Below are 57671 nucleotides of genomic sequence, written 5' to 3'. Positions count from 1 at the left end.
CTGGCTTGCAGGGGGTATTCGTCAAATTTCGCTTAAAGCCTATTCCGTTTTAACTTTCTCGTTATATTCGCGGACGATGTCGAACACACTGTCATTTGATTCGACATAACCTTCATGCGTGTAGATATCCGCAATAATTTGGTGGCCTTCCGCATCCTTACCGATTTCGATGAAGGCATCCTTCAGCTTCTGTACCCATTCCGCATTCATGTCGGAACGAACGGAGATCGTATCGTTTGGAATCGGCTCTGTGTACGCCAGTACGCGAGTATCCTCGAATACCTTCGGATAATCCTTAACCACGGTGTTACGGGCATCCTGGAAGATGGCCGCAGCGTCCACATCGCCATTCAGAACGGCGATGACGCCTTGGTCATGACCTTTTACCGTAATAGGCTCTACGTCAGACAGCGGATCCAAGCCTGCCTCTTGAAGTTTAGCGGCCGGCCATACATACCCGGCGGAAGACGTTACGTTTTGGTAGGCGATTTTTTTGCCTTTCAGATCCTCAACGGATTTGATGTCGGAATCCTTCTTCACGATGATCATCGATTTGTAGAAATCAACCAACTGATCCGTAGGTGCGCCGGTATCATCTTGTACCCCGAAACGTTGCGCCTGCAAAATAACCTCAGCTGCGCCCTTCTCCTTCGCCAGCACGTATGCTGTCGGAGGAAGGAAGCCCACGTCGACTTGCTTGGAAGCCATGGCTTCGATAATCGTATTGTAGTCGGTCGACACGCTGACTTTCACCGGGATACCCAAGCGATCGGACAGCAGCTTTTCCAACGGCTTCGCTTTCGCTTCGAGCGTATCGGCATTTTGCGAAGGCACGAATTGGACCGTCAAGGTTTCAGGAACATAGCCCGTGTTAGCAGGGGTTTCAGCAGTGTTGGCAGCCGCGTTAGTGCTGGCGTTTGCAGCAGTGGCATTGGTTTGGCCGGATTCGGCCGACGCATTCCCGCTGGTGTTAGCTGGAGCGTTGTTTCCGCAAGCACTCAGGATGACGGAGAACGTCAAGAATAAAGGCAAAACAAACTTGGCAATCTTGTTCAAGCGTATGACCTCCACTTAATCTCATTTTTTTGGATTACGTGATTACTATATAAGAGTTTTATTAACCTGCCGTCAGAGGTAAAGTTGAAGTTTGTAAAATCCTAATTTTCAGTAGTTTACAAAACTCGCGATGTTCGTTGCTAGAATGGATAGCAATAAGATGAAATTAGAGGTGGATGACATGGAGAAGTTTAGGGAGGAAGCCGTTTGCAAAATTTTAGTCACGAGCGATGTACATGGCTTCATTTATCCAACGGATTACCGCACGTCTGAGGAGCGGCCATTCGGTCTGGCCAAGCTGGCCACGCTCATTCGGCACGAACGCGAGCAAACGCCCGGCCTGCTGCTGGTCGATAATGGGGATATCATTCAGGGCACCCCGCTGTGCACCTTTTACGTCAAAAATGATCCGAATGGCGTCCATCCATCGATCGCAGCCTTGAATCTGCTGAAATATGATGCGGCGGTGCCGGGCAATCACGAATTTAATTACGGGCAGGAGCTGCTGCACAAAGTCATCAACGATTCCCGTTTTCCGTGGCTGTCGGCGGGGATCATGGATATAGGGACGGATGAGCCGGCGTTTGGCAAGCCGTATATTGTGAAGACCAGCCCGGAGGGGGTGAAAATCGCCATCTTAGGCGTCACAACCCACTACATCCCCCATTGGGAGCATCCCCGTCACATCGCGGGCTGGACGTTTCGGGACGCGCTGGAGACGGTGAAGAACTGGGTTCCCCGTATCCGTGAGGTGGAACAGCCGGACTTGCTCGTGGTCAGTTACCATGGTGGTTTTGAGCGAGATTTGGCGACAGGAGCGGCGACGGAACGGTTGACCGGTGAAAATCAAGGTTACGCGATGTGCCTCGAGGTACCAGGCATCGATGTGTTGATCACCGGTCATCAACATCGGATGATTGCAGGCGAGGTTGGCGGGGTGACGGTGATCCAGCCGGGGACGGGGGGACAAGCTTTAGGCAAAATCACCGTCTGCTTCCAGCGCCGGGCCGACGGCCGCTGGACCGTTCGCGAGAAGACAGCCGAGCTGCTCGTTCCCGATACCGCCGTGGCGGCCGATCGCGAGGTGCTGGAGCTTGTGCATCCGGTGGAATCGGCTACACAAGCTTGGCTGGACCAACCAATCGGCCGAGTGGACGGCGACATGACGATCGAGAGCCCGTTCACCTGCCGCTTGGCGGATCACCCCTTCATGGAGTTCGTTAATCAGGTGCAGATGGAGGCGGCCGGGGTGAACGTCTCCAATGCGGCGTTGTTAAGCGAACAATCCAAGGGTTTTGCCGGCGGGATTACGCTGCGGGATGTGCTGACGAACTTTATGTATCCGAACACGCTGACCGTCCTGCGCTTGACCGGGCGGGACATTCGAGAGGCGCTGGAACAGACAGCAAACTATTTTGTGCTGGGAGAAGATGGCGCGATCGCGGTCAATCCGGGTTATCTCGAACCTAAGGCGCAACATTACAATTACGATATGTGGGAAGGGATCGAATACGAGCTGGACGTCGCCAAACCCGTAGGGCAGCGGGTCGTGAGGTTGACCCGGAACGGGGCGCCGCTGCAAGACGAGACAGAGGTTGAGGTTGTCATGAACAATTACCGCGCCGGCGGAGGCGGCGATTATGACATGTACCGGGGCAAGCCGGTGGTAAGAGAAATCCAAACCGATATGGCGGAGCTGGTGGCGGAGTACATCGAGCGGCACGAGACCATTCAGGCCGCCTGTAATGGGAACTGGAGGATAGTGAACAGCTTGTCCCGGCTATAATTTTCCAGTGACTCGAATTATAATAGCTGTAAAAAGTCTCCCTAAGAGGGGGGCGTCGTCAGGAGAGGTGACGGGAATGGCGGTTTGGACCGAAGGGAGAACTCATCATCCGGGGTACCGTTTGGCAATGTCGTACCAGTCAGGGACCTATCCGCAAATCTTCACCGATCGTCCTCACAACGGAGATGGGTTCGGTCTGATCCTTGCGCTGGAAGGGGCCGGAACCTGGCAAGCTGGCGAATATGTATATCCGCTTTTGGCTCCGGCAATCTATTGCTTGAATCCCAAGGAGTCTGTTCAGTTTATGGCAGAAGCCGCGCAAGACGGGGGGAAGGGGTTGTGGTTCTATCCCGGGGCCCTAAATGAACGATTAGACGGCATGCTTTCGATCAAGGAAAAAGGAACTCGGAACCCTGAGCAGGGAATCGCATCGACGGATATTCAGGACATGTGGCTGCTGGAGTCTTTTCTTGGCGCAGCCAAATGGTCAACTATCTGATGTTCTACGGGAATGCGGATGGAGCGTAGGGACGGGGTCTGTTACAATAAGAAGATCCAGATAACCCCAAGGAGATGTCCCCATGCCCGCGTCTGCCATCCCGATTCTGCCTGCCGTCTTGCTGATCTTCCTGCTGATTGCGGCCGTGATGATTGTGTATCGGAGCTGGAGGAACGGGATCTCGCCGATGCCCGCTTCCGCCGTCGTCCGGCGGGCGGTCGTCCGGGAACTGATGCACCTGAAACGTACTGCCGCCCCTAAGGGGGCGGCTTCGCTCTTTCCTGCCCGCCCCGTCGTGGAAGCGGGGTCGGGCTGGGGGACGCTGGCTTTGGCCATCGCCGGGGCCGATCCTGGCCTGCCAATCGTCGGGATCGAGAACTCGATGATCCCCTGGTTGTATTCCCGTATCGCTTTGCGGATGGGAGATCATCCTCAGGTGCAGTTTTTGCGGGGAGACCTCTACAAGTTTCCTTACGAAACTGCGGGCATGGTTATCTGTTATCTATACCCTGAAGCGATGCGGCGACTTGATCCCTTGCTTCGGGCGCAGTTAACCCCGGGGGCCCGGGTGATCAGTGTGTGTTTTGCCCTGCCGGGTTGGCAGCCGGTGAAGGTCGTCACCTGCCAGGATCTGTACCGTACTAAAATTTACATCTACGAGAAAGACTAGGAAACAAATTGAACCTAATAGGGCAGGAGTGAACTTTTGTGAGCGATCAAATCAATGAACAGGAGCTTGTCCAGTTTATCGCCGACCGGTCGAAGTCGAGTCTGGACAGCATCCGGTTGGTGCTGAAGCATGAAGCGGATTTTATCAACCAAGCTCAACAGAATGCTGATGGCGAAGTAGAGATCGACGGGGACGATTTGGTGGACTATGTCCTGAGCCGAAGCGACGTGAAGCTCGATGAATTGACGGTGGAAACCATCCTCGATTTGGAGATGGATTATTTGACGGAGCACGGACTCGCCGGATACATCGATTAGTTAGCGGAAAATAAATATGGCCCAGGCCCCTAAATACTGGGGGCGCTGGGCTTTCCTTTTCTACACAAAACCTACGGGAACCCTTATGATTTAGTGAAAGCTGTAAGGAGGCGAAAATTATGCGTATTCGAAGCATCGGGACGAAAATCAATCTGATTGTGGTCGGCATTTTAGTGGTCGTGTCAGGGACAATTGGCTATGTAGCGGTTAAACAAATGGAGAGCGGCATTAAGACGTTCGCTACGGCTAAAGCGCGAAGCGACTTGGAACTGGTTAACCGCTATTTGGACAGCAAGTACCCCGGTGCTTGGCGCATCGAGGGAGACCAATTTTACAAAGGTGAAACTGTGATTAGCGGGAACTTTGAAATCGTGGACGAAATCGGGGAAATGACAGAAGACACGGTAACGATTTTCCAAGGGGATACTCGCGTAACGACCAATGTGATGGCGGAGGGAGAACGGGCTGTAGGTACGAAGGTGTCTGACAAGGTGGCCGACGTTGTCCTCAAGGGTGGCAGCAGCTACTACGGGGAAGCGGTGGTGGTTGGCCTAACGTATCAGGCGGCGTATCAACCGATCCGATCGGACGGCGGCGAGGTCATCGGCATCTTGTACGTGGGGGCATCGCAGCAATTAATGGAAACCATTCGCGGGACATTTATTCAGCGTTTTGCCGTAGTTTTTGCGGCAGCGCTTGTGATCTCCATCGCGTTGATCTTGGGATATATGCGTGGCATGAAAAAACGGCTCAGCCGGCTAGCCAAAGCGATGGAACAAGCCGGGGCCGGCGATTTTACGGCGACCCTCCGCGACGATTCGCGGGACGAAATCGGGTTGCTCAGCGCCAGCTACAATCAGATGGGGGCGAGTCTGCAGCAGCTGGTGCAGCAGGGGATGCTCGCTTCAGACAAGGTGACTGAGGCCGCCCGGAGGCTACAGACGGTCGCGGAGCAAACCAACGATGGCTCGGCGCGGATTGCGGCCTCGATTGAGCAAGTTGCCGCGGGGGCGGAGAGCCAGACGATGAGCACGGCGGAGAATGCCCGCGCTATGGAGGAGATCGCCATCGGCGTGCAAAACATCGCCGAGCATGCCTCCGAAGCCGCCGAGCTGGCTGGGCAGTCCAGGCAGCAGGCCGTTGCCGGCGGAGAGCAAGTTCGCAGGACGGTCGCACAGATGGAATCCATCGACCGTTCGGTACAGGCCAGCAGCTCGCTGGTCCGGCTGCTGAACGATAAATCGCAGGAAATCGCCTTGATGGTAGAGGCGATCCGCGGGATTTCCCAGCAGACGAATCTGCTCGCGCTTAATGCGTCGATCGAGGCGGCTCGTGCCGGCGAGGAGGGGCGCGGCTTCGCTGTCGTCGCCTCCGAGGTCCGTAAGCTGGCTGAACAGTCGGAGGCTTCGTCGGAACGGATCGCCGAGGTCATGACGCAGATCGATACGGACATCAAACAGTCGCTGGAAGCGATGGATCTGGTGATCGGGGAGGTCGAGTCGGGCCTTGCGTTAACGCAGCAGACGGACCGCAGCTTTGCGGACATCTCCGCTTCCAACGGCCAAATCGCCGACCAAATCGAGCAGCTCGCTGCGACGGCCCAGCAGATGTCCGCGGGGATTGAGGAAGTCACGGCTTCCGTCCACGTCATCGCGGATATCGCCCGAAGCTCGGGCGCCGCCGCGCAGGAAGTGAGCAGCGCTTCGGCGACCCAGCTGTCGGCCATCGCGGATATCAACGCCTCATGCGCTTCGCTATCGGCGGTATCGGACGAGCTGCAGCAGGTGTTGGGCAAGTTTCGAGTGAAGGGATAGACAGGCCGGTCTCGCTTGCCGATTCGCCGCTGCGCAGCCTGCTGAATATGAATATAGCTTGAGCAAAACCGGGTCTCCTCTTTGGAGCCCGGTTTTGGTGTCTATTGGCTGCTCCTCAGGTTTCCTAACGTATACCCGGTTTACACTTGGTGAACGGTGATCCCTCGCTCCTGAAACGGCTTGACGTCGAAATCCGTAGCCGCATTCCCCGTAATCAAGGTATGAATGGAACTATTAGGGGCGACGGTATGCAGGGAGAGCTTACCAATCTTCGTATGGTCGCAGACGACGACAATTTCACCGGCCGCCTTGATCATTCCCTGCTTGGCAGGTACCAACAGCGCCTCAGGATGCATCAGACCGTGCTGGGGATGCAACGCTGGCGTTCCGATAAATGCCTTCTCCACATGTAAGGACTGTAGTACATGATCCGTGAACATACCGTTGAGCATGTAACTTGACGGATACAACTCTCCTCCCGTGAGGATGACCTTAACCCCCGACGCATCCCGCAGCTCAACAGCTACGTTCATATCGTTCGTGATGACCGTGACATTGGAGCGATTGACGAGATGGGTCGCGATGTGCAAAGTGGTTGTCCCGGAATCAATGATGATGTTCTCTCCGTCTTCTACCAATGATGCTGCATGACGGCCGATGCGGATCTTCTCCTCCAGATGTTGATTTCTTCGTTCTTGAAAAGAGGGCTCATCGTGCGTCCATTGTTCCATAATGACGCCCCCGTGCGTTCTTCTCAGCGCGCCCTCCTGCTCGATCTCCGCCAAATCCCTGCGAATGGTCGCGCTATGCACGTTAAATTCCGCAGCCAGCATCGCCACCGTAGCGGTCCGGTACTGTCTGACATACTCCACAATACGTCGTTTTCTATCCGCAGCCAGCAAGCTCCATCTTCCTTCCTCAAGATCAAATGCACAAAAATGCGCAATTCTTCAAATAACTGATTTGATTTTCATGGGATACTCCCCTTGATTTTAACGAATAAATATTTTCTGCGTGTTAACAAACACGAGGGATTCCGGGGGAAGTAAGGCTATATTTTTCGACGATTTAGGGAATTTACTGGAGTTCTCTCGAGGTATTCCGTTACCGGCAGTTATCTTCTTTCCTATTAATAGAGGGCTTAATTCATCATTCTAGGAATCCGCCAAAGCCATCTAGATTATATTTACATCCCCTTGAATTTGGTCTTATACTCCCCAAACGAATGATCCTTACAATCGAGATAAGCTCAAGTGAGCAAAAAGAAGCGAAAATTGCGCATTATCTGCTCACTTCTATACATATCAACAATTTGGATAAGGGGGATGGCACTTGGCATCCATACAATTTGTGAACGTAAGCAAAGCTTTTGAGAAAAATGCAGTCATCCAGAATCTCAATTTGACGATGGAGGATGGAGCGTTTACCGTGCTCGTTGGCCCGTCCGGCTGCGGAAAAACCACGCTGCTGCGCATGATCGCAGGGCTGGGCCCGCAAACCTCCGGACAGGTGCTGATCGACGGCAAGGACGTTTCTCGCATACCACCAGGCCAGCGCGGCGTGGCGATGGTATTTCAAAACTATGCGATTTACCCCACGATGTCGGTGCGGGAAAATATTGAGTTTGGTCTGAGAAACAACAAGATTCCCAAGGCGGAACGGGTACAACTCGTGGAGAGCATTAGCGAAACCGTTGGCCTGCTAGACTATTTGGACCGAAAGCCATCCGCTCTGTCCGGCGGACAGCGACAGCGCGTCGCCTTGGCCCGGGCGATGGTCAAGAAGCCGTCCGTTTTTCTCATGGACGAACCGTTGTCCAATCTCGATGCCAAGCTGCGGGTGCAAATGCGCATTGAACTGATCGAACTACATAAGAAGCTGGGCACGACCTTCGTGTACGTAACGCACGACCAAGTGGAAGCCATGTCGATGGCCGATACGATCGTGCTGATGAATCAGGGGGAGATCCAGCAGGAGGCGCCGCCGCATGAGATCTACCATCAGCCGAGCAATTTGTTTACGGCTCAGTTTATCGGCGTGCCGTCCATGAACATCGGCGATCTTGGCGTGGACGGCGTGAAATTCGGATTCCGGCCCGAGAACGCCAGTTTGTCGGCAGCAACGGCAACACGGGAACATTCGGGGCCAGCGCCGCACTATTCCCTTCAAGGGACCATCGTCACCCGCGAGATGCTTGGAGCCGAAACGATCTACCAAGTTAGATCGAAAGACTTGTCCTTTATGGTGAAATCCCCGGAAGACGCATATCACGTCGATCAAGAGGTTGTACTTGGCGTTGAGGCCTCCAAGCTGCATTTCTTTGGATTCGATGAGATTCGTATCCCCGCTAATGATCCAGGCATTGCTGGTTATTTGGAGGCGCTGAAGGGGAAAAGCCATGGGTAAACGACCATTGTGGGAGCGGCTCCGGCCTTATGTATTGATAGCGCCCGCTATGGCGGGCATCGGTTTGTTTGTTATTTACCCTGTCCTGTATCTCATCTATCTGGGTTTCTACAAATATAACCTGATGAACAAAGCCAAAAGCAAGTTTGTCGGCTGGGATAACTTTCAGCAAATTTTAACGCGGGGCGATTTTTACAAAGCATTAGGGAATACCGCCATTTACACCGCCGGCGTCGTCATACTGACGGTGGGGCTATCCCTGATCATCGCGGTATGGCTGAACAAAAAAAGCCGCATCAACTCCCTGGTGCAGGCCGGGATTTTCACGCCGCATATCGTTTCTATCGTCTCCATATCGCTGGTTTGGCTGTGGTTGATGGACCCCGAACAGGGGCTGCTCAATTTTATGTTGGAATCCTTTGGATTGCCCGCCTCCGATTGGCTGCAAAGCTCCAAGACGGCGCTCTTATCCGTCATTATCGTTTCGGTATGGCAAAATATCGGCTACTACACGCTCATTATTGTAGCAGCGCTGCAGAGCGTACCTCCCAGCATATACGAAGCGGCTGCGCTCGATAACGCGAGCAGATTCAAGGTGTTTACCAAGATTACGCTGCCCATGATTTCGCCGCAGTTATTTTTCATCCTGGTCATTATGACAATTGGGTCCTTCAAGGTGTTTGATACGGTCAAAATCATGACCGGAGGCGGCCCCAACAATGCGACAAATACGTTGGTTTATTATATCTACGGATTCCGGACGACCAACATCGGTTATTCGGCAGCGACCGGGACGATTCTGATGGCGATCATCGGCGTGCTGACTCTGATCTATTTCAGACTGCTGGCTAAGAAGGTTCATTATCAATGAGGAAAGGGAGCCCGCTTGTGAAAATATTTGATTGGAGAAGCCTGGCCTCGGTGTTGGGCGTATTGTTGAAAGCAGCAGTCGTCATGGTATTTATTTTTCCGTTCCTGTGGATGATCTCTACCTCGCTGCAGACGTTACGGGAGACGCTGGCCTTTCCGCCAACCTGGATCCCAGCCGTCCCGCAGTGGAACAACTTTGTAGAAGCAATGAGCGCGGGGCCGTTCTTGATGTATGCGAGAAACTCGGTCGTTATTACGGTGTCCATCATCGTGCTGCAGTTTGCGGTGATGATTCCAGCCGCGTATGCCTTTGCGAAATACCGTTTTCGGGGGAAAAGCGTTCTGTTTGGTTTCGTCCTCCTCGCGTTCATGATTCCAGGACAAATCACCTTTATCCCGGTATATCTGTTGATGGCGGACTTCGGGCTGATCCATTCGTTATGGCCGCAGATCATCCCGTTTATGTCCAATGCGTTCGGGATTTTCTTACTGCGCCAATATTTCATGCAGATTCCGGAAGAGATTATTGAAGCGGCTAGATTGGATAATGCCGGGGCAATCAAAGTGATTTGGAGAATCATGCTTCCCATGGCGGGGCCAGCACTGGCGACCATTGCCTTGTTCAGCTTCGTCAGTCATTGGAACGAGTATTTCTGGCCGCTCGTCATGACGAACTCTGAGGCGATCCGGCCGCTAACGCTGGGAATCGCCATGCTGCGGGAGACGGAGGGAATCAGCAACTGGCATATTATCATGGCCGGTAACGTTGTGCTGGTTGTTCCTATTCTACTCGTTTACGCATTCTGTTCACGTCACATCGTCAAAGCATTCGTATACTCAGGGATTAAATAGGCCAAACGGTCGCAGTCCCTTTCAAATACAACAACAATTTATTCATTGGAGGGAAACGAAAAGATGAAAAGTAAAGGGGAATTCATTGTGATCTTAACTCTGTTATTGGGGATCCTAGCCGGCTGCGGAGGGGGGAACTCCACCGCTAATTCAGGAAACTCGCAGAGCGGAACTGCCGTGGATCCGGCAACGACGGGAACGGAAACGGCAGCCGCAAACGCCGGCGGTAAAACGACCGTACAATTCTGGCATTCGCTGGGGGGTAAAAACGGGGAGTACATGGATGCATTGATCCAGCGTTTCAACGAATCTCATAACGACATTGAAGTCGTAGGGACCTATCAAGGGGGCTATGACGAGACCGTAACTAAACTGCAGCAAGCGGTCGCTTCCAACACCGCGCCGGATGTGAGCATGCTGGAACGCGCGTATGTGCTCATGTTCGCTGACTCGGACGTGTTGGAGGATCTGACGCCATTTATGGAGAAGTCGGGGCTGAGTGCGGACGACTTTACTTCAGGGCTGATGGGCCATTCCTATTTCAACGACAAGCTGGTTTCGCTGCCTTTGAACCGCTCGACCCCCATTTTGCACATCAACAAATCCATGCTGGATGAGCTCGGGTTGGCGGTTCCAACGACCTGGGATGAGTTAAAAACCGTGGCAAACGCACTGGTCGTTAAAGAGGGGAAAGAAGTGAAGCGTTACGGGTTGTCGATGCCTTACGATACCTGGTATCCGATCGCTATGATTTCTCAGTCCGGGGGGAAGTTTTTTAACGATGAAAAAACCTCACCCGGGTTCATCGATAACGGTATCGGCAAGGAAGTATTTAGCTACCTGAAGGATCTGCAAAGCACGGGAGCGTTGTATTATCCGCCGGCGCAGGATTCCGGGAACATCGTCAACAGCATGTTCGTGGAAGGCAAGATCGGCATGATGTTTCAATCCACGGGTTCGATCGGGGGGTTGAGCAGCTCTGTGGACTTTGATTATGTTACGGCATTCCTGCCGAAAAACGATGTTTACGCGAATCCTACCGGAGGCGCAAACGTTGCTTTGATGGCCGGTTCTTCGAACAAAGAGGCCGCTTGGGAATTTATTCGCTGGATGGAAACCGATCCGCAGGGCGGGCTGCAATTTATTTTGCAATCGGGCTACCTCCCCTTCACGAAGAAAATGGTGGAATCGCCGGAAATTCAGGATTTGTGGGCAAAGGAACCCAACCGGAAAGTGGCGTACGACCAGTTGCAATATGCCATCGACACCAACAATGATGTTGCATGGCCTGAAGTGATGCACGAGTTCTTTTCGACTATCGAAGCAGTCATGTATGACAGTCAGGACATCCAGGCTGCACTGGATGCGTTCAACAAAGAGACAGAACGGATTTTGGCGGAGTAAGGGAGGGAGAAGCGACAATGATCGAGCGATTAAACCAGGATGCGTCACTGATGATCGCGGGACACCGTGGATATAAATCCGCTTACCCGGAAAACACGCTGCTGGCATTCCGCGAAGCCTTGGATTTGGGAGTCGATATGATGGAATTCGATCTTCGCCTGTCCAAGGACGGGGAGATCATGGTGATTCATGATGCTACAGTTGACCGGACGACAAACGGGTCCGGTGCGGTCGGTGATTATACTTGTGAGGAGTTAAAGCGGCTGGATGCCGGAGGCTGGTTTGGCCGAGAGTTTGCCGGGCTGCAAATTCCGACGCTCGCGGAGCTGGTCGCGCTGCTGGCGGATTATCCCGATGTACTGCTTAATGTCGAGATCAAGCCAGCGGCAAACGCGAAACAAGCAGCGGACCTGACGATCGCCTTGTTGGATGAATCGGGCTTCCTGCCGCGCGCGGTGTTCACCTGTTTTGACGCTGAAGTATTAACGTATATTCACGATTCGTACGGTTTGAAAACGCAAGGGTTTCCTGCGGAATTGATGTCGGGGTTCGTGTATGGGGAGGGCGGAACTTACTCCAAGATGTGGGCGTTAGGGCTCGAAATGAAGCTCCTCACACCGGAGCGCGTTCAGGAGTTCCGTGAGCTTGGTTTACTCGTTTGGAGCTACTGTCCGGACGAACCGGAACAGGTGCGGTACAGCGTTGAATGTGGCGTTACCGGCATGACCTGCAATAATCCGCTACCCGCGTTGCATCTCCACCGGGGCATGCAGATACTGACGTCAGAGATAGGAGACAGGTCCCGATGGTAGAGATGATCGAGGGACTCGTTATTGACTTGGACGGTACAGTGTACCGAGGGAACGAGGCCATCGAAGGTGCCATTGAGACGATTAGCAGGTTAAAGGCCGCGGGAACGAAGGTAGTATTTCTCAGTAACCGCGGGAATATATCCCGGAAAATGTGCCGGGAGAAGCTGAGCAGCATGGGATTGGACGTGAGCGAGGAGGAGATCCTCCTCGCGTCCACAATTGCTGCACGATATTTGCGGGCCCATGGCGAGGGACGCAAGGTTTGGGTGCTGGGTGAGCAGGGATTGATTGACGAGCTGTGCATAGCGGGCGTACCTCTGGCCGAACGGCCCGAAGACGCAGGTTGGCTGCTAATTACGTTGCATGAACGGCTAACGTATCAGGACTTGAATCTGTCTTTTCGTGCGGTGCGGCACGGGGCACGGATCATCGCTACCAATAGCGACCGGATGTTTCCCGGAGAGGGGGGCGACTGTATTGACGTGGCCGGGATGATTGGGGCGATCGTGCATGCGACGGCTCAAGATGTAGAAATTGTGGTTGGCAAACCTTATTCTTTAATGGCGGAAGCCGCGCTTGAAACGTTGGGGTTGCCGCCAGAACGCTGCCTGGTGATCGGCGACAGTCTGGAGTCGGATATCCGGCTTGGGCATGCGGCCGGAATGAGGACTGCCTTGGTCCTTACGGGTTCAACCGATCTTAGGGATGTGAGATTAAGTCCGATTCAGCCGAAGTATATCTGGAATTCGATCCGCGATGTGAGTTCTGTGTTAGGGATTGAACGTTCCGAAAATGAATTAAGGGAAGAGAAGGGAAGCCACATATGACCGATATTTTGCATCGCATCAGGGAACTCGCGGCTGGACTGGGGGAGCCTTACCGTCAGGCAATTGACCTGGACGAAATCCGGGTTGAGACGGGGGCGCTTCAGCTGGCAGCCGACTATGTCACGAAAAAAAACTACCGCAATGTGATTGTTGCGGTGGATCAAAATACGTATGAAGCGGTTGGAAAGCAATTGGTAATGCTTATGGAAACGGAGAAGGAACGCGGATCTAAGGAAATGGACGTTTATACCACGATGATCCAGCCTGATGCGGAAGGTGACGTTATCGCCGATGAGGCCTCGTTGATCGAACTGATATTGGATGTTCAGCGGTGGGAGGCGAATGTCATCATAGCCTGCGGGGGAGGCACGCTGCATGACATCTGCCGATACGCCGCTTACACCACGGGTATTCCATTCGTATCCGTTCCGACGGCACCCTCTGTCGACGGGTTTAACTCCAAGGGAGCTCCGATCCTTCTGCGGGGGGAGAAAAAAACGATCCCGGCCATCGGTCCGAAGGCGATTTTCGCCGATCTCGATATCCTTGTGCAAGCTCCGCCGGAGCTGGTGGCGGCTGGGTTCGGCGACATGTTGGGCAAATACACCTCCTTGTTTGATTGGAGGTTTGGCTCGTGGACTGCTGATGAACCTTATCTGGAGCTGGCAGCGGAGATTACCCGAAAGGCATTGGATAAATGCGTCGCCTCGGTAGATGACATCGCAGCGCGAAGTGAGGAAGGGATTTGCCTCTTGATGACCTCGTTGATCGAATCCGGTCTGGCGATGCTGCTGTTCGGGCAGTCTCATCCGGCTTCCGGCGCGGAGCATCATTTATCGCATTATTGGGAGATGGAGTATCTGCGTTTAGGTCGCCGCCAACTGCTGCACGGAGCGAAAGTAGGAGTGGCCAGTATGGAGATCGCGGGCCTTTACCACCGGCTTGCCAATGAGGGCTTTGGGGCGCAGGGGATGCATCCTACTGCTGCGGTTCCGCCGCAAGTCACTGCCTGCTGGGAGCAGATCTGCCAGGAGATTCAACTGATCCCGGATCCGCACCAGCTTGGCGAATTGTTGGCTGCCGTTGGCGGCCCCAATACCGTGGAGCAGCTTGGTGTAGAACCGGGTCTGCTGGAACGCAGCTTGCGGGAGGCGCATCGGGTACGCCCGGGTCGGCACACGCTGCTGCGCGCATACAACGAGATCAACGAAACGTTTGCGGAGGAATCACCCGGCATCGTATAGGGCGCCTATACGAGCGCCTTCTCCGCCCCAAATTGCCGGATCAGCGCCGAGCGGGTCATGACCAGCTTCAGCGGAATCAGCTTGTCCGTATGGCCATCGATTCGTTTGCGGCTGCTTGGATGGAAGACGGTTAGCAGTAACCGCAGATAAGAGGTGGTCAACGTACGGAAGGCGCCTTGTTCGACACGATGCGTTTCGAAGCCTAGTCCGTGCGTGATGCCTCGATGGAGCAAAGTAATCCCCTGCAGCGCCTTCACTTGGCTGAGCTGCGGGTTTCTTTGCATTTCGGCGCATATTTGGCGCATCGCGCTTCTGGCGAGGCGGGCAGTCATCAGGGCGACACGGTTCGCCTCGTTCGATTGCAGCATGGCGAGGATTTGGCGATTGTCCAAATGGAGCTCACCAATCCAATCGCCGTCTTGAATCCATGTGCCATCCTCGCATTGCATGCTTTTTCCGCGATATTTGGTGACGAACATTTTGCAGATGCCGAACTCTCCCGCGTAGTTGGAACGCAGTCGGCTGAACAGCTCGAACACTCGCTCCCAGCCCATCCAAACTCCTTGGATGACTTGCTTGATTATCGTTCCACCTTGCATCGTTATCCCCAGCTTTCTTAATAGATTGTGATTGTGAAGCGCTTACATCGGAATATCCGGCAGTGTGCCGCTCTCCCCCAAGTTTCCCGGTAGAAATGTTGCAAAAGGTGCAACATTCTAGGGCAGTATGAACGAGGGATGGAGAGAATGTTGTTTTTTCTGCAACATTCTTGAGGTTTAGAGCGAAATGGGTTCTTAAATGCTGCAGGAAATACAACATTTCCGCGTTTTCGCTCCGAGAGGGTGTAAAATGCTGCACAAAATGCAACATTTCTCTGTGTGAGGTCCGAGGACGGAGGTCAGAATTGGCACCAACCCGAATCGTGACAGTCCGCCCCAGCTCTATGTGCCTTGGCCTTACGCCAGCCCGGCGCTCAAGACTACGAGGAGAGCTGTCGCGGCTCCAACCAGGCCGCCGGCCAGAACGTCGGAGGGATAATGGACTCCGAGATAAATCCGTGACAGGCCTACGATGAAAGCGAGCGGGAGCAGCACTTGCGCAAGCCCGGGGCTAGCGAACAGAAACGGGATAAACGTAGAGAAGGCGGCTGTCGTATGCCCGGATGGGAACGAATAGTCCTTGAGCGGATGGATTGAGATCCTCGCGTTCTGCAGGGCTTCGTAGGGTCGGGTGCGCTGGAACCGCTTCTTGATCAGGACCGCCAGTAGATGGCTGAGGGTCAGAGCGATCAGGCTTCGCCAGCCCGCCTGCTGCCAGGAACCCGTAGCGAAGACGACCACGGAGATGGTTAGCGCGATTGTAAACGCGGCGCTTCCTAAATGGGTGACCCCCTTCAGAATCCGATCCAGCCACGGATGACTCAGCGAATGATTGCACCACAGAAACAGCCGGTTGTCATATTCGCGCAGCCGAAGATAATAGCGATGTCTCATTCCAACTCCTCCACTCCCTCAATAATGATGGGCTTCCCTCGGCCCCTCGCCCTTCATCCAGGGCAACTTTTATCACCGTGATCGAACCAATAAGCGCTTCCCTTGTTACCCATGTTGCCGCTGCTGCGCGGGCGGATGCTGACGTACCGGACGGATCCAGTAAAATATCATGATGCCGAACAACAGCATGGCGCTAATCCCCACTGTAACCGTTACGTCGAAGCTCTCCGCCATCCAGCCGCCCAGAATCGGGCCCAGGATGACTCCGATGCCTTCGATGCCGGAGAGGACTCCCCAGCCGGTCGCCTTCTGTTCCTCGGGAACAAAATGGGACAGGATCGCGTTCCATGCCGGCAGTACGGCGGCATATGCCGCACCGAGACAGACGGCAAGCAGCATCGTGCTGAACATCTGCTTCGAATAGATTAACAGTCCGAGGCAGGCGGCCAAGACACCGAATCCGGCGATCAACAGCCACTTATGCCCCCATTTGTCGGCGAGCCGGCCCATCGGGATGAGCAGCAATACGGTCATACAGCCTCCGGCCATCAACACGATGGAATATCCGGAATAATCCAGCGCTAAGTATTCAGATGCAAAGCTCGGCAGAACGGGCACCAGCAGGCCGGCGGCTAACGTCTGTACGATCATGCCGGGTACGAGCGGCTTCATCTGAGTCAGCTTGCTCCCGATTTGCCGCATTTGCTGCTTAAATGGAACCGTGTCTCCCAGTAATCGGCGGGAGGAGAAATCCATCCGTTTTAAGGCGGCTAGCAGCCACCCGGCCGCCCAACATCCGGCCAACAGCCAGAACGATAAGGCATAACTGCGATCGATTAGGAAATTGACGGCGACCGGGCCGAGACCGAGCGATACCAGCCAAATGGTGTAGATGGATCCCATCTGTGAACCGCGGCTGTCCTCTCGAATTTCGGATAGGCAGAGTAACCAGACGGGCGATACCCCGATTCCGATCAGACCGGCTCCGAGAACGATCGCCCAGGGTGCGCTGACGCTATAGGAGACGAATAAGCCAAGCAGTCCCAGCAGCAGGAAGATATTCAGGATCAGCCGGGCCGGGAAGCGGTCCAACACATAACCTGCAAGCACTTTAATCAGCGTGTCGGCTAAATAGTGGACTGAGATGGCGACGCCAACGGCTGCTAAGGTAATCTGGCGTTCTTTGGCATAAGCGGGCAGGAACGAGATGAGAAAGGCGCTGCGGGCGATTTCCGTCATAAACAAAATGGCAGCGCAGTGCAGAAATGCAGGAGTCAGGTGATTTCCTGAAATCCAGCGGACAGAACGTTTCATATGGGCAGGGCTCCTTGCTTCGTATTCGTGTGCCGCGACCGTGCGGCAGGGAAAGGATCAATGGCTATCCGCCAACGCCGGCAGACGCCCCGCCAGACGAAGCACATCCCGGACGATCGTCTCCGTAGCACATCCTGCAGCCAGTTCGTCATACTGCTGGAGCATCCGGGTTCTGCGGACTTCAGAATCGAGCAGATCATGCACTTGCTCCGTTAAAGCCCGCGGCGAAGAAGCTACTACTGCCGCGCCTTTGCGCTCGAGGTATTTGGCGTTTTCCCGCTCCTGTCCGGAGAACGGTTTGTAGACCACGATGGGCGTGCGGATTTGGATCGCTTCCGATAATGTGATGCCTCCGGCCTTCGTCACGATGCAGGAGGCTTGTCGCATACGGTCGTGGATCGCTTCGACGTAACCGAAAAGACGCAATCGTTCGTGACCGGCAAATCGCCGCTCCAAGCGACGCCGCAGCTTATCGTTGCCTCCGCATACGATGTCCACTTGAACCTCGGGCAGTGCCAGCAGCTTCGCGGTGATGAGCTGGATGTCCGGTAAAGGAATATGTGCACCCATCATGACCAGAACTGAACGGGAACCGCCTGCGGAGCGAGGAACTTGCGGACTCCTAGAGAGTGTTGGCTCATAAAACGGCTCCCGAACCGGGATACCGCTGACCACGATCGATTCCGCGGGCACGCCGCGTTCGATCATCTCCCGCTTCAAATCCGCAGTCGCCACGTAGTAACGGTCTGGCCGTGTGAACAACCAGCGGTTGTGCAGGCTGAAATCGGTCACCACCGTGAAGACCGGTACCCGAATGCCGTGTTTTCGCAGCTGATCCGTGACGCCGCCAAATGGAAAGGTGCTGATGATGGCGTCGGGCCGTTGTTTTTGGAGCAGGTTGACCAGCTTCTTCATGCCCAGCTGATTTCCCCATTTGGCCAAAGAGCTCGTCTGCTGGAGGTCCCGGGTCGCGTAGTAGCTCCACCCGTAGTAATCCAGGCCATACGCCGAGAACCACGGGCTGTACAAATAAAGCTGCCGAGAGACGGAATTCATTCCCGGGTGGGCTTCGCGATACAGGTCGATGACACTGACCGTGCGAACGCCCGAAAGGGTGAGGGATTGCTTCAGCGTCCGCGCCACCTGGATATGGCCGTTGCCGTATCCGGCGGTGAGGATGACGATGTGCATGTTTTGCTTCATGGCTAGCTGCCGCCTTTCCACCGAAATAGAAACGCACGGTTGGTTCCGTCGATTCATTCCGAGTTCCAGTATATAGGAAGCCTGGAAGAATCAAACCGGCCGCGCGGCGTGATTTGGTTCCGACCTTGGTCCAGTTTGTAGGCCGGACTCCTCCGTTGATTTAGCTTTTTGTCCATAAATGACAAAGGGAACGTATCTTCACTTTAGGGCACTAATGTTAACGTTCGTTTAAAAAGGGAGGCAATCTGTGTAAAACGGCGTATCAGAAGTGGGGGTGGTGCGATTCGTTTTTTTTACCTGTGGCAATGGGGAGGACGGATTAGGTATAATTAGAAAATGATTTGAGTTCGTTTAGAAAGAGGATACGCATGAATAAACAATCCATTTATGGTTTAACGAAGGATCAGCTGGCCGCTTGGCTGCTGGACCATGGACATAAACGAGGCCGGGCCGAACGGGTCTGGGACGGCTTGTATCGCAAACGGGTGACCGATTATGAAATGATGGAAGGCGTTCATCCGGAATGCCTTACCCTGCTTGAAGACCAATATGCCATCGAAACCTTGGAGGAGCATACTCGCCAGGAGTCGGTCGACGGCACGATCAAGTTCTTGTTCCGGCTGCAGGATGGCAACCTGATTGAAACGGTGCTCATGCGTCATAAATTCGGCCTGTCGGTTTGCGTGACGACGCAGGTCGGCTGCAATATCGGCTGCAGCTTCTGCGCTAGCGGATTGATGAAGAAGAGCCGGGACCTGACGAGCGGAGAAATTGTGGAGCAGGTTATGAAGGTGCAACTGCACCTGGATCGGCTGGGCAAGGGCGAGCGGGTAACCCATATCGTGGTGATGGGGATCGGGGAACCTTTTGATAATTACGAGAATATGGCCGACTTCCTGCGGGTCATTCAAGACCCCAAAGGACTTGCGATTGGCCCGCGACACATTACTGTATCGACCAGCGGGCTGGCGGACAAAATTATCGAATTTGCCGATTCGGATCTGCAAGTGAATTTAGCCGTCTCCCTGCACGCCCCGAACAACGAGCTGCGCTCGCGGATCATGAAGATTAACAAAGCGATCCCGCTGGAGAAGCTAATGGCTGCGATCGACTACTACCTGGAGCAAACGAACCGGCGGCTGACGATCGAGTATATTCTGCTGAAGGGTGTTAACGACGGGACTGAACATGCGCAGGAACTAGCCGATCTGCTGGGCGACCGGTTTGTGAACGTCAACCTGATTCCGTATAACCCAGTGGACGAACATAGTCAGTATCAACGGAGCGAGCAGGATTCCGTGCTGGCCTTTTACGATGTGTTGAAAAAACGCGGCCTCAGCGTCAGTGTTCGATTGGAGCATGGAGCCGATATCGATGCGGCCTGCGGACAGCTTCGAAGCAAGCTGTTGAAGCGGCCGAGCTGAGCGAACTTTAGGGTGGAAGTTTTGAAATGAAAGGACTTGGAGCAATGCTCCAAGTCCTTTTCTTTTCGGGAGAAATGGCGCTGCGGCAAACACCGCTTCCCTAGAGATGTTTTGCGATAACATTCTCCAGGAAGGCAGCCACCGCCTGCGGTCCGCGTTGAAGCTCCTCCTTCGACAGTGGGACCCGCAAGAACCGTTCGTCCATCTCCATCGCCTCAGCGAATAAGCCGCTTAAGCCGCGGGCACGGCGATCGATCTGGAGCACCAGCTCCAATGACTCGCCCCGCGGAAAGAACAGGATCTCCAGCTCGTCGAGATACCCGCGGAACTTCGTACCCGGCACATATTCGAATTCCTGCACGAAGGGCAGGGCACCGCCAAGTCTCGGCGCATAGTCGTTTGTCACTTCACGCAAACGGAAGCCAAGCATATCGACGGCATCCAACACGGTTTGCATTTTCGCATCCGGCAAGACATGGATCAGGTCCTCGTCCTTGGGATCCACGGCCAGATCGATGTCCAGACCGCTTTCCACCCAAATGGGCACATTATGCAGCGTCACGGGCATTTGATCCGGTAGCCGGAATCGGAACGGGAACTGCTTGCGTTCACCGGCTCGCAACTGGAAGCCTTCGGTGACGAGGTATTGGGCAATCGTGCCCGTTGCTCTAATTTTGCGGTCGTTTGATTCGCGTAAATAGTGCGTCTTCAGCTTTACATAAATGTTGCCGATCGCTTGGTCGGTCTGCCCGCCTTCCACTTCAATGGTACCGCTGATTTCGCCGCCCAGCCGGACTTCAATCGTATCCAGCTCCGTATTGACCTGCGCCGAGCCAATCCCAACACTGGCCAGCATCTTCTTGAAAAAGGACATCACTCCACCCTTCCTTCACCATGTATTCGTAATGAATGACTGATTTATCAAGCCAAGGATTTATACGGAAATTATATACGTCCATGGGGTGGTTTCGGTTTCGTTTATGCTAACATATGACGTATAATCGGATCACTGATAACAAGGAGGAGTCCTGATGCTTCTGGAGGTCATAGCAACCTGTGTGGAGGACGCCATCGTTGCGGAGGCGAACGGGGCGGATCGGCTGGAGCTGATCACGGCGGTAACGGAAGGCGGATTAACCCCTGGCATTGGGATGGTCCAACAAGTGGTAAAGGCCGTGGACATTCCTGTCCACGTCATGGTGCGTCCCCATAGCCGGTCTTTTGTGTATGGGGAAGCCGACGTACTTACCATGGAGGCGGAAGTCCGGGCCATTGCGGATGCAGGGGCAGCGGGTATTGTGTTCGGCTCACTAACCGACGAGCGCACGATCGATGAGGCTGCGTTGGAACGGATCTTGTCGCTAGCGGGCGGGCTAAACGTGACGTTCCACCGAGCGTTTGACGAATTGGCGGACCTGCCCGCCGGACTGCGTACGCTGATGCGATACCCGCAGGTGAACCGGGTACTGACCTCGGGCGGAACGCGGCCAGCCCCGCAGGCGGTTCCCGCTATCCGGGAGCTGATGGCGATCGCTCATGGCAGCTCGCCGCGCATTTTAGCCGGCTACGGATTGACCCTGGAGACCATTTCACAGTTCGTCGCTGATACGGGCGTCACCGAAGTGCATTTCGGCTCCGCCGTGAGGCAAGGGGGGAACGGACTAGCTCCCCTAGATCCATCCAGGTTGTTGAGCTTGTCCCGTTTGCTGCACGACAGCAATCAACAGAAAACTCCATAATATACCATATATTTACTGGATATCAAACCTTCTCCAGAGATAAAATGTCATTATATCCCATGGCGAGGAGAGTTATCCAGAACTTATGTCGACTTATATGGTGAGAAAACAGACATTTCACTTACGGCTTCTATTCCTGTTCTTAAGTACCTTTCTGTTGCTTGAAACGGTTCGTGTTCCTGCCCCGGTATCGGCGGCGAGCGCGAACGCACCGTCCGCAGTCTGTGGCCCGGGCTGCAATCGATACGATGTCGTTGTGATCGGCAGCGAAATCGAAGGGGTGTTATTGGCGAAGGAAGCGCATGCTGCGGGTTTGAGCGTGCTGATTCTTGATCCGCGCGAGAAGCCGGGCGGGGAGTTGATCCAAGGGCAGATGCTGGTCTTGGACGAGCCTAATGACAACCGCAAGCGCAGCCTGGTCCAAGGCGAGTTGAAGCCCCTGTATGATGGATACAAGGCCGGGAACATCCGCAAGCTGTCTGCTTTTGAAAGCTATTATCGCAAGCTGATTCGCGGGATTCCCCTGCGCAGCGGCATTACCATCGATGGGGTGGAGATCGAAGACGCCGACGGGCAAGGGAAAGTGCAAGGGAAAACGCTGAAATCCGTAACTTACCTGGCTAAAGACGGCAAGCTGTATCAGGTTCAGGCGGGGTATTTTGTGGAAAATACCGATTTTAACGCACTAACCGTTCATCTTGGCAATAAACGCATCCCGGGCATGGAAAGCTTGTATAACGGCAAGAAGCCGGATTATATGGCGGCTACCTATATGCTGCGGTTTAAAGGTGTGAACTGGAACAAGCTACATCAAGCGGTATTAGAAGATTATCCGTTAACAAACGTCGTCAAGAAATACGGCGCCAACACTTATGTGGATTGGGATTTCGCCACCGGCTTCAGCAACCTGACCTACAATTACAAGCCGCGGGATTCCAGGCTGATGCTCCGGGGTTTAAACGCGACCTATCAAAAAGATGGCGAAGTGATCATCAACAGCTTGCTGGTGTACGATGTGGATCCGGCCGATCCGAAATCCGTTCGTTCCGCCGTCGCAAGGGCGAAAGCCGAAGCGCCATATATCGCCAAATACTTACGCAAACATATCCCCGGCTTCGGCAAAGCCGAGTTGAACGGGTATCCCGATTATCTGTATATCCGCGACTATAATCGTTATGAAACGGACTATGTGGTGAATTATAAGGATGTGATGTCGGGCCGGATGTTCTGGGACAACGTGACGATTGGGGGGTATGCTGTCGATTTGCAGGCCACCCGCGTCGTGAAGAAGGGCGTTGGCTACGGCAAGCCGGACCGGTATGGCATCCCGCTCCGTTCCTTCGAATTGAAGTCGTACGACAACGTGCTGGTGGCCGGCAAGAATGTTGGCGCAGAGATCAAAGCCTACGGAAGCGCCCGCATCATTCCCACCACCGCGCTGGCCGGGGAAACGATGGGCATCCTGCTTGCACGAGAATGGAAGCAGGGCCACAAGCGCTTAAGCGAGTTGACCCCGGGTGATTTTCGGAGAATTCATCAGTATTTGAAGAAGGATTACGGCATTCGAATCGACCAATGACGGGAGCTATTGGAGGACGAATTTCGGGAGATTCACGTCCGTCGTTAAGCTTATCCAGGCCACGCCACCGTACATGGCGATCTGTCATTCGTCATGGTATACTAATGGAACAAATGTTCTCTAGGAGTATCGGCGGTGGCAAATAGCAAAATGGCAAATGAGTCCACGGTAAATATCGCGGTTCGTCCTTTGGTGGAGTATGTGTTCCGCAACGGCAGCTTGGAAAGCGGCTTCCGCTCAGCGGTCTCGCTGACGGAAGGTACGAAGGCGCATCAAATGGTGCAGAAGCAATACGGCGAAGGGGATCAGAAGGAAGTGTATTTGAAGGCGGAGATTCCATGCGGGGATCTCCTCTTCGTCGTGGATGGGCGCTGTGATGGGCTGTTAACGGGTGGGGACGGCGGGTGGACGATCGACGAGATTAAATCGACGGCCGGCGATCTGGCGGCGATCGGCGAAGATACGTATCCCGTGCACTGGGCGCAAGCGAAGTGTTACGCCTATATGTACGCTAAAGCGAACGGACAACGCGAGATGGGAATCCAGCTGACCTATGTGCAGCTGGATACGGGGGAGCGCAAGCAGTTTCGGACGCGGGCCGGGTTGGACGAACTGGAGGCGTTCATCCATGACGTCGTAGGGCAATATGCTCCGTACGCCCGTCTGCTTCGCGACCATCGGTACGAGCGTAACCGGAGCATCGCGGAGCTGGCGTTTCCGTTTCCGGGTTACCGGACCGGGCAGCGGAAGCTGGCGGGTGCGGTGTACAAGACGATTGAGGAAGCGGTGGGTTTGTTTGCCCAAGCGCCGACCGGCATCGGCAAGACGATTTCCACCACGTTTCCGGCACTCAAGGCAATGGGCGAAGGTAAATTAAATCAGCTTTATTATCTCACGGCCAAGACGATTACCCGAACCGCCGCGGAGAACGCCTTCGCATTGATGGAAGCGCAGGGGCTGCAAGCTTGGGTGGTGACCCTAACGGCTAAAGAGAAAATCTGCTTCAGCGAAGAAGTCCGCTGCAACAAAGACGACTGTATCTATGCCGATGGTTACTTCGACCGGATCAATGGGGCCATCCTGGATATCTTGGCGAACGAGAAACAGCTCACTCGCCCGGTGATCGAGGCGTACGCCCGCAAGCATCGGGTGTGCCCATTTGAGTTTTCATTGGATTTGTCATACGCCGCGGATGTCACCATTTGTGATTACAATTATGTGTTTGATCCCAAAGTGTCCCTGCAACGTATGTTCGCGGAGCAGAAGAAGGAGACCGCTTTGCTGATTGACGAGGCCCATAACTTAGTCGACCGGGCGAGGGAGATGTATTCCGCCGAACTGCGGAAGTCCGGTTTCCTGGCGCTGCAGCGAGCGTATAAAGAGAAGAACCCGTCCGTTGCAAAAGCAGCCAAAGCCGTTAAGGCCTTATTTATCGAGCTGAAGAAGTTGGCCGAAGGTTCGTCGTTCCAGGTCGATCTAGCGGCACCGGAGCTGTTGCTGGAGCGGGTGGAAGCTTTCGCCGAAGCGGCGGAGCGGGAGTTGGCCCTCGAACCGTCCGCGGCGGGGCAGACCGGCTCCCCGGTGGGGCTGGAAGCAGACGCGCGGGAGCTGCTGCTCCAGAGTTATTTCGATGCCCTTCACTTTGGTCGGATCGGCAATCTGTACGACGAGCGCTTCGTGACCTACACGGAGGTCACTCGGGAGGACGTGCGGATTAAGTTGTTTTGCCTGGATCCTTCTCATTTGCTGCAGGAGATGGGCAAGGGGTTCCGCTCGAGCATATATTTCTCGGCGACGTTATCGCCGATGGCTTATTACCGCGATATGTTGGGGGCAGGGCCGGATGATTATACGGTATCGCTCTCCTCGCCGTTCTCCCGCGATCAACTGGAGGTAGTTGTGCTGCCGCTTTCGACAAGGTATCAGGACCGGGAGCAAACCCGCGGTCCTCTGGTTCGCGCTTTGCAGGAAGTGACTCGTGACCGGCCGGGGAATTATCTGTTCTTCTTCCCCTCTTACGCTTATATGAACATGATTTACGAGGATTTTGCCGCCGTCGCGGAAGAAGGCACGGAGCTGCTCCTGCAACAATCCGGGATGACGGAAGAGGACCGGGAGCAGTTTTTGGCCGCTTTTGTGCCTAATCCGGCTCCGGGTCGGACCTTCATCGCTTTTGCCGTGTTGGGCGGCCTCTTCTCGGAGGGGATCGACCTGGTGGGCGATCGGCTGACAGGGGTAGCGATCGTAGGCGTCGGGTTGCCGCAAATCGGTCCGGAGCGCAATTTGATCCGCGACTACTTCCAGGCGTCCGGACGAAACGGCTTTGATTATGCTTACGTATTCCCTGGCATGAATAAGGTGCTCCAGGCCGGCGGGCGCCTGATTCGCTCGGAGACCGACCGTGGTCGGCTCGCCTTGATCGACGACCGTTACCTTCAGTCGCATTACAAGCGGTTGCTGCCGGAGGAATGGCGCTAGAACCTCTTCGAATATTCCCTTCCATTGTGACATATTTTGAACATGTAAGGATAACTTGTTCCTATTGGAGGGGGCGTCGGGTATGGGGATTACGTATCTGAAGGTTTCGGTCGTTTATTTTGTCATCGGTGTATTGCTAGGCATGTACATGTCCATGCAACATGACTATACCTTAGCGGGCGTGCATGCCCATGTGAATTTACTGGGTTGGGCATCCTTTGCACTGGCCGGCGTGATTTATGTGTTGTTTCCAGGAGCAGGGGAGAGCCTGCTGAGTAAAATCCAGTTCTGGACGTACTCCATCGGACTTCCGGTCATGATGATCAGCTTGTCGCTGGTATTGACCGGTTCGGAACAGTTGGAGCCATTGGTGGCGATTGGTGGTACGCTTGTTGTGATCAGCGTCATCGTATTTGCGGTCAATGTCCTGACGAACGTACGGACCAGCGCGTCGGCTCGCGGCAAAAAGTAGATTGCAGCAAGTGAGTATAATTAACGGCCATCCGGTTAATCTAAACGGGGGCTGTTTTTTTATGGAGGAGAGTTGACATTTATCTTGATATAATTTATCTTAATATTAAGACAAATGAAGTTGAGAGTTGCAAAGGGCATTTAGGGTTAACCTATAACCTATTGCATACTCTGGAGAGGGCAGGGAGGTGAGTGATATGACGGAACATGCGAAGAGTGACGAAGCGCTGCATCTGTTCGTCGTATTGTCTCGGGCTAGCGAGTGGGTTCATGCGCACAGCGACAAGGGGATTCGGCAATACGGATTAACCCGGACTGAATTCGGCGTACTGGATCTGTTGTATCATAAGGGCAGACAACCGATTCAACAAATCGGCAGCAAGGTGCTGATGAGCAGCGGCAACATTACATATGTCGTGGATAAGCTGGAGAAGAAAGGGTACGTGACCCGTCAGGACTGCCCGGAAGACCGGCGGTTAGTGTACGCGGAAATCACCGAGCAAGGACGCCAGTTCATTGAAGTGGTGTTCCCGCAGCATGCCCGCCTCATCGAGGAAGCGGTTAGCGGTCTTACTCCGGAAGAGAAGGAGATCGCCGCGATGCTGCTGAAGAAGCTGGGTAAATCCGCACAGGAAGGCTTCAAGTAGCGGCAGGGCTTCAAGCTTCCGGAAAGAAGTGAGAAACCCGATTTGACTCTACCGAAGTCCGATAGGCGGCGGGAAAGGCGTTGCAGGACGTTTTTCCAGCTCTAATATCTTAATATAAAGATTCTCTAAATTCACATATAAAAGGAGTCAAGAACATGACATTGGCATTGGCCGGTCTCGCCGAATTCGGCGGAGGATTGCTAGTGGCAGCGGGATTGTTCACGCTGTTTGGGGCGGCGATTCTGATCCTTACGATGATCGTGGCAATCGCTTCCGTACACGCCAAGAACGGGTTCTGGTCGACCGCAGGCGGGTACGAATACAATCTGCTGCTGATCGCCGTTTCGGTTGGGTTGATCTTATCTGGCGCAGGGGCATTGCTTTGATCTTCGTCGCTTAATGTCTATTTTCTAATCTGGGAGGAGCCCTAGTCATGAACTCGAATGAACATGATTTTACTACCATTATTAAATCCCGCCGTTCGGCGAATAAATTTATCCCTGGCGTGGAAATCCAAGACAAGGAACTGGAAGAAATCTTCAATCTCACGAAATTCGCGCCCTCGGCGTTTAATTTGCAGCATACCCACTATGTGGTGGTCAAAGACCCCGAATTGAAGGAACAAGTGTATGAGGCCGCGGCCAAGCAATACAAAGTCCGGACGGCTTCGGCGGTAATCTTGGTGCTGGGTAAACGGGATGCCCATAAGGATGCCGGAGCGATGAACGAAGGGATGCTGAATTTGGGAGTGCTCAGCAAGCAGGAGTACGACCAGCTTGTGTCCGACACGATCGGTTTCTATGAGAACCGAGGCGAGGGGTTCATGCGGGAAGAAGCGGTCCGCAGCGCCAGCCTGTCGGCGATGCAGATGATGCTCGTCGCCAAAGACCGCGGCTGGGACACGTGCCCGATGATCGGGTTTGATCCCGAGGCGATACGCCGGTTGCTTAACGTCCCGGACAATTACGAGCCGGTGATGCTGATCGCGATCGGCAAGGAGGATACCTCCAGCTTCCGCCCGCGCGGCTACCGTAAACCCGTTGGTGAATTCGTCAGCTTTAACCGATTCTGAGCTTACTTCCCAAAAATAAGGAGGAGTTACACATGGTCCATCCAACTTCAGGAATTCATCATATTACTGCATTTGCTACCGATCCGCAGGCTAACGTTGATTTTTACGCAGGGGTGCTGGGACTCCGGCTGGTTAAAAAGACGATCAACTTCGATGCGCCGGAAGTGTATCATCTCTACTTCGGTGACGAAGACGGAAATCCGGGGACGATCATGACCTTCTTCCCTACACCCGGGGCCCGTCGCGGACGGGTTGGAGCCGGTCAGGTGGGGATTACCACTTTCGCGATTCCGGTTGGCGCCTTCACTTTCTGGCAGGAGCGGCTGCGTCAATTCGGCATCTCCACCACCGAGGCGAGTCGTTTCGGTGAGACGTATCTGCATTTCCGCGACAAGGACGGATTGCAGCTGGAGTTGGTGGAACGTGAGGCCGGCCTGCAGAGCACCTGGGCATTTGGCGGCGTCCCGGTCGACAAGGCGATCAAAGGATTCGGCGGTGCGGTGCTCTACAGCGTCGCCCCGGAGAAAACCGCCAAGCTGCTCGAAACCGTCATGGGCTTGAAGAAGCTCGGTGAGGACGGTGACTACGCCCGTTTTAAAGCGGAAGGCGATCTTGGCGATGTGATTGACGTGAACGTGAAACCGATGGAATACGGAGCGGGGGGCGCCGGAACGGTTCATCATATCGCCTGGAGAGCCCGGGATTTAACTGAACACGAGGAATGGAGAACATGGGTTGCTGAACACGGGTATCATCCGACGCAAATCGTTGACCGGCAGTACTTCCACGCCGTCTATTTCCGTGAAGAAGGCGGCATCTTGTTCGAGATTGCTACCAATCCGCCGGGGTTCGCCAATGATGAAACGCCGGAGCATTTGGGCGAAAAGCTGATGTTACCGGCCTGGTATGAGCCGCATCGCGAAGCGATCGAACAAAATCTGACCCCGTTTGAAGTCCGGGTGCTGAAGGAGGATTTACAGGGATGAGGCATATCTTTAAGCCGGGATCGGCCAGCGGAGAAGCAGCGGGTCCAACGCTGCTTCTCCTTCACGGCACAGGCGGTACGGAGCAGGACCTGCTGCCGTTGGCCGAGATGATCTCTCCGACGTCGGCGGTGCTAAGTGTTCGCGGTAACGTCCTGGAAAATGGGATGCCGCGTTTTTTTCGGCGGCTGGCGATGGGCGTGTTCGATGAGGAGGATCTGGTGCTGCGCACGAAGGAGCTCCATGATTTCCTGGATGAAGCGTCCGAGCAATATGGCTTCGATCGGGGCCGCGTCGTCGCGGTGGGTTATTCCAATGGAGCGAATATTGCGGCAAGCCTGCTGTTCCATCATGCGGGTGCGCTAAGCGGGGCGATTTTGCATCACCCTATGGTGCCGCGTAGAGGCGTTCCGTTGCCGGAAATGGCGGGACTTCCCGTCTTTATCGGGGCGGGACGGAATGACGCGATGTGCCGGCCGGAGGAAACGGAGGAACTGGAAGGGCTGCTCAGCGGGGCCGGAGCCCAGGTGCATGTGCATTGGGAGCCCTACGGACATCAGTTGACTGAAACCGAAGTTCAAGCTGCGGCGGAATGGTATCGAAAGCATCTGTTGAACATTTAATATATTCAAGGAGGACGCCGTCATGATATCCATCAACCCGGAGCAGCAAACGGAGAGGGACAATTACAAGCTGCTGGTTGGCAGCGTCATCCCGCGGCCCATCGCGCTGGTGACGACAATGTCGCCAGAGGGGGTGCTGAATGCGGCACCGTTCAGTTATTTCAATATCGTGACCGCCGATCCGCCGATGGTGTCGGTGGCGGTCCAGCGGAAAGACGGCGTGCCGAAAGATACAGCTCGGAACGCCGCGTCGGCAGAAGCCTTCGTTGTGCATATCGCCGATGAAGGGTACATCCGCGAGTTGAACCAGACGGCGGCGCCGCTCCCCCCGGAGGAAAGCGAGGTACAAGCGGCAGGCCTCACGCCCATCGCCAGCGAAGTGATTGCGGTCCCGGGGATCGCCGAGGCCAAGATCTGCATGGAGTGCGTATTGGAGCGATCCATCCCTTTAGGCGGAACGGAGCAGAGTCCTTCGGTCGATTTGCTGATCGGCCGGGTGGTTCGGTTTCACATCGATGAGGCGCTGTACGAGTCCGGACGGATCGACCCCCACGGTTTACAGCCGATCAGCCGTTTGGCGGGGAATAGCTACGCCCGGCTGGGGGATATTTTTGAACTGGAGCGGCCAAGGTAAGTTCTGGGGAAAGTTATTCCCTCCGCGGCGACAGAGGTGAGGAAGTCCGTGATATATCGGGTTCAGGAAAGGCAGTTCGGAGCAGACCGCTCTGGGCTGCCTTTGTTTGCTGGATAAATTAAGTTTCCACGAAAGGAGAAATTGTGCTAGCATAAAAATGAGTACGCTTACATGTTAAGTTTAAGCATTGATATAAATAGAGGGAATTGTGTGAGGGGGAGGGATCGCGGTCATGCGGCAAGTGCTTCTGGTGGATGACGAGCCTTGGGTGCTCGAAGGGCTTCGGACTATGGTGAACTGGGAAAAGCACGGCTTTCAAGTATGCGGCGAAGCGCTGGATGGTCCCGAGGCGCTGGTCAAAATGCAGGAGCTTCGGCCGGATCTAGTCGTCACCGATATTCATATGCCGGTGATCAGCGGCTTGGAGCTCATTGAACGGAGCAGACGGTTGTTGCCGAAGCCGCCCAAGTTCGTCATCTTGAGCGGGTACGACGATTTCAATTATGCGCTGACGGCCATGCGGCAGCGGGTTGCGGAGTATTTGCTGAAGCCAATTGATGAAGATGAATTCGAATCGATTCTTGATCGTCTAGGGCAGTCCATCGCGAAGGAGCAGGAAATGGAGCAGGCTTCGTCGCGTAAACAGTCGTTGTTTATGAATAACATCCTGAACCGGTTGATTCAAGGGGAAGAAGGAGAACGGCTGGAACAGGAAGCAGTTGCCGCTCTGCAGCTCGGGGGAGATCCGGAGCTGCTGTGCATGTTGATCGACGCCGGTGCTTATCCATCGGATTTGAAGCAAAAGGTGTCGACCTTCTTCTCCCAGAATGCGGAGCGGTTGTTCCTCGACGGCCTCGGCCGGGTCGGGGTGATTGTCCGGACGGACGAACTGTCGCCGCCAAGACTTGAGGAGATTGGACTGGCAATCAGCAGCAAGCTTTCCGATTTGGATCGGCCGGTAGCTATTGCCGTCAGCGAGGTCGGGAAGGGCATTCGCTCCGTTCGAGAGTTGTACCTGCAAACCCTGGAGACCGTCAAGGCGAAGCGTGAGCAAGGAAAAACCGGCTTTTTCTTGCCTTGTCATCACCCGCAGCCCCCGAATACGGAGGATGCGCTTAGGGGTAAATTCGAGCTGCTGCTTGGCGCTGTGTTGCAAGGCGAACCCGGGGCTGCCGAGGCGGCGGTGGAAGAAGCCTTTGGGTCTCTCGCTTGCAGCCAGATGAGCGTAGAATCCATTCGGGTATTTGCAGGCAATCTGGAGCTGACATTATGCAGCAAGATCAAGAAAGCGGGCGGCGACGCCGACGGCTTTATGGTTCACATGCAAGAGAATGAAGGGAATCCGGGCGGCATAAGCGACTACCCGGCGTTGAAGCGCTATTTGCACAAGCTGAGCCGGGAGGCCGCACTGCTGCTCGCCGGATTACGGCAGAAGAACAAAAATAACACGATGTTCCAGGTCATTAAGTACGTGGACGAGGAATTCCGCAGCAAACTGAAGCTGCAAACCCTCGCCAAGAAGTTCCATATGAATCCGACCTATTTGGGACAGGTGTTCAAGAAAGAAACGGGCAAAACCTTTAACGAATATCTGAACGAGAAGCGAATCGAGGAGGCCAAACGCCTGTTAAAGCGTACTCCGATGAAAATTTCCGATATCGCGCTGCAGGTCGGTTATCCGAATACGGACTATTTTATTAGCAAATTCAAACAGGCGACGGGGATGTTGCCTTCCGCCTATAAATCCGAATTCCTCAACGAGGGTTCCAAGAAAGAGGCAGGGACAAAGCCGGCCGAATAAGCTCGAGGTGGTGCAAGCATGAGAAGATGGAGATTTCGGGGAAAGATCAAGATCAATGATATTCCGCTGAATACAAAATTTTTGCTGATCTACCTCATTGGTGTTCTGCTGCCGATTCTGGTCATTAACTTGCTGTTTATGGGGCGGATGACCGATTTCATCAAAGAGCGCGAAGAGCAGAACCTGGAGATTTCCATGGAACGTGCCCGAAAGGACATTCTTGATTTTATCGACGGCGGGGTGGCCGTCAGCCATGCCCTGAACACAGATAAAACGCTGTACGAGAAGATGGAAAAGACGTACGCCGATCCGCTTGATTTCTATGAGACGTTTGACGAGCAGCTGCGCAATCGGGTCACCAGCTACATTCCGGTCAACAACCAAATTCTGCGGATCGGGATCTACACGACCAATCCGACGATCGTTCCTGGTGGCAACTATCATTTGCTCGATGACGAGGTGAAGGACAGCGATTGGTATCAAATTTGGGAGGATTCATCTGACCCGGTGGTCGTCGCTGCGTATCGTGCTGCCCAGGCCATCAACCGGTCCGATACTGAACCCTATTTCAGCGTGATCGAGAAGATGGATTACTATGACTCCTATAACACGTTCGACAAGCTGCTGCGGATTGATATCGACCTTAGCAAAATCTACGATGCCATCGTCCGGGAGCAGGACTATCTCGACCTGTACCTGGTCAACGGGAATGACGAAATCATCGTATCAGCGAACAGCGGGTACAGGCAGGATACAAGTACCGGTTATCCCAAATTCGAATGGTCTGCAGGGGATAAGGAGAAGGGCATGGAATCCGTCGCCATCGGTAATGCGAGATATGTGAAGGGCTGGCGCCTAATCGGCATTCCGCAGGGAACCAGAGTCTCCAAGTCTATGTTTGAGATGAGGTTGTTCGTTGGGATGCTCGCGGCTACGATCACCTTGTTTACGTCCATATTCATCTACGTGATGCTGAGATCGTACCATTACCGGGTGAAGCGGTTGTCCCGCCACATGCAGAAGGTCACCAACGAGAAGTTCGATCTGATCAACATCGATGAAGGGCGCGATGAAGTTGGCGGCTTGATCCGTAACTTCAACATGATGACCGCTCGTATCAATGCGCTGATTAACAATGTTTACAAGCTGGAGATTCAGCAGAAGAGCCTTGAGGCCGAGCGGGTGCGGGCGGAACTGAACTTTTTGCAGAGCCAGATGAACCCGCATTTCCTGTTCAATACCCTGAACGCGATTTTGGTCGTCTGCACGAAAAACAATTATTCCGACGTGACAGACATCATTAAGAATTTGTCCAGGCTGCTGCGCCGGCTGCTGCGCTGGAAGGAGGATCTGGTCACGCTGGAGGAAGAGATCCTGTTTATCGACATGTATTTGAAAATCGAGAAATTCCGCTTCCGTGACAAATTCGAATACATCTTTGACATTGAGGAGGAGGCGCTTCACTATAAAATTCCGAAGATGAGCATCCAGCCGCTGGTGGAGAATGCCTGCAAGCATGGAATCCAGGCGGTACAAGGCACGGGGCTCGTCACCGTCAAAGCCCGCGTGGTCGATGGTCGGCTGTGCATCGTTATTTCGGATAACGGCAAAGGGATCGAACCGGAACAACTGCGGGAAATGCTGCTCTCCGTACGAAGTGAGAACACCTCCGGGACCAGTATTGGCATCCGCAATGTTTATCGTCGGTTTGAGCTGTACTACAACGACCAGGTTCGATTCAACATCAACAGCAAACCGGGGCAAGGAACGGAAGTGTCCTTCGAAATTCCGGTCAAACTGCTCGAACACCACGAAGAGATGGACAGGGAGGGGTAAGCATGAAATTCAAGGTGTTACTGGTGGATGATGAACCGGCAGCGCTGGAAGGCATGCAGCTGTGGATCAACTGGCCAGAGCTCGGCTTCGATATTTGCGGGACCAGCAGCAACGGTGCGGAGGCGCTGGCGCAGATCGAGAAATTGCAGCCGGATCTGGTCGTGACGGATGTGCGGATGCCGGTGATGGACGGCTTGGAAATGATCGAGACCTGGCAGAAGCGAAACAATCATCCGGTCCGCTTTGCCATCGTCAGCGGGTACAGCGAGTTTCAATACGCCCAAAAGGCCCTGCGCTTCGGCATTACCCGGTATTTGCTGAAGCCGATTGACGAGGAGATGGCTGCCGAGGAACTGGGGGCGATTTATCAAGAACTGGTGGAGGAACGAGGGCGTCAGCACATCAACCGCATCGCTTCCTACGAGGAGACGGTTAACTTGCTGAAAGCGCTGATGAATCAACCGACGAGCCTCCTCGGAGATACCCAGCGGATCGATGCGCTTTCAAGTCTTCGAAAGGCGTGGAATGTCTGTTTCATCCAACCCAGAAGCAGCAGTTCTGCGGAGACACGAGAGGGGGTCTCGGCTTTTGCCGAGGAGCGGGAAGCGATGTATTTGATCGACTTGGAATCCGGCAGCTTTGCATTGGTATACGGGTTCGATCCTGACGCAGACGGCCCGGATGGCCTTGCTCGAATGAGGGATTTGGAGAACCAATGCCGAACTCTAGGAGCCTATGCAACCGTGGGAGCAGGTGCGGAAAGTCTGCTGGAAATTTCAGAAACGTACCGTCAGGCCCAGGCGGCATTGATCCACCGTTTTTATACGGATGACTTTGCCGGGATTACGGTATACCGTGATGTAGCCGGGTTCACATTCCGCTGCCAGTACGATCAAACGGAGCTCGTGGATCGGATCATGGGAGCGCTGCAGTTGTTGGACAAATCCGGTTTGGAGGAAGGGTTGTCCCAAGCGGAAGACCGTTTCCGGGAGAATTCCCTTGCGCCGGACATCGTACGTAAATTCGTGATTCACTTGTTCTACCTGATGCTGGAGCACTTGGACGAACTCCCGGACAAGGCGTCGGAGCTGCAGAGTCGATACGATATCCCCGGGAAGGCATCCGCCGTCTGTACCATGCGGGAGTTGGTGGACCTTATTCATTCCGTGGGTAAGGAGATCATCGATCTGCTCCTTGAAGTCAAGTCTCAGCGTTCCCAAGGGGTCGTCCAGAACATCAACGTCTATATTCGGGAGCATTTCCGCGAGACGCTAACGATAAAGAAATTGGCGGAGGTCTTTTACCTGCATCCGGTCTATTTGGGCCAGCTGCTGCAGAAGAGAAACGGCGTTCATTTTAACGAGATGATCCATAATCTGCGGATTGAAGAAGCCGTGAAGCTGCTCCGGGAGGGAACCTTGAATAACGGCGAGGTCGCCGAACGGGTCGGTTATGCTAACTACGGTCAATTCCTCAAGCAATTTGAGAGAAGATTACAAATGTCGCCTAATGAATACAGAAACAGGAACTGAAATTTTGAAGGTTAAAACTTTAATTGTGAACTAGTTACGGTTTGGTAGCGCTTTTACAATAAAGATAAGTTGATGAAAGGGCTTACAAAACGCCTGAACATCAACAAATCATGACGGAGGTGCTTTACATGGGGGGCAAGACAAAATCAATGCTCCGGCTCAGCGTGATTCTGTTGTTATCGCTCAGCGTCATCCTTGCAGGATGCGGCGGGGGCAATAACAACGCTACCAAAGCCGACAACAACACCGGCAATCAGGCAGCAACAACCGGAAACAACGCCGGGGATAAGGTTGAACCGTTTGAAATTACCGCATTCATCGGGGAAGCCGGTCAGCAGCCGACGGCCGACAACAAGGTCTACAAGAAGATCAAAGATGAGCTTGGCGCAACGTTCAAATTCGAATTCCTCGCCGGGGACATCAACCAAAAGCTCGGCGTTATGATCGCAGGCTCCGATTTCCCCGATATCATGACGGGCAATACGAAATTGACGGCGGCGGGCGCTTATATCCCACTGGAAGACCTCATCGAAGAACACGCTCCAAATTTGAAGAAGCACTATGAAAAATACTGGAACATGATGAAGGACCCGAACGACGGCCATATCTACATTCTTCCGAACTACGGGGCTTATAACGGGGAAGTCAGCACGACCTGGTATTCGGGACCGGCTTTCTGGATTCAAAAGGCCGTTCTGGCAGATGCCGGTTACCCGCAAGTGAAAACGCTTGACGAATATTTTGACCTGATCGCGAAGTACAAGGAAAAGAATCCGACCATCAACGGCAGCCCGACGATCGGTTTCGAAATTTTGAACTACGACTGGAGAAACTGGGGCTTGTTCAATGCTCCTCAGCATCTGGTCGGCCATCCGAATGACGGCGGCGTTATCGTTAACGACGGGAAAGCCGAAATCTTTGCGGATAAAGATATTGCGAAGCAATATTATCAAAAGCTGAACGAAGTCAACGCGCAAGGTTTGATCGACAAAGAAACGTTTACGCAAAACTACGACCAATATATGGCTAAACTTTCCAGCGGTACCGTACTCGGGATGTTTGACCAGCACTGGAACTTCCAAGACGCCGAGAACGTGTTGATTACCGCGAAAAATCACGAAAGAACTTATGTTGGCTTACCGCTGGTCTATGATACAAGTATCACGGACCACTATTTGGACCGCCCAGCGCTGAATCTGAACAACGGCTTCGGTATCAGCGTCAATGCCGGCGAAGAGAAAGCGATCCAAATTCTCAAGATGTGGGACCGCCTGATTCAGGAAGATTGGCAAAAAGTCATGTCCTGGGGTATTGAGGGCGAAGACTACATCGTCACCGAAGAAGGCCGCTTCATGAAAACCCAGGATCAACGTGACAAGTTTACGGATGCTACCTGGAAGTTGGCTAATAAAGCGGATGCACTTCACAAATTCAGTCCGAAAATGGAAGGCTATTTCAGCGACGGTAATGCGACCGATGCGGCCGCACAACCTGAAGAATACCAAGCAGGTTTGGAAGAATACGACAAGAACTTCCTGGCAGCCTACGGCTACAACAGCTATGTTGACTTCTTCACCCCAGCTCCGGAAAACGAGGTTTCTTACCCGGCATGGTCCGCTGACTTGGTGGAAGGCTCCGATGCCAAGATTGTCAACACCAAACAAAACGATCTGTCTACGAAATATCTGCCTAAAGCTATTTTGGCCAATCCGGCCGACTTCGACAAGGTTTGGTCTGAGTATACCGGGGAGATCGGTAAACTCAACATCAAAGCTTACGAAGACCGCATCAATGAAGTGCTGAAATGGAGAATCGACAGCTGGACAGTGAAATAAGGTATTTATTAAATCGGAGAATGGAAGGCGTTGAGCCTTCCATTCTCCGAAAAAATAGGCTTTGTGGGGAGAACAATTATGGATGAAACCTTAACGAAGGAACGCGTCGTCCCGAAAGCAAAAAAAAGAAAAAAACAGCAAATAACCTGGTCCCTTGTCAAGAGTCAGCGGCAGTTGATCTTTATGTCGGTCCCGTTATTGGCTTATATCATATTATTTGCTTATTACCCGGTATGGGGCTGGACGATGGCATTCCAAAATTACAAACCAGCAAGGAGCTTTGCTCAGCAGGAATGGATCGGCTTCAAGCAGTTCAAATTTCTGTTTACGGATGACAGCTTCCTCCGGGTGCTGCGCAATACAGTGGCAATGGGTTTCATCAACCTGGTGCTAGGTTTTGTAACCGCGATTATTCTGGCTCTACTGCTAAATGAAATCAAAAAAATCTTTTGGAAAAGAACCGTTCAAACGATTTCTTATCTTCCGCACTTTTTGTCCTGGATCATCGTTACCGGGATCGTCGCGACGTCCCTTGCTTCGGACGGGATTATCAACGATGTCTTGATGAAGCTGCATTTGATCAAGGAACCCATTTTATGGTTAAGCGAAGGCAAATATTTCTGGGGTGTCGTTGGCGCTTCCCACGTCTGGAAAGAGGTTGGCTGGAATACAATCATTTATTTGGCCGCCATGGCCGCGATCGACCCAGCCCTTTATGAAGCCGCGGATATTGACGGAGCGAGCCGTTACCGGAAAATGTTCCATGTCACGCTTCCCGGCATTAAACCAACGATCGTCATTCTGCTGATCATGTCCATCGGTCATATCCTGGAAGCTGGCTTCGAAGTTCAGTACCTGCTTGGTAACGGTCTGGTCGTCGACTGGGCGGAAACGATCGATATCTTCGTTCTGAAATACGGGATTGCTCAAGGCAACTACTCACTGGCAACCGCCGGCGGTATATTCAAAACGGTCGTTAGCATAACCATGCTGCTCCTCGCGAACTGGATGGCGAAGCGACTAGGGGAAGAGAGGTTGTTATAGAGATGGCGAACCAATCGATCAGCCCAGAGCGAGTATCTGCTGCTGCATTCAATCGAAGAGTAGGAAGAAGCCGGATAGAGCCGATTCTTTTTAATACAATTAATACGATTTTCATGATTTTCCTGGTCATTGTCACCCTATATCCTTTCTTGAACACGATTGTCGTATCCTTGAATGCTGGAAATGACACGATCCGCGGCGGGATCTACCTGTGGCCGAGAGAGTTTACGCTGCAGAACTACAAAGCGGTTTTCGTATCCGGCACCATCTATGATGCATTCCTAATCTCGGTAGCGAGAACGGTATTGTCGACGATCTTGAATATCTTTCTGACGACGATGCTGGCTTATACGTTAAGCCGGCGGGAATACGTATTCCGCAAACCGATTACGACGATCTTTGTCTTGACGATGTATTTTAACGCCGGTTTGATTCCGGGGTACTTCCTGATGAAGGACCTGCATTTGCTCAATAACTTCCTGGTTTACGTCCTGCCTTCGATGATCAGTGCGTTTAACTTGATTGTCATCCGAACTTACATCGGGACGATTCCTGAAAGTTTGGTTGAGTCGGCAAGAATTGACGGCGCGGGCGATTTCAAAATCTTCTGGACCATTATTTTCCCGCTTTGTAAGCCGGTATTGGCTACAATCGCTTTGTTCGTTGCCGTTGGAGCCTGGAATTCCTGGTTTGACGCTTTTATCTACACCTCGTCGAGACAGGAGCTCAGCACCTTGCAATACGAACTCATGAAGTTGTTGTCTTCCAGTATGAACGCGAACAGTAACCCGGCCGTTGCGGCAGGGGTGGGTATGACCCAAGATACGGCTGCGGCGAGGGTAACTCCGTTATCCATCCGAGCGGCGGTCACCGTCGTCGCATCTGTTCCGATCCTGCTTGTGTATCCATTCATGCAGAAATATTTCGTTGTAGGACTTAACGTAGGGAGTGTCAAAGAATAATGGTGAAATCCCCAGTCTCTTACACGAATCCGATTCTACCCGGATTTTACCCCGACCCGAGCATCACTCGGGCCGGGGATGATTTTTATTTGGTGAACAGTTCGTTTGAATATTTCCCCGGCGTACCGATCTTCCACAGCCGGGATTTAATCCATTGGGAACAGATCGGCCATGTGCTGGACCGGCCAAGTCAATTGGATCTTCGGGATCGGTTAAGCTCGGACGGCATCTATGCGACAACGATTCGCCATCATGACGGCGTGTTCTACATGATCACGACGGATGTGCGGGGGATCGGTAATTTTTATGTCACGGCCACCGATCCCGCAGGCCCTTGGTCCGATCCGATCCGCATCCCGTATGGCGGGATCGACCCGTCGCTGTTCTTCGATGAGGACGGGAAGGTTTACGTGACGGCGCAGCAAGGCGCAGATTATGATTCACACGCGATCCAATATGAAATCGATATTGCGACCGGGGAAGCGTTAAGTGAGCCGGTAGTTATTTGGCACGGCGACGGCGGGCCTTGGACGGAAGGGCCGCATTTGTACAAGATTCGCGGCATGTATTACATCATGACCGCCTCAGGCGGTACGGCCAAGGACCATCGGGAAATCATCGGCCGCGGCACCAGCCCATATGGACCGTTTGAGCTGTACCCGGAGCCGATCTTAACTCACCGCAGCCTCGAGCATCCGATTCAATATCTCGGTCATGCCGACCTGATTGTAGACCCGAACGGCGATTGGTGGGCCGTATTTCTTGGGGTGCGGTTAGTTGGTTCGGGTTATAGCGTGCTGGGACGGGAAACCTTCCTTGCTCCGGTTACTTGGAGCGCAGATGGCTGGCCGATGATCGACAACAACGAAGGTTTGGTCCAGCTCCAAATGAGCGTGCCGCGGGTGCCGGGGAGTGGAGCCGAGAATGCCGGGGAACCCTTATTGGCGGAAAAAGATGATTTCGATCGGGATACGCTTTCGCCGGCCTGGACGTTCCTTCGCAATCCGGCGGAGGACAGCTGGTCGCTGGGCGAACGGCCGGGCTGGCTGACTTTACGCGGGCAGGCTGCGGGGTTGAACGACGTGGCTCCGGTCGCTTTCGTTGGCAGAAGGCAGCAGCGTGTCCAAGCAGAATGGAGTACCTTGTTGCAATTCAAGGGGATCCAGGATGGCGAAGAAGCCGGTTTATGTGCTCGTCGAGATGAGGCTGCTCACTACGAGGTGTTTCTAACTAGGGACGACGGTCAGAACAAGGTCGTTGCCCGTGTGACCGTCCGCGGGGAGACACGAATTGCGGTCATCGTGCCGGTGTATACGGACGCGGTGCATTTGAAGATCCGCTCGGACGAGAGCAAGTACACGCTTTGTTATTCCTTGGACGGCCGGCAGTGGACCGAATTGGCTTCAGAGACTGCGTTAGCTTTGTCTCCTGAGGATTATGTCCAGAAGATGTGCTTTACCGGCGTAGTGGTTGGTTTATACGCGTCGGGCAACGGTGCGGCATGTGCGGCTCCGGCTTGCTTCGATTGGTTTGACATCCGGTAATGACGCAGGATGCAGGGAGGAGGTAGCGAGCGAGATATGAATCAGAGATTTAGGGCCGAACCGGCATTAAAACAATTGTTCGCAGACGATTTCAAAATCGGTGCAGCGGTCAATCCGGCAACGATCCGGACGCAGGATTCCTTGCTGGCTTATCATTTTAACAGTATTACTGCGGAAAACGAAATGAAATTCGTCAGCGTGCATCCCGAGGAGCAGACGTATACGTTTGAAGCTGCGGATCGGCTGGTTGAATTCGCACGAGAGCACGGCATGGCCATGCGGGGACATACGCTGGTATGGCACAACCAGACGTCAGATTGGCTGTTTCAGGATTCCCAAGGCGGGACGGTAAGCAAGGAGGTGCTGCTGCGGCGGGTTCGGGAGCATATTCACACCGTGGTGGGCCGGTACAAGAACGACATCTACGCTTGGGACGTCGTCAACGAGGTGATTGCGGACGAGGGGGAGGCGCTGCTGCGCACCTCGAAGTGGACGGAAATCGCAGGCTCCGATTTTATCGCCAAAGCGTTTGAATATGCGCATGAGGCCGATCCGCAGGCGCTGTTGTTCTATAACGATTACAACGAATCCAACCCACACAAGCGCGATAAGATTTACACGCTCGTCCAATCGCTGCTGGAGCAAGGGGTGCCGATTCATGGCATCGGCTTGCAGGCCCACTGGAATTTATACGACCCGTCGCTGGATGAGATCCGGGTGGCGATCGAGAAATATGCTTCCTTGGGACTGCAGCTGCAACTAACCGAACTGGATGTCTCGATGTTTCGCTTCGAGGAGCGCCGAACCGATTTGACCTCTCCTGAGCCTGCCATGCTGGAACTTCAAGCAGAACGTTATGAGGCGGTGTTCCGGTTGCTGATGGAGTATCGTGAGGTGATCAGCGGGGTGACCTTCTGGGGGGCGGCGGACGATTACACTTGGCTGGACGATTTCCCGGTCCGCGGACGGAAGAACTGGCCGTTTCTATTCGATATGGCGCATCATCCAAAGCCGGCGTTTGACCGCGTAGCAACCCTGGCAAAGGAGATACGTTCATGAACGACAGCACGTTATATAAAGCATGGCTGCAGGATGAAAGGAAGCCGGAAGGCGACCCCTTTGACACGTACCGTCGACTGCTGGGGCGTATCGTTGTCAAAGGGGAGCAGCACGCCAGGGTATTGAGCACGGCGGTCGCTGAGTTGATAAATGGTTTGCAGGCGATGCTGGGAATCCAACCGGAGGTGTTGAATGAGCTTCCGCAGGAGGGCTCTTGCCTTGTGTTGCGTACAGCAGCGGAGCCCGTGTCCGGGCTTGCGCATGAGGTACCGAGATGGGATACCGGGCGGGATGCATTTGCGTTGAGATGGGTTTCGGCGGACGGGACAGAGCGGATGGAGCTGGACGGCACCTCCGCGAGCGGCGTGTTGTATGGCGTATTCCGTTTGCTGTTCGGGATTTCGCGGGGCTGGGAGCCGGTTCGTCTGGTCACCGAGGAACAACCGGCAAACCAACTGCGGATGATCAACCAATGGGATGATGCCGACGGTTCGATCGAGCGCGGATATGCGGGGGCATCGATCTTTTACCGGGAAGGCGAAATCGTCCGGGATTTGCAGCGGGTTCGCGATTATGCGCGATTGCTCGCTTCGGTGGGGATCAATGCGATCTCGATCAATAACGTGAATGTGCATGAACGGGAGACACGATGGGTCACCGAGGAATACTTGCCAGAGGTGGCCCGCGTGGCCGAAGTGTTTCGCGACTATGGGATCGCGTTGTTCCTGAGCATCAATTTTGCGGCGCCGCTATCCCTGGGTGATTTGGACACGTCCGATCCGTTAGATGAGGGAGTTCGTCAGTGGTGGGCGGAAGCCGCGACCCGGATCTACCGGCATATCCCGGATTTCGGCGGATTCGTGGTCAAGGCGGATTCCGAGCATCGTCCGGGTCCGTTCGCTTACGGAAGGGATCATGCCGACGGCGCGAACATGCTGGCGGAAGCTATGGCTCCGTTCGGCGGACTGGTGATTTGGCGCTGCTTCGTCTACAACTGCATGCAGGATTGGCGAGACCGTTCAACAGATCGGGCCCGCGCCGCATATGACCATTTCAAGCCGCTGGACGGGAGATTCCACGATAACGTACTGCTGCAAATCAAGAACGGCCCGATGGATTTTCAGGTGCGGGAGCCGGTATCTCCACTGTTTGGAGCGATGCAGCAGACGAACCAAATGATCGAATTCCAGATCACGCAGGAATACACCGGACAGCAGCGCCATCTGTGTTATCTGGTCCCGCAGTGGAAGCAGGTGCTGGATTTCAACACCCATGCGGCGGACGCGGGGGCAGAGGTGAAGCATGTCGTGGACGGATCGTTGTTTGGCATGAAGTACAGCGGCGTGGCGGCGGTATCCAACATCGGTGATGACGAAAGTTGGACCGGACATCCGTTGGCCCAGGCCAATTTGTACGGTTACGGTCGCCTGACCTGGGATCCGGAGCTCTCCGCGGAGAGGATTGCTGAGGAATGGGCCGACTTAACCTTCGGCGACCATCCGGAGGTGACCCACCCGATTCGTGAGATGCTGATGGCCTCTTGGTCGATCTATGAGAATTACACCGCACCGCTTGGCGTGGGCTGGATGGTCGTGCCGCACTACCACTACGGGCCGGATGTCGACGGGTATGAGTATTCACGCTGGGGAACGTATCATTTTGCCGACCGGGACGGAATGGGGGTCGATCGGACGATAGCCAAGGGGACGGGATATACGTCGCAGTATTTTAGCCCAAACAAGGAAATGTACGATTCGCTGGAGAAATGCCCGGACGAGCTGCTGCTGTTCTTCCATCACGTACCTTACAGTTACCGGCTGCATTCCGGAAAAACGGTGATTCAGCATATCTATGACACTCACTTTGCCGGAGCTGAGGCGGCGGAGGAACTGATGCATACCTGGGCTGCGCCGGCGCTTCGGGATCGGGTAGATCCACGGCGACATGCCGCGGTGGCAAACCGACTGGCCGAACAGGCCGAACATGCCAAGCATTGGCGCGACGTCGTCAACACTTATTTTTACCGCAAATCCGGGGTACCGGACGAACGGGGAAGAACGATTTACTAAGCGGAGAATCGAAAAAAGGGAAACGCTTTATTCTACGGGCGTTTTCGGTGTAATATAGAAAGAGGTCCTTCTGTTGAAGGGCCTCTTTTGAAGCGAGTAGAACCTATTGGAGACTTAGACACCACCAAACCTTAGGAGGGAAGACCGATGAAATATCGGGAGCTTGGAAATACGGGACTGCAAGTCAGCGAAGTCAGCTTTGGCACATGGGCCATCGGCGGAAGCTGGGGGAATACCAATGATGATGAAGCCTTGAAAGGCTTGGATAAAGCGATTGGAGAAGGCGTCAATTTCTTCGATACGGCGGACGTGTACGGCGACGGGCATGCGGAGCAGCTGCTCGCCAAAGCGACCAAAGGGAAGGAGGACGACATTCATATCGCAACGAAATTTTGTCGCGCCGGCGATATTCATGACCTCGAGACGTATTCGGAAGCGCGGGTTCGGGCTTACTGCGAAGCCAGTCTGAAACGGCTGGAGCGCGAGCGTATCGACCTGTACCAAATCCATTGCCCGCCGTTGTCCGTGCTGAAGGACGGCCGGGTGTTTGAGGTGCTGGACAAGCTGCAGGCTGAAGGCAAAATCCGCCACTATGGCGTTAGTGTAGAGACGGTGGAGGAAGGCTTATTCTGCCTTGGCGTTCCCGGGGTTAAAGCGTTGCAGGTGATTCTGAACCTGTTCCGCCAAAAGCCGCTGACGCAGCTGCTGCCGAAGGCGCAGGAAGCCGGCGTTGGCATCCTTGTGCGGCTTCCGCTGGCCAGCGGCCTGCTGACCGGCAAATTCAAGCCGGACACGACGTTTGCGGCGGATGATCACCGCAGCTTTAACGCCAACGGCGAGCAATTTAACGTCGGCGAGACGTTTGCGGGCTTGCCGTTCACCAAAGGCGTCGAACTGGCGGCACAGCTGGACTGGATCGCCGAAGGGCGCGGCGACATGGCCCGCGCGGCGATGCGTTGGATTCTCGATCAGCCGGAAGTGACCTGCGTGATCCCTGGCTTCCGCAACGTGCGTCAAGTCGAGGACAACCTCGGTGCGATCAACGTGCCTTCGTTCAGCGAAGCGGAGTTGATGCGGTTGGCCGCGTTCTACCAGAACGAAGTGGCTCAGCATATTCGCGGGGCGTACTGATACTGGGGCATGCCTGGTGCCTGGTGCTGGACCGCTCGGTGAACGGATGGGCCGCGAAATAAGGTGAAGAATGGGTCTTATTTTGCTCGATTCCCCAATCGGCGGCCCCAATAGAGGTACAAAATCACCTTATTTACTGGTTGTGGCCGTATTATGGGCACTTTTCCAGGAATAGGGTGATTTTATGGTGCTATTTTTGGCCACTGGACCAAGTACAACGAAATAAGGTGAAAATTCACCGCTATTTCGACCATAGCTATAGAGAAGCCTCCCATCGGCCTGTAATCAGGCTTGATGGGGGGCTTTTGCACGCTCCGTGGCCGCGGCCTGCTCCCGGCGCAGGGTATCGCGCCAGCTGCAGTAAGTCGCCCACGGGCTGCCGTCGTCCAGCAGCGCTTTGCAGGTATAGATGCCTTCCTCGACAGAATCGACGCGCCCGGCAAGTTCCAGGCGAACCGCCCCGTTCAGCAGCACCTGATTCACGTAAGCCGGATGAGCCTGGCCTTGCAGTACTTGTTCGGTGACCTGGAGCTGCTTGGTCACAGTCCAGGATATATCGTCCTCCTCCGGCAACGGGGTATCTAAACCGTAGGTTTCCGGATCGATCAGGTGAAGTCTAGCTTCGCCGCCTCCCACCACATAGGTACGCGTCGGGCGGTCAATAAACAGATCCTCCGAGCCCTGAGCGCCTTGAACGATCAATGCCCTCCGGTAATCCAACTGCTCGATAAGCTGGGCCATCCGGTCGAACACCGTGTTGTGGTATACGCCGTATACCAAATAAGGCGAATCACTGAAGTCCAGCAGCTTCTCGATCGTATTCAGAATCGTCCGCAAGCCCAGCTCCTCGCGGATCGGGCGCAGCTTCGCGAGCGGCGGGCACCAGACCTCCGCTGGCACGAAGCGGACCCCGGCGAAGTCGGCCGGACGTGCGGCCGGTGCCCATTCCATTAACCGGCTGTCGACGCCTAACTCGCCAAGCAGATCGGTTAAGGTCACCCCCCACTTCGGCGGGAGCGACGGGGTGCCGTGCAGGGTGACGGGCAATCCCCCAGCTGCCAACAGGAAGGAGGTGGCGAACGTCGCCATAAAGGAGGTGGTTCGACCGTCATACGGTCCGGCGCAGTCCAATCCTTGCGGAATCGGCGAGCGATGGGCATGCTTACGGAAGGTGGTTACGAACGCCTTCAGCTCCTCAACACTCTCCAGCTTGATCCGCTGCGCCATGAAGAAGGCGCCGATTTGCGCCGCTGTCGCTTGGCCTCCGATCATCAGCTCGGCTGCCGCGCTGGCCTCCTCGTAAGTCAAGTCACGGGCGCCTCGCTTCCCTCGGCCTACTTCCTTCAGGATTTCTGTCATCGTCATCGGGACCCCTCCTTTATTTGTAAGCAAATTAAAAGTTCAAGTGTTTCGCATCGAGAATCCGCTCAAAACTTTAGTTGCTGGTGGGCTTTGACAACCGAAGTCGCCACATCCACCATCCGTTTGCGTTCGTTCATCGCCCGCTTGCGCAGCAGATCATAAGCTTCGGCTTCGGACACTTTGTTGACGTCGCACAAGATGCTCTTGGCCATGTCGATCCACTTCCTCTCCTCCAACCGTGAAACCAGTTGGGCCCGTTCATCCTGCCACGTCCGGCGTTCGAAGAAGTGCTTGGCGCTGAAGTGAAGCGCCCAATGCAGCTCTGACGCGGTCATGGACGGGGATAGCAGGCCGTCGACGGGGACTTCGGTTTCGCATGCCTCCAGCGAAGAGCTTGCCGTATCGGGGCTGCACCACCACAAGAGCGGGAGCGGCCTCCACTTGAGCAGCAGCGCGCCCCAATGTTGGATGCCCTCGATCGGCATATCCAGCACCGCGGCGTCAACTTCCTTAATCCGCTTGCGGATCAGCGGCTCCTGGCAGGAGGCGAGGACCTGATACCCGCTCGTTTTGAGGAGGGCTTCGGGTTCAGCCAAGGCCAAAGACTTCAAGGGATCCGCCGGAGCAGACCCGGGTAATACGGCTTCGCGAATGACCATTAAGAAGCGCATCGAGAGGTGATCCCTCCTATCCATAACGGTGTGTTTCCAGATCCAAGCGGGTGTTCAGCTTTAAAGCGATAAAGGAATAAGTGTGGCAGTAGTATTTACTGAGAAAGAAAATCTGACATCACATTTCAAATTTAAAGGGATAAATGTATTTTCTCGCCTTTTTTCTGAAAAATCAATACATATGTCACATTAACTTACATTAAAAATTTCGATTACTCAATTTTATGTAATATATATTGACATCATTAAGATCCTCTTATATAGTAAATGACAATCAAACGCTGGATTCAAATTGATGTCATTCAAATTCCATATTAGGAATGCCGGCACAATGAGGTGCCTGCAAGAAGCGGCAATGGAGCCTGTCTTCGCAACCCATGGATAAACGCATAAAGTGCGTCTTTCCGGGGGCGAGACGGGCTTTTTGTGTTTTTCGCGATTCGAGAAAGGGGAGATGGAGATGAACCGAAAGAAAAAAATAGTGCTGATCGGAAATGGGATGGCGGGGATGCGAACCGTGGAGCATGTGCTGAAGCTGGCTCCGGAAGCGTATGAAATTACGGTTTTTGGCGCAGAGCCGCATCCGAACTACAACCGAATTATGTTGTCCTCGGTGCTTGCGGGAGGGGCCGACATGAAGGAGATCGTCATCAACGATTTGGCCTGGTACGAGGAGAATAAAATCCGGCTGCATCTAGGCGATGCGGTCGTACAGATCGATACGAAGGAGCGCACGGTCGTGTCGGCGTCCGGATTGAAAGCCGGTTACGACACACTGATTCTGGCTACGGGCTCGAACCCGTTCATCTTACCGATCCCCGGAGCACGCAAAGAAGGTGTAATCGGGTTTCGAGACATCAAGGATTGCGAGTTGATGATGGAGGCGTCCCGCAAATACAAGAAAGCCGCGGTCATCGGCGGCGGCTTACTGGGCCTCGAGGCCGCCCGCGGTCTGCTGCATCTCGGTATGGATGTATCGGTCGTGCATATCCATCCTTATTTGATGGAACGCCAGCTTGACGAACCGGCGTCGCGGATGCTAAAGCGCGAGCTGGAGACGCAGGGCATGAAGTTCCTGCTGGAGAAGCAAACGGCGAGTATTTATGGCGGACGGCGGGCCGAGGGGTTGGAGTTCGCGGACGGAAGTCGGCTGGAAGCCGATTTGGTCGTGATGGCCGTTGGGATCAAACCGAACATTGAGCTGGCGAAAGAAGCGGGGCTGGAGGTTGCACGAGGGATCGTCGTAAACGACTATCTGGAGGCAAGTGCGCCAGGTGTCTATGCCGTTGGGGAATGCGCCGAGCATCGGGGTATCGCTTATGGGCTGGTCGCCCCGCTCTACGAGCAAGGCAGTGTGCTGGCCAAACGGTTGGCCGGTGCGGATACGGCCGGGTACGAAGGGTCCGTGACCTCCACGAAGTTGAAGGTATCGGGGGTAGATGTATTTTCCGCAGGGTACTTCAATGACACTCCGGGCACGCGTTCGCTGCGCATTCAGGACGAACTGGAAGGCACGTATCGCAAAATCGTCCTGCAGGACGACAGGCTGATCGGTGCGGTGTTGTTCGGGGATACGACGGACGGCCCTTCGTTGTTCGCTAAGATCAAAAGCGGCGAATCCGTGGCCGGGAAAGAGAAGGAACTGCTGCTCGGATATGCTCCAGGGCAAGCGGGGGCAGGGGCCTCCTCCCCGAATGCCCGATTGGCGGCGATGGCCGACGATGAAATCATCTGCGGTTGCAACGGCGTCACCAAAGGAACGATCGTCGAGGCGGTGAAGGGCGGCTGCGCCAGCGTAGGCGAGATCAAAGCGTGCACGAAAGCATCTGGCTCCTGCGGCGGCTGCAAACCGTTGGTGGAAGGGCTGCTGCATTTGTATGCGGAGGGCGATGTCAAGACCGCGAAAGAAGGCATTTGCGGCTGTACGCCGCTAGGCCGAGACGAGATCGTCGCAAGCATCAAGCAGATGGGGCTCAAGAGCGTGCGCGAGGTCATGAACGTGCTGGAATGGCGCGAACCCGAGGGTTGCTCCAAATGCCGCCCGGCGTTGAACTACTATCTGGGTATGTTGTGGCCGGCGGAATATGTGGATGAAAAAGAGTCCCGGTTCGCCAACGAACGGTACCATGCGAACATCCAGAAGGACGGGACCTTCTCCGTCGTGCCGCGGATCTACGGCGGTGTGACTTCCCCGGCTGAACTCAAACGAATCGCGGCGGTCGCGGAGAAATACGACGTCCCGATGGTGAAGTTCACCGGCGGGCAGCGGTTGGACCTCCTCGGCGTCAAGAAAGAGGATTTGCCGAAGGTGTGGGAGGAGCTCGATATGGCGTCCGGCCATGCGTACAGCAAAGCGTTGCGGACGGTGAAGACCTGTGTCGGATCGACCTTTTGCCGGTTCGGTACCCAGGATTCCATCGGAATGGGCATCCGGTTGGAGAAGGCGTTTGAGCGCCTGAATACGCCGGGGAAAGTGAAGCTGGCCGTGTCGGGTTGCCCGCGGAACTGCGCCGAAGCGACGATCAAGGATCTGGGTGTCGTCGCCATCGACGGCGGATGGGAGATTCATGTCGGCGGTAACGGCGGAGTTAAGGTACGTGCGGCGGATCTGCTCTGCGTGGTGAAAACCGAAGACGAAGTCCTTGAGTGGACTGCGGGGTTCCTGCAGCATTACCGCGAACAGGCGAACTGGAACGAACGCACCGCGCAGTGGGTTGAACGGGTAGGGCTGGACGCCATCAAGGCTGTGCTGGAGCACGCCGAAGAACGCCAGGCACTGGCCGCCCGGATTGAAGATACGTTGAGCCGGACGACTGACCCTTGGAAGGAAATCATCGAAAACGAAGAGCTGCGCAAAAACTTCGAACCATTGCAAGACGTGCAATTGCAAAATTCGTAATCTTTTCGAGGGGGGAGAAAGCTATGATTACTAAAATTCAGGTCGCCCGTTTGGACGACATTGATCGGCTTGGCTCGCGGACGGTGATAATTGAAGGCAGAGAGGTGGCCATCTTCCGCCTCAGTGACGGTAGTGTCCACGCGATCGAAAATCGCTGTCCGCATAAAGGCGGTAAATTATCGGAAGGGATGGTGTGCGGTTCGGCCGTGCATTGTCCCCTGCATGATTGGAAGATCAACCTGCACAGTGGGCGCGTTCAAGAACCCGATCATGGCGAGGTAACCGTCTACGAAACTGAAGTGGATGAAACGACCGGAGTTATCTATATTTCGCTGTAGCGTACAGAGATACCGCCGCAGATAAGGGAGTGGACGAACCATGGATTACGTCAAACCAGGAGAAGTACTTGGAACCATGATTGAGACGGGTGAAAATAAAGCCAACCTCAGCATCCTACAACTGCTGGTGAAGGGTTTTTTGGGCGGAGCGATCCTTGCCTTCGCCACGACGTTGGCGTTAACCGCAACGCAGCAAACCTCGCTGGGGCTTGTGGGGGCGGTGGTTTTCCCCGTGGGATTCGTGATCATCGTACTGCTGGGATTAGAGCTTGTCACAGGTAGTTTCGCGCTTATCCCATTGGCCGTGCTGGAACGCCGTGTTTCATTGACAAGGATGCTGTCGAGCTTCGGCTGGGTGATTCTGGGGCATTTGATCGGCTGCGCCGTTTATGCGATTTTGTATGGTCTGACGATCACGAAAATGGGGACAGACCTGACCCATCCGCTCGTGCAGACGCTGATCCAGACGAGCGAAGCGAAGACGCTGGCTTACAAGCATCTAGGCGGCAGCGGATTGGCGCTGGTGATCATCAAGGCGGTCCTGTGCAACTGGATGGTGACGCTTGGCGTGGTGATGGCGATGACCTCGAAATCTACGCTTGGCAAAATCGCAGCGATGTGGCTGCCGATTCTGATCTTTTTCGCGCAGGGGTTCGAGCATGCCGTGGTCAATATGTTCGTGATCCCGTTGGGGATGCTGCTGGGGGCGAACGTCAGCTTCGCGGATTGGTGGTTGTGGAACCAGATTCCCGTCTTGATCGGCAACTTCCTGGGCGGGGTCGTGTTTACCGGATTGATGTTGTATGTCGCGCAAAAGGGTAGATTACGCTTGCGGCGTAGTGGGGAAGTGTCACGGGTGACTGTTGCGGAAATGGCTGAGCCAGAAGGGCGCGTGTTGTCCGTGGCGGGGGAGCGCTTATGAAGGGGCCTGGAACGGTAAGTATTGTTGGAGCGGGGCCTGGTGACTCTGAACTGATCACGGTTAAGGCAATGAAACGGCTGCGCGAGGCCGAGGTCGTCCTGTACGACCGCCTCATCAGCGAAGAGCTGCTGGCTTACGCCGGCCCCTGCGCGGAGCTGGTGTACTGCGGCAAGGCGCCGGGACGCCATGCGATGCCGCAGGAGGACATCCACCGGCGTCTGGTTGGATACGCCTTGGAAGGAAAGCGGGTGGTACGCCTGAAAGGCGGCGACCCCTTCGTCTTCGGGCGAGGCGGAGAAGAAGCGTTGGCGCTGGCCGCAGCGGGAATCCCTTATGAGGTGATTCCCGGCATCACGTCAGCGCTTGGCGCGGCGGCCTCCGCCGGAGTGCCGCTGACGCATCGCGGGGCGGCCGCCTCCTTCGCCTGCGTAACCGGCACCCGCTGCCACGGCGATCGCCAGCCGATTCGCTGGGACCTGCTGGCGCAAGGCGTCGACACGCTGGCGATCTACATGGGCGTCAGCCAGATCGCCGCCATCCGCAGCGAGTTGCTCCGCCATGGCAAAGCGGCCCAGACGCCTGTCGCGTTGATCGAAAGCGGCACGACCCGCAAGCAGCGCACGTTCATCTGCACCTTGGACGACATGCATAAACTGGCTGCCGCCGTGAAGCTCAGCAACCCGGCACTCATCCTCGTCGGCGAGGTCGTACGCGTCCGCGAGCAGCTGCAGCAATTCGAACACCAGGCGGAAGTGTATTATGGGTCGTGAGATGGTGGGGACGTGGGCGGTACGTAAGTCCCATTCGACTGCCCTCCGATTTCCACCGCCCTTCGACTGCGGCTCAACTGCAATAATGCAGTTGAATTCGAGGGAAATCTGCTTTTTCGCCGAATGAAGTGTAAAAGTGCATTTGAATGAGTGGCTTTTGAGGGTAAATGGGGGTGTGGTGGCAAAATGAACTGTACTTTCGCATTTGATCGAGGGTTACTAGGTACGTTTGACAATATTCGCCTGCACTTTTGCATCTCGCAGGCAGGTTCTTTCTCGCTAAGCACGCTGGATGAAGAAAAGGCCAAAAGGAGCGCTTCATCGGCGCAGTCCTGATGGCCTTTTTGCGGTAAGACTAACTATTGCAACTTATGAATCTGCCTCGCTCAACGCGAGCAGCTCGCTGACCGTGACCAGCCGATACCCGGCGACCGTCAACTCGGCAGCCAGGATTCGCACGGCTTCAACCGTTTGGGAGCGGTCGTCGAAGCCGTCATGGAACAACAGGATGCTGCCTGGGCGGAGCTGCTCCCGCGTCTTTTCCACAATATGCGTGACACCGGGCATTTCCCAGTCTGTCGCCGCTCCGTTAACCGCTCCGATCGCGGGGTAACCGAATTCTCCAGCGGTGATCGCAGCAACCTCCTCTGAGGTATCGAGATAAGGCGGGCGGTAGACCTTTGGCTTTGCCCCGGTCACTTGCCGGATCAGCTCCTCCGTCAGTTGCAATTCCCGGCGGCATTCGTCCGCACTAAGCTCGGGCAGGTGCGGGTGCGTGTAAGTGTGGTTGCCGATCTCATGGCCTTGCTCGTGAACGGCCCTTGCGGTTTCTAAGCTTTTTTCGATCTGTGTGCCGATCATAAAGAAGGTTGCTTTCCCCTGCACCTCCTGGAAGATTTTCAGGACCTGCGGGGTATACAGCGGGTTAGGGCCGTCGTCGAACGTGAAGGCGACGGCTTTTTCCCGGACGGGAACTTCATCGATTACTTGATAACTAGACATGTCGTATACCTCTCCTTTACAGTAGCCACTCGGATACATACTCTCGTTGTTGTCCACCTTCCCCCGTCGAGGCAAGCTTGAGCTTGTAGCGGCGGGGCGCCGGGCAAGGTTCCGCAGGAGCGTAAGCGCCGCTGGCTTAGACTCCAGAATAAGCCATGAATCCGCCGTCGACCGGGATCACCGTTCCGGTCACGAAGCCGGAGGTCTCGGTGTCCGCCAGCCACAATAGTGTGCCTAGTAAATCCTCCGGCACGCCGAAGCGGCGCATCGGGGTATGGGTGATGATTTTATTCGAGCGTTCGGTTAGGGACCCGTCCGAGTTCGTCAGCAAATTGCGATTTTGTTCTGTCAGAAAAAATCCCGGCGCCACCGAATTCACCCGGATCCCGGATTCTGCCAAATGCACGGCCAGCCACTGCGTCAGGTTGTTGATCGCCGCTTTGGCCGCGCTGTAGGCGGGAACCTTCGTCATCGGGCTATAGGAGCTCATGGAGGAGATGTTGATAATCGTCGCGCCAGGACGCCCGATCATTTCTTTGGCGAACACTTGCGTCGGGATCAACGTCCCGGTGAAGTTTAAGTCGAGAACGCCGCGAACCCCGGGGATGCTGAGATCAAAGAAACTGGTGACGTCGGGATTGGCGACATCCTCCGTCCGAAAAATCTCGTTCGTCGTATTGGCGCTGGCATTGTTGCCGCCGGCTCCGTTAACGAGTATATCGCATGGGCCAAAAAGCTCCCGAACGGCCGCCTCCGCCGCCTTTACGCTTTCGGCGTCCGTCACGTCGCAAGCGAATGCGGCCGCTGTGCCGCCGTCGGTGCGAATTTGGTCCACCACGGCTTCACCTTTGGCGAGCGTGCGGTTCAAGACCGCCACCTTCGCCCCTTGGCGGCCCAGCTCGTGGGCCATTGCCCGGCACAAAACCCCGGCTCCTCCGGTAATGACCGCGGTTTTGCCGGCTAAAGCCGGATGTACTGGCATATTGCTCATCGGATGTTTCACTCCTTTTTCACCATTAATGAGGGATGAGTTGAGATTAGTTCGGTTTCGCGGCTTGCTTGGCATACGCGTCCCACAAGCCCCATAAATACATGATGCCAAGTGCCCGGTCGTACAAGCCGTACCCCGGTCGGCACTCCTCGCCCCAAATATGGCGGCCGTGGTCGGGACGGGCATACCCCGTGAAGCCGGTGTCATAATACGCTTTGACGATGCCCGCGATATCGACGGTACCGTCTTGCGTCCGGTGCGACGTTTCCATGAAATCGCCGTTGTCGAATACGCGCACATTGCGGATATGGGCAAACGGGATCCGGTCATGGAATTCATGGATCATGCCGATGATATCGTTGTCCGGATTGGCCCCAAGCGATCCGCTGCACAATGTGATTCCGTTGGCGGGGCTGTCAACCAGCTTCAGGAAGCGGCGCAGGTTCTGCTGACTCGTGATGATACGCGGCAGGCCAAAGATCGACCACGGCGGATCATCTGGATGAATGGCCATTTGGATCCCGTGCTGCTCGGCCACCGGAACGATCTCCTTCAGGAAATATTCCAGATTGCGCCACAGATCCTCTTCTGTAACGCTTCGATACGCCTCGAAAAGGGAGGTTAATTGCGCGAGCCGTTCCGGTTCCCAACCGGGCATCGTCAGCGTGCTGTTTTGGTTAATGACTCGCACCAGCTCGAAGGGATCGATATTGTGAATACGAGCTTTTTCATAAAACAACGCCGTCGAACCATCCCCCGATGCCTTATGTAAATCGGTACGCAGCCAGTCGAAGATCGGCATGAAGTTGTAGCAAATCACCTTCACGCCAACCTGGGCCACCTTCTCGATGGTCCGCTTATAGTTTTCGATATACTGGTCACGCGAGGGCAAGCCGAGCTTAATGTCCTCGTGTACGTTAATGCTTTCCACGACATCCAGGTGAAAACCGTAACGGTCCGCTTGCCGCTTCACCTCTTCAATTTTGTCCATCGGCCATTCTTCCCCTGCAGGCACGTCGTGCAGCGACCATACGAGGCCTTCCACGCTGGGGATTTGCTTGATTTGATCCAGCGTTACCGTGTCATTGCCTTCGCCGAACCAGCGAAATGTCATCCGCATACCTTCACCGCCTATCTTTGTTTTGGGAACCTTTTAACCTTGCTTAAAATAGTCCGGATACCGCTCCTGCAGCACCGGCAAATTGGAGATGCTGAGCTGCAAATGCTCCATCATTAGCTGATCAGCCCGGTTAGCATCACCGCTACCGATCGTCTCAACCATCGCTTGATGCTGATTGTAAAGATTCTCCCAATGCGGGTCGGTCGTCAGCCACAAGACACGCGTCCGGTTGAGATGGGCGTTCATCTGCTGGATGACATCCCAAGTGCCCAGCTTACGGCAGCCGGCGAACAGAATGCGATGGAACTCCTCATCCAGCGCAAACATCTCGTGATTATCGTGCTGGCGAATGCTGTCCTGCTGGCGGCCGAGGTTGTCGGCCAGCGCGGCCAGCGCCTCCTCTGGGAACCGTTCGCAGGCGAGCCGGATCACGGCTCGTTCCAGCTGTTCCCGCATAAAGCGCGCTTCCTCCACCAGCTCGGGATCGATCAAGGATACGCGCGTGCCACGCTGGGGCAGGACGACCACTAGACCTTCTTGCGCCAGCCGCACGAAGCTTTCTCGAACCGGAGTGCGGCTGACTTGAAAGGCGAGGGACATCTCTTTTTCAGATAGCGTTGTTCCCGGCGGCAGCTCCAGCGTGACGATCTGCTCCTTCAGCTTCGCGTAAACCGAGTTCCCCGCGGACCCCGGCTGCGTCAGCCATTTGTCACTCATTCCGTCACCTCCTTTCTAGGTTTAGGTCTTGCTGTTACTCTACCTCAATTTACTCATCTACCATACTTGTATGGTAGTATGGAACCCTGGGGTTTGCAAGCAAAAATTCATCGAATCACGCAATCCCTTGAATGCGCATACATCCGCTTGGTTGTTAGGCTCGATTTGGATAAATAAAAGCGCGAAATGCACATGGAATCCCCCGGGGCAGGCGTGTTACGTTTACGTTAATATCACGATAAAACAAGCAGGAACTGAGGAGGGACGGTGAAGCGATGACGGAGCGTCAAGGAGCATACGTTACCGGAAACTATCGGAATTTACTGGCGGAGTACGGCTATGGGGAAGGTGCGGTTCAGCGCAGATTGGACGAAACGTGGAAGCAATTATTTGAAGGGGACGAGGAGACACGCTTCTATTATCCTTCCGGCGAGGATATGGGGTATATGTTGGATACGGGGAACCTCGACGTGCGAACGGAGGGCATGTCTTACGGGATGATGATGGCGGTTCAGTACGACCGCCAGGACGTGTTCGATCGGCTGTGGAAGTGGACGAAGACCTATATGTACATGACCGAAGGGGAAAATGCCGGATACTTCGCTTGGTCTTGCGCACCGGATGGGAAGCGTCTATCCAATGGACCGGCGCCCGACGGTGAGGAGTATTTTGCGCTGGCGCTGCTGTTTGCGTCCCATCGCTGGGGCGATCGCGAAGCGCCGTTTGACTACGGTACTCAGGCGCGGGACTTGCTGCGTACCTGCTTGCATCAAGGAGCGGACGGGGTAGGTTACCCCATGTGGAACCCGGAGAACAAGCTGATTAAGTTTATCCCGAATTGTGAGTTCTCCGATCCTTCCTACCATCTCCCCCATTTCTACGAGTTGTTTGCGTTGTGGGCTTATCCGGAGGACCGTTCGTTCTGGAAGGAAGCGGCTGAGGCGAGCCGACAATACCTCCACCTCTCGTGCCACCCGGTTACGGGGCTTGCGCCGGAGTATGCCTACTACGATGGAACGCCCAATAATGAGCGGGGGTTTGGCCACTTCTATAGCGATGCCTATCGGGTAGCGGCTAACCTGGGCCTCGACTGGGAGTGGTTTGCCGCCGATCCTTGGCAGCGGGAAACAGCCGGTAAAATTCAGACGTTCTTCGCCGATAAGGAGCCGGAGGATTACCGCCGCTACACGATATCGGGCGAGCCGTTTCATGAACCGGCGCTGCACCCGGTCGGCTTGCTCGCCACGAACGCGATGGCCTCACTTGCGGCCGAAGGTCCCCAAGCTAAGGCGAGCGTCGAGCTGTTCTGGAACACCCCGGTTCGAACGGGGGAGCGCCGCTATTACGATAATTGCCTGTACCTGTTTGCGCTGCTGGCGCTCAGCGGGAACTACCGGATTTGGATGCCGCAGGGTGAGGAGGCGTGATGGGATGCCTGCAAATTTTTCAGGCGGATCCCGTAAACTACTTAACGAGGCGCGGTTAAAGTAGTAACGGACTCCAGAGCCGTTATTTCGTTGATTCCGGAGGATTTCGGATGCTAACGGACCGAGAAGACGTAATTCGACGTATTCTTCCTTGTTCACCACGGTTGGGGGCCAAATAAGGGCATCAGGGTCCGTTAGCATGGGAAATAGTCGGGTAACAAGAAAATAACGTCATTACGGTCCGTTACAGTTCTCGCGATGCAAAAAAACGCGAGCCCGGATGACTCCCGCGGCTCACGTAATCTGAGGAATTCGTCGGTTCTCGGCGAAATGTTGTAAAATGTGCATCATTTTGCTGGCTGAACCAACTTATATCGAATAATGTTGTAAAAACTGCAACTTTTCTATAAAGCCCCCTAATT

Annotated in this window: 50 protein-coding genes and 1 pseudogene; 38 read left to right on the top strand and 13 right to left on the bottom strand. The window is 54.6% G+C overall.

Features of this window, described 5'->3' with window-relative positions; translation table 11 throughout:
- Positions 1–39 precede the first annotated feature (39 nt).
- Positions 40–1056 (bottom strand): phosphate/phosphite/phosphonate ABC transporter substrate-binding protein, encoded by a 1017-nt coding sequence (locus M0651_RS04625; RefSeq protein ID WP_248550679.1) that lies wholly within the window; start codon positions 1054–1056, stop codon positions 40–42.
- A 181-nt stretch (positions 1057–1237) separates the two neighbouring features.
- On the opposite strand from M0651_RS04625, the gene M0651_RS04620 reads away from it, so the two are divergent.
- The 5 genes from M0651_RS04620 (at position 1238) to M0651_RS04600 (ending at position 6142) form a co-directional block, all read left to right on the top strand.
- Positions 1238–2842: a bifunctional metallophosphatase/5'-nucleotidase gene (locus M0651_RS04620; protein WP_248550678.1), complete on the top strand. Its 1605-nt coding sequence runs from the start codon at positions 1238–1240 to the stop codon at positions 2840–2842.
- A 76-nt stretch (positions 2843–2918) separates the two neighbouring features.
- Positions 2919–3341 (top strand): AraC family ligand binding domain-containing protein, encoded by a 423-nt coding sequence (locus M0651_RS04615; RefSeq protein WP_248550677.1) that lies wholly within the window; start codon positions 2919–2921, stop codon positions 3339–3341.
- 82 nt (positions 3342–3423) lie between these two features.
- Positions 3424–4011 (top strand): class I SAM-dependent methyltransferase, encoded by a 588-nt coding sequence (locus M0651_RS04610; RefSeq protein ID WP_248550676.1) that lies wholly within the window; start codon positions 3424–3426, stop codon positions 4009–4011.
- A 38-nt stretch (positions 4012–4049) separates the two neighbouring features.
- A complete protein-coding gene (locus M0651_RS04605) occupies positions 4050–4328 on the top strand; it encodes a hypothetical protein (RefSeq protein WP_248550675.1) in 279 nt (92 codons plus the stop codon).
- A gap of 119 nt (positions 4329–4447) precedes the next feature.
- Positions 4448–6142 (top strand): methyl-accepting chemotaxis protein, encoded by a 1695-nt coding sequence (locus M0651_RS04600; protein WP_248550674.1) that lies wholly within the window; start codon positions 4448–4450, stop codon positions 6140–6142.
- Between the two features lie 140 nt (positions 6143–6282).
- Here M0651_RS04600 and M0651_RS04595 read toward each other — a convergent pair whose 3' ends face one another.
- Positions 6283–7044: a DeoR/GlpR family DNA-binding transcription regulator gene (locus tag M0651_RS04595; RefSeq protein WP_248550673.1), complete on the bottom strand. Its 762-nt coding sequence runs from the start codon at positions 7042–7044 to the stop codon at positions 6283–6285.
- 430 nt (positions 7045–7474) lie between these two features.
- On the opposite strand from M0651_RS04595, the gene M0651_RS04590 reads away from it, so the two are divergent.
- From M0651_RS04590 to M0651_RS04560, 7 genes are all read left to right on the top strand, one after another.
- Positions 7475–8548, top strand: coding sequence for an ABC transporter ATP-binding protein (locus M0651_RS04590; RefSeq protein ID WP_248550672.1), 1074 nt, complete (start codon positions 7475–7477; stop codon positions 8546–8548).
- Entirely contained in the window at positions 8541–9419 is an 879-nt protein-coding gene (locus M0651_RS04585; protein WP_248550671.1) for a carbohydrate ABC transporter permease, read from the top strand. Before M0651_RS04590 ends, M0651_RS04585 begins: the two co-directional genes overlap by 8 nt.
- An 83-nt stretch (positions 9420–9502) precedes the next feature.
- Positions 9503–10270, top strand: coding sequence for a carbohydrate ABC transporter permease (locus M0651_RS04580; protein ID WP_372490888.1), 768 nt, complete (start codon positions 9503–9505; stop codon positions 10268–10270).
- 63 nt (positions 10271–10333) lie between these two features.
- On the top strand, positions 10334–11674 hold the full coding sequence (locus M0651_RS04575; RefSeq protein WP_248550669.1) for an ABC transporter substrate-binding protein: 1341 nt from the start codon (positions 10334–10336) through the stop codon (positions 11672–11674).
- A 17-nt stretch (positions 11675–11691) separates the two neighbouring features.
- Positions 11692–12486: a glycerophosphodiester phosphodiesterase family protein gene (locus M0651_RS04570; protein ID WP_248550668.1), complete on the top strand. Its 795-nt coding sequence runs from the start codon at positions 11692–11694 to the stop codon at positions 12484–12486.
- Positions 12480–13313, top strand: coding sequence for an HAD-IIA family hydrolase (locus M0651_RS04565; RefSeq protein WP_248550667.1), 834 nt, complete (start codon positions 12480–12482; stop codon positions 13311–13313). The genes M0651_RS04570 and M0651_RS04565 overlap by 7 nt, the downstream gene beginning before the upstream one ends.
- Positions 13310–14557, top strand: coding sequence for a sn-glycerol-1-phosphate dehydrogenase (locus M0651_RS04560; RefSeq protein ID WP_248550666.1), 1248 nt, complete (start codon positions 13310–13312; stop codon positions 14555–14557). The genes M0651_RS04565 and M0651_RS04560 overlap by 4 nt, the downstream gene beginning before the upstream one ends.
- A gap of 5 nt (positions 14558–14562) precedes the next feature.
- Here M0651_RS04560 and M0651_RS04555 read toward each other — a convergent pair whose 3' ends face one another.
- The 4 genes from M0651_RS04555 to M0651_RS04540 form a co-directional block, all read right to left on the bottom strand.
- Complete coding sequence (locus M0651_RS04555; protein ID WP_372490880.1) at positions 14563–15156, bottom strand: YkoP family protein; 594 nt, start codon at positions 15154–15156, stop codon at positions 14563–14565.
- 357 nt (positions 15157–15513) lie between these two features.
- Complete coding sequence (locus M0651_RS04550; RefSeq protein WP_248550664.1) at positions 15514–16050, bottom strand: phosphatase PAP2 family protein; 537 nt, start codon at positions 16048–16050, stop codon at positions 15514–15516.
- Positions 16051–16155: 105 nt separating this feature from the next.
- Positions 16156–17364 (bottom strand): MFS transporter, encoded by a 1209-nt coding sequence (locus M0651_RS04545; RefSeq protein WP_248550663.1) that lies wholly within the window; start codon positions 17362–17364, stop codon positions 16156–16158.
- Between the two features lie 57 nt (positions 17365–17421).
- Positions 17422–18567, bottom strand: a complete 1146-nt coding sequence (locus M0651_RS04540; RefSeq protein ID WP_248550662.1) for an MGDG synthase family glycosyltransferase — start codon at positions 18565–18567, stop codon at positions 17422–17424.
- Between the two features lie 368 nt (positions 18568–18935).
- Here M0651_RS04540 and rlmN point away from each other — a divergent pair, with 368 nt between their 5' ends.
- Positions 18936–19991 (top strand): dual-specificity RNA methyltransferase RlmN, encoded by a 1056-nt coding sequence (gene rlmN, locus M0651_RS04535; protein ID WP_248550661.1) that lies wholly within the window; start codon positions 18936–18938, stop codon positions 19989–19991.
- A 100-nt stretch (positions 19992–20091) separates the two neighbouring features.
- Here rlmN and M0651_RS04530 read toward each other — a convergent pair whose 3' ends face one another.
- Positions 20092–20865 (bottom strand): sporulation protein, encoded by a 774-nt coding sequence (locus tag M0651_RS04530; protein ID WP_248550660.1) that lies wholly within the window; start codon positions 20863–20865, stop codon positions 20092–20094.
- A 157-nt stretch (positions 20866–21022) separates the two neighbouring features.
- On the opposite strand from M0651_RS04530, the gene M0651_RS04525 reads away from it, so the two are divergent.
- From M0651_RS04525 to M0651_RS04430, 20 genes and pseudogenes are all read left to right on the top strand, one after another.
- A complete protein-coding gene (locus M0651_RS04525) occupies positions 21023–21730 on the top strand; it encodes a copper homeostasis protein CutC (protein WP_248550659.1) in 708 nt (235 codons plus the stop codon).
- Positions 21731–21815: 85 nt separating this feature from the next.
- On the top strand, positions 21816–23309 hold the full coding sequence (locus M0651_RS04520) for an FAD-dependent oxidoreductase (RefSeq protein WP_248550658.1): 1494 nt from the start codon (positions 21816–21818) through the stop codon (positions 23307–23309).
- Positions 23310–23459: 150 nt separating this feature from the next.
- The gene (locus M0651_RS04515) at positions 23460–25787 is read left to right on the top strand and encodes an ATP-dependent DNA helicase (RefSeq protein ID WP_248550923.1); all 2328 of its coding nucleotides are present in this window, start codon (positions 23460–23462) and stop codon (positions 25785–25787) included.
- An 82-nt stretch (positions 25788–25869) separates the two neighbouring features.
- The gene (locus M0651_RS04510; RefSeq protein ID WP_248550657.1) at positions 25870–26259 is read left to right on the top strand and encodes a heme-copper oxidase family protein; all 390 of its coding nucleotides are present in this window, start codon (positions 25870–25872) and stop codon (positions 26257–26259) included.
- Between the two features lie 196 nt (positions 26260–26455).
- Positions 26456–26905, top strand: a complete 450-nt coding sequence (locus tag M0651_RS04505; RefSeq protein WP_248550656.1) for a MarR family winged helix-turn-helix transcriptional regulator — start codon at positions 26456–26458, stop codon at positions 26903–26905.
- A 155-nt stretch (positions 26906–27060) separates the two neighbouring features.
- Positions 27061–27291, top strand: a pseudogene (locus tag M0651_RS04500) (DoxX family protein); the annotation flags it as partial.
- Positions 27292–27338: 47 nt separating this feature from the next.
- The gene (locus tag M0651_RS04495; RefSeq protein ID WP_248550655.1) at positions 27339–27977 is read left to right on the top strand and encodes a nitroreductase family protein; all 639 of its coding nucleotides are present in this window, start codon (positions 27339–27341) and stop codon (positions 27975–27977) included.
- Positions 27978–28009: 32 nt separating this feature from the next.
- Complete coding sequence (locus M0651_RS04490; RefSeq protein ID WP_248550654.1) at positions 28010–28963, top strand: ring-cleaving dioxygenase; 954 nt, start codon at positions 28010–28012, stop codon at positions 28961–28963.
- Positions 28960–29583, top strand: coding sequence for an alpha/beta hydrolase (locus M0651_RS04485; RefSeq protein WP_248550653.1), 624 nt, complete (start codon positions 28960–28962; stop codon positions 29581–29583). Before M0651_RS04490 ends, M0651_RS04485 begins: the two co-directional genes overlap by 4 nt.
- Before the next feature lie 22 nt (positions 29584–29605).
- On the top strand, positions 29606–30217 hold the full coding sequence (locus tag M0651_RS04480) for a flavin reductase family protein (protein ID WP_248550652.1): 612 nt from the start codon (positions 29606–29608) through the stop codon (positions 30215–30217).
- A 232-nt stretch (positions 30218–30449) separates the two neighbouring features.
- The gene (locus tag M0651_RS04475) at positions 30450–32018 is read left to right on the top strand and encodes a response regulator transcription factor (protein ID WP_248550651.1); all 1569 of its coding nucleotides are present in this window, start codon (positions 30450–30452) and stop codon (positions 32016–32018) included.
- An 18-nt stretch (positions 32019–32036) separates the two neighbouring features.
- On the top strand, positions 32037–33854 hold the full coding sequence (locus M0651_RS04470; protein ID WP_248550650.1) for a sensor histidine kinase: 1818 nt from the start codon (positions 32037–32039) through the stop codon (positions 33852–33854).
- Between the two features lie 2 nt (positions 33855–33856).
- Positions 33857–35386 (top strand): response regulator transcription factor, encoded by a 1530-nt coding sequence (locus tag M0651_RS04465; RefSeq protein ID WP_248550649.1) that lies wholly within the window; start codon positions 33857–33859, stop codon positions 35384–35386.
- A gap of 128 nt (positions 35387–35514) precedes the next feature.
- Positions 35515–37221: a type 2 periplasmic-binding domain-containing protein gene (locus M0651_RS04460; RefSeq protein ID WP_248550648.1), complete on the top strand. Its 1707-nt coding sequence runs from the start codon at positions 35515–35517 to the stop codon at positions 37219–37221.
- 78 nt (positions 37222–37299) lie between these two features.
- On the top strand, positions 37300–38265 hold the full coding sequence (locus tag M0651_RS04455) for an ABC transporter permease (RefSeq protein ID WP_248550647.1): 966 nt from the start codon (positions 37300–37302) through the stop codon (positions 38263–38265).
- Positions 38266–38267: 2 nt separating this feature from the next.
- Complete coding sequence (locus M0651_RS04450) at positions 38268–39227, top strand: carbohydrate ABC transporter permease (RefSeq protein ID WP_248550646.1); 960 nt, start codon at positions 38268–38270, stop codon at positions 39225–39227.
- On the top strand, positions 39227–40771 hold the full coding sequence (locus tag M0651_RS04445) for a glycoside hydrolase family 43 protein (protein WP_248550645.1): 1545 nt from the start codon (positions 39227–39229) through the stop codon (positions 40769–40771). The genes M0651_RS04450 and M0651_RS04445 overlap by 1 nt, the downstream gene beginning before the upstream one ends.
- 36 nt (positions 40772–40807) lie before the next feature.
- Positions 40808–41830: an endo-1,4-beta-xylanase gene (locus M0651_RS04440; RefSeq protein ID WP_248550644.1), complete on the top strand. Its 1023-nt coding sequence runs from the start codon at positions 40808–40810 to the stop codon at positions 41828–41830.
- Positions 41827–43899: an alpha-glucuronidase family glycosyl hydrolase gene (locus M0651_RS04435; protein WP_248550643.1), complete on the top strand. Its 2073-nt coding sequence runs from the start codon at positions 41827–41829 to the stop codon at positions 43897–43899. Before M0651_RS04440 ends, M0651_RS04435 begins: the two co-directional genes overlap by 4 nt.
- A 147-nt stretch (positions 43900–44046) precedes the next feature.
- Positions 44047–45030 carry an aldo/keto reductase gene (locus tag M0651_RS04430; RefSeq protein WP_248550642.1) on the top strand — a complete coding sequence of 328 codons (984 nt, stop codon included), beginning with the start codon at positions 44047–44049 and terminating at the stop codon, positions 45028–45030.
- A 285-nt stretch (positions 45031–45315) separates the two neighbouring features.
- Here M0651_RS04430 and M0651_RS04425 read toward each other — a convergent pair whose 3' ends face one another.
- Both M0651_RS04425 and M0651_RS04420 read right to left on the bottom strand, forming a co-directional pair.
- Positions 45316–46395 (bottom strand): anthranilate phosphoribosyltransferase, encoded by a 1080-nt coding sequence (locus M0651_RS04425; RefSeq protein WP_248550641.1) that lies wholly within the window; start codon positions 46393–46395, stop codon positions 45316–45318.
- Positions 46396–46457: 62 nt separating this feature from the next.
- The gene (locus M0651_RS04420) at positions 46458–47063 is read right to left on the bottom strand and encodes an ANTAR domain-containing response regulator (RefSeq protein ID WP_248550640.1); all 606 of its coding nucleotides are present in this window, start codon (positions 47061–47063) and stop codon (positions 46458–46460) included.
- 460 nt (positions 47064–47523) lie between these two features.
- Between M0651_RS04420 and nirB the strand changes: the two genes are divergently transcribed.
- Genes nirB through cobA form a run of 4 tightly spaced genes read left to right on the top strand, consistent with a single transcriptional unit; the run spans position 47524 to position 51992 of the window.
- Complete coding sequence (nirB, locus tag M0651_RS04415; RefSeq protein WP_248550639.1) at positions 47524–49962, top strand: nitrite reductase large subunit NirB; 2439 nt, start codon at positions 47524–47526, stop codon at positions 49960–49962.
- A gap of 23 nt (positions 49963–49985) precedes the next feature.
- Positions 49986–50300, top strand: a complete 315-nt coding sequence (nirD, locus tag M0651_RS04410) for a nitrite reductase small subunit NirD (protein WP_248550638.1) — start codon at positions 49986–49988, stop codon at positions 50298–50300.
- Between the two features lie 40 nt (positions 50301–50340).
- Entirely contained in the window at positions 50341–51222 is an 882-nt protein-coding gene (locus M0651_RS04405) for a formate/nitrite transporter family protein (protein ID WP_248550637.1), read from the top strand.
- Positions 51219–51992 (top strand): uroporphyrinogen-III C-methyltransferase, encoded by a 774-nt coding sequence (gene cobA, locus M0651_RS04400; RefSeq protein WP_248550636.1) that lies wholly within the window; start codon positions 51219–51221, stop codon positions 51990–51992. Before M0651_RS04405 ends, cobA begins: the two co-directional genes overlap by 4 nt.
- Positions 51993–52361: 369 nt before the next feature.
- On the opposite strand, the gene M0651_RS04395 is transcribed toward cobA, so the two are convergent.
- The 4 genes from M0651_RS04395 to M0651_RS04380 form a co-directional block, all read right to left on the bottom strand.
- Positions 52362–52994: a polysaccharide deacetylase family protein gene (locus M0651_RS04395; RefSeq protein ID WP_248550635.1), complete on the bottom strand. Its 633-nt coding sequence runs from the start codon at positions 52992–52994 to the stop codon at positions 52362–52364.
- 136 nt (positions 52995–53130) lie between these two features.
- A complete protein-coding gene (locus M0651_RS04390; RefSeq protein WP_248550634.1) occupies positions 53131–53985 on the bottom strand; it encodes an SDR family oxidoreductase in 855 nt (284 codons plus the stop codon).
- A 46-nt stretch (positions 53986–54031) separates the two neighbouring features.
- Positions 54032–55105, bottom strand: a complete 1074-nt coding sequence (gene uxuA / locus M0651_RS04385; protein WP_248550633.1) for a mannonate dehydratase — start codon at positions 55103–55105, stop codon at positions 54032–54034.
- A gap of 33 nt (positions 55106–55138) precedes the next feature.
- Positions 55139–55822, bottom strand: coding sequence for a GntR family transcriptional regulator (locus tag M0651_RS04380; RefSeq protein WP_248550632.1), 684 nt, complete (start codon positions 55820–55822; stop codon positions 55139–55141).
- Between the two features lie 275 nt (positions 55823–56097).
- Between M0651_RS04380 and M0651_RS04375 the strand changes: the two genes are divergently transcribed.
- On the top strand, positions 56098–57249 hold the full coding sequence (locus tag M0651_RS04375) for a family 8 glycosyl hydrolase (RefSeq protein ID WP_248550631.1): 1152 nt from the start codon (positions 56098–56100) through the stop codon (positions 57247–57249).
- The last annotated feature ends 422 nt before the right edge of the window (positions 57250–57671 follow it).

This window comes from Paenibacillus mellifer (genome assembly GCF_023195895.1).
Lineage (GTDB): Bacteria > Bacillota > Bacilli > Paenibacillales > Paenibacillaceae > Fontibacillus > Fontibacillus mellifer.
Note: the sequence above shows the minus strand (reverse complement) of the source record. Positions and strands in the feature narration are given on the sequence as shown.

Excerpts from the sequence above, each read along its gene's own strand:
- M0651_RS04610 (WP_248550676.1), top strand. The coding sequence starts at position 3,424 with ATGCCCGCGTCTGCCATCCCGATTCTGCCTGCCGTCTTGCTGATCTTC.
- M0651_RS04620 (WP_248550678.1), top strand. The coding sequence starts at position 1,238 with ATGGAGAAGTTTAGGGAGGAAGCCGTTTGCAAAATTTTAGTCACGAGC.
- M0651_RS04510 (WP_248550657.1), top strand. The coding sequence starts at position 25,870 with ATGGGGATTACGTATCTGAAGGTTTCGGTCGTTTATTTTGTCATCGGT.
- M0651_RS04460 (WP_248550648.1), top strand. The coding sequence starts at position 35,515 with ATGGGGGGCAAGACAAAATCAATGCTCCGGCTCAGCGTGATTCTGTTG.
- M0651_RS04570 (WP_248550668.1), top strand. The coding sequence starts at position 11,692 with ATGATCGAGCGATTAAACCAGGATGCGTCACTGATGATCGCGGGACAC.
- M0651_RS04585 (WP_248550671.1), top strand. The coding sequence starts at position 8,541 with ATGGGTAAACGACCATTGTGGGAGCGGCTCCGGCCTTATGTATTGATA.
- M0651_RS04540 (WP_248550662.1), bottom strand. The coding sequence starts at position 18,567 with ATGAAGCAAAACATGCACATCGTCATCCTCACCGCCGGATACGGCAAC.
- M0651_RS04560 (WP_248550666.1), top strand. The coding sequence starts at position 13,310 with ATGACCGATATTTTGCATCGCATCAGGGAACTCGCGGCTGGACTGGGG.
- M0651_RS04565 (WP_248550667.1), top strand. The coding sequence starts at position 12,480 with ATGGTAGAGATGATCGAGGGACTCGTTATTGACTTGGACGGTACAGTG.
- nirD (WP_248550638.1), top strand. The coding sequence starts at position 49,986 with ATGATTACTAAAATTCAGGTCGCCCGTTTGGACGACATTGATCGGCTT.
- M0651_RS04375 (WP_248550631.1), top strand. The coding sequence starts at position 56,098 with ATGACGGAGCGTCAAGGAGCATACGTTACCGGAAACTATCGGAATTTA.
- M0651_RS04515 (WP_248550923.1), top strand. The coding sequence starts at position 23,460 with ATGGCAAATGAGTCCACGGTAAATATCGCGGTTCGTCCTTTGGTGGAG.
- rlmN (WP_248550661.1), top strand. The coding sequence starts at position 18,936 with ATGAATAAACAATCCATTTATGGTTTAACGAAGGATCAGCTGGCCGCT.
- nirB (WP_248550639.1), top strand. The coding sequence starts at position 47,524 with ATGAACCGAAAGAAAAAAATAGTGCTGATCGGAAATGGGATGGCGGGG.
- M0651_RS04490 (WP_248550654.1), top strand. The coding sequence starts at position 28,010 with ATGGTCCATCCAACTTCAGGAATTCATCATATTACTGCATTTGCTACC.
- M0651_RS04485 (WP_248550653.1), top strand. The coding sequence starts at position 28,960 with ATGAGGCATATCTTTAAGCCGGGATCGGCCAGCGGAGAAGCAGCGGGT.
- M0651_RS04520 (WP_248550658.1), top strand. The coding sequence starts at position 21,816 with ATGTCGACTTATATGGTGAGAAAACAGACATTTCACTTACGGCTTCTA.
- M0651_RS04600 (WP_248550674.1), top strand. The coding sequence starts at position 4,448 with ATGCGTATTCGAAGCATCGGGACGAAAATCAATCTGATTGTGGTCGGC.
- uxuA (WP_248550633.1), bottom strand. The coding sequence starts at position 55,105 with ATGCGGATGACATTTCGCTGGTTCGGCGAAGGCAATGACACGGTAACG.
- M0651_RS04390 (WP_248550634.1), bottom strand. The coding sequence starts at position 53,985 with ATGAGCAATATGCCAGTACATCCGGCTTTAGCCGGCAAAACCGCGGTC.
- M0651_RS04455 (WP_248550647.1), top strand. The coding sequence starts at position 37,300 with ATGGATGAAACCTTAACGAAGGAACGCGTCGTCCCGAAAGCAAAAAAA.
- M0651_RS04550 (WP_248550664.1), bottom strand. The coding sequence starts at position 16,050 with ATGAGACATCGCTATTATCTTCGGCTGCGCGAATATGACAACCGGCTG.
- M0651_RS04480 (WP_248550652.1), top strand. The coding sequence starts at position 29,606 with ATGATATCCATCAACCCGGAGCAGCAAACGGAGAGGGACAATTACAAG.
- M0651_RS04505 (WP_248550656.1), top strand. The coding sequence starts at position 26,456 with ATGACGGAACATGCGAAGAGTGACGAAGCGCTGCATCTGTTCGTCGTA.
- M0651_RS04465 (WP_248550649.1), top strand. The coding sequence starts at position 33,857 with ATGAAATTCAAGGTGTTACTGGTGGATGATGAACCGGCAGCGCTGGAA.
- M0651_RS04450 (WP_248550646.1), top strand. The coding sequence starts at position 38,268 with ATGGCGAACCAATCGATCAGCCCAGAGCGAGTATCTGCTGCTGCATTC.
- M0651_RS04395 (WP_248550635.1), bottom strand. The coding sequence starts at position 52,994 with ATGTCTAGTTATCAAGTAATCGATGAAGTTCCCGTCCGGGAAAAAGCC.
- M0651_RS04555 (WP_372490880.1), bottom strand. The coding sequence starts at position 15,156 with ATGCAAGGTGGAACGATAATCAAGCAAGTCATCCAAGGAGTTTGGATG.
- M0651_RS04405 (WP_248550637.1), top strand. The coding sequence starts at position 50,341 with ATGGATTACGTCAAACCAGGAGAAGTACTTGGAACCATGATTGAGACG.
- M0651_RS04545 (WP_248550663.1), bottom strand. The coding sequence starts at position 17,364 with ATGAAACGTTCTGTCCGCTGGATTTCAGGAAATCACCTGACTCCTGCA.
- M0651_RS04420 (WP_248550640.1), bottom strand. The coding sequence starts at position 47,063 with ATGCGCTTCTTAATGGTCATTCGCGAAGCCGTATTACCCGGGTCTGCT.
- M0651_RS04525 (WP_248550659.1), top strand. The coding sequence starts at position 21,023 with ATGCTTCTGGAGGTCATAGCAACCTGTGTGGAGGACGCCATCGTTGCG.
- M0651_RS04445 (WP_248550645.1), top strand. The coding sequence starts at position 39,227 with ATGGTGAAATCCCCAGTCTCTTACACGAATCCGATTCTACCCGGATTT.
- M0651_RS04440 (WP_248550644.1), top strand. The coding sequence starts at position 40,808 with ATGAATCAGAGATTTAGGGCCGAACCGGCATTAAAACAATTGTTCGCA.
- M0651_RS04425 (WP_248550641.1), bottom strand. The coding sequence starts at position 46,395 with ATGACGATGACAGAAATCCTGAAGGAAGTAGGCCGAGGGAAGCGAGGC.
- M0651_RS04495 (WP_248550655.1), top strand. The coding sequence starts at position 27,339 with ATGAACTCGAATGAACATGATTTTACTACCATTATTAAATCCCGCCGT.
- M0651_RS04580 (WP_372490888.1), top strand. The coding sequence starts at position 9,503 with ATGGTATTTATTTTTCCGTTCCTGTGGATGATCTCTACCTCGCTGCAG.
- M0651_RS04615 (WP_248550677.1), top strand. The coding sequence starts at position 2,919 with ATGGCGGTTTGGACCGAAGGGAGAACTCATCATCCGGGGTACCGTTTG.
- M0651_RS04430 (WP_248550642.1), top strand. The coding sequence starts at position 44,047 with ATGAAATATCGGGAGCTTGGAAATACGGGACTGCAAGTCAGCGAAGTC.
- M0651_RS04435 (WP_248550643.1), top strand. The coding sequence starts at position 41,827 with ATGAACGACAGCACGTTATATAAAGCATGGCTGCAGGATGAAAGGAAG.
- cobA (WP_248550636.1), top strand. The coding sequence starts at position 51,219 with ATGAAGGGGCCTGGAACGGTAAGTATTGTTGGAGCGGGGCCTGGTGAC.
- M0651_RS04475 (WP_248550651.1), top strand. The coding sequence starts at position 30,450 with ATGCGGCAAGTGCTTCTGGTGGATGACGAGCCTTGGGTGCTCGAAGGG.
- M0651_RS04530 (WP_248550660.1), bottom strand. The coding sequence starts at position 20,865 with ATGTCCTTTTTCAAGAAGATGCTGGCCAGTGTTGGGATTGGCTCGGCG.
- M0651_RS04470 (WP_248550650.1), top strand. The coding sequence starts at position 32,037 with ATGAGAAGATGGAGATTTCGGGGAAAGATCAAGATCAATGATATTCCG.
- M0651_RS04380 (WP_248550632.1), bottom strand. The coding sequence starts at position 55,822 with ATGAGTGACAAATGGCTGACGCAGCCGGGGTCCGCGGGGAACTCGGTT.
- M0651_RS04575 (WP_248550669.1), top strand. The coding sequence starts at position 10,334 with ATGAAAAGTAAAGGGGAATTCATTGTGATCTTAACTCTGTTATTGGGG.